The sequence below is a fragment of the Roseateles sp. GW835-FHT13E02 genome (assembly GCF_058794035.1).
Genome location: NZ_JBXAGJ010000003.1, coordinates 169,959 through 223,978 on the forward strand (window position 1 = coordinate 169,959; position 54,020 = coordinate 223,978).

Here is a 54,020-nt window from a genome sequence, read left to right on the forward strand (position 1 = left end):
GGTGTTGATCTCGTCGGCACGGCCCTCACGCGCCTTCTTCACAAAAGCCGGGTCGGCCAGGAAAGGCCGGGCCATGCTGACCATATCGGCCGCGCCCTCGGCCAGCAGGTTCTCGGCCACCTCGGGCATATTGATGCGGTTGCTGGTGATCACCGGGGTCGTGATGCCCTCGGCGCGCAGGGCCGCGCGCAGCTGGGCGGTCACGCCGGCAAAGGCCGCGCGCGGCACCGAGGTGGCGATGGTGGGCACGCGCGCCTCATGCCAGCCGATGCCGGTGTTGATCAGGGTGGCTCCGGCCTTCACAACACCGCGCGCCAGCTGCAACACCTCATCCCAGCTGCTGCCGTCGGGGATCAGGTCCAGCATGGACAGGCGGTAAATGATGATGAAGTCCGGTCCCACGGCCTCGCGCATGCGGGTGAGGATCTCGAGCGCAAAGCGCATGCGATTGGCGTAGCTGCCGCCCCATGCGTCCTGGCGGTGGTTGGTGTGGGTGACCAGGAATTGGTTGATCAGATAGCCCTCGGAGCCCATCACCTCGACGCCGTCGTAGCCGGCCTCGCGGGCCAGCTTGGCGCAACGGATGAAGGCGCGGATCTGCCGCTCGATGCCGCGGGCCGAGAGCTCACGCGGCGTGAAAGGCGTGATCGGCGACTGGATGCGCGAGGGCGCCACGCACAGCGGTGAGTAGCCATAGCGACCGGTGTGCAGGATCTGCAGCGCGATCTTGCCGCCCTCGGCATGCACGGCCTCCGTCACCACCCGGTGGCGGCGCGCCGCGCCGCTGGTGGCCAGGGTGCCGGCGAAAGGCTTGGTCCAGCCCTCGATATTGGGCGCATAGCCGCCGGTCACCATCAGCCCAACCTCGCCGCGCGCGCGCTCGGCGAAGTAGGCGGCCATGCGGTCGAAATGCTTGCGGCCATCTTCCAGACCGGTGTGCATGCTGCCCATCAGCACGCGGTTCTTCAGCGTGGTGAAGCCCAGGTCCAGCGGTTCAAGCAGGTGCGGGTAGTTCATGGCGGCGGCTCGCTGAAGGTGGCTCTTGGTGGCAGGACAAAAAGGCTGCGGGCGATGCTAGCAGCGCACCCCTGCGGTGCGCGCCGTCGGGCGGGGCTTTGGAGAGCTGCCCCCAAATGTAAAGAAGCGGCCCAGCAACACAAGTTCACTGCGGCGACACAGGGGCACATGGGCGAGCAACACGCAGCCCACCCAATCGTGCCGGTACGCCCTGCCCCGATTCCTTTCTTCTCACTTCTCTATTTTTCGGAGTTCTCCTCGATGCGATTCAAGCAAATCTGGGGCTCAGGCCTGAGCTGCCTGGCCCTGAGCGCGGTCACCCTTCTGAGCGCCTGCGGCGGCGGCAGTGGCAGCAGCAGCAACACCCAAGTCCGCCTGCTCAATGCCAGCGTGGGCTACGGCTCGCTGGACCTGGCCGTCAACAGCACGACGCTCAACACCGGCGTGGCTTACGGCAACGTGGGCAGCTATGCCAGCGTCGACATCAACGCCACCAGCTCGCAGATCCAGACCACCGGCGTGGGCGCCACCGTGGCCAACCTGACCCCCACCCTGGCAGCCGACAGCCACTACACCTTGATCGCCTACGGCTGGGGCGGCGCGGTGCGCAACAGCCTGCTTCAGGAGACCGAGACCGCCCCCGATGCCAACAAGAGCAAGCTGCTGGTCTTGAACCTGGCGCCCGATGCCGGCGCGCTGGACGTCTACATCACCGCCGCCAACAACAGCGACAGCCTGGAGACCGCCACCCCGGTGGCCAGCGCCATCGCCGGCGGCACCGGCAGCGGCTACAACACCCTGAACTCCGGGACCTTCCGCATCACCCTGACCGGCAGCGGCAAGCCCAGCGACATCCGCCTCGACCTGCCCAGCGTCACGCTGGAATCGACCGGCGTGGCCACTCTCGTGGCCACCGCCACCGCCGGCGGCCGCCTGGTCAATGGCATGGTGCTCAAGCAGCAGGGCGCCGTCAGCAACCTGCCCACCACCAAGGCGCGGGTGCGCGTGGCCGCCACCCTGGCTGGCGCAGCCTCGGTCAACGCCAGCATCGGCGGCCTGAGCGTGCTGCCCTCCACCCTGGCGCCGCAGATCGGTGCCTACACCACGGTGGAGGCCGGTGCCCCGGTGCTGGACCTGCGCGTCAACGGCATCGCGCTGAACACCAGCAACCCCACGCTCAAGGCCGGCGGCGACTACACCTTGCTGGTCTGGGGCACAGCCGTCAGCCCGCAGCTCAGCGTGCTCAGCGATGACAACCGCCTGCCCACCGCCAGCGGCACCGCCAAGATTCGGCTGATCAATGGCCTCTCGGGCGCCAACACCGGCCTGGGCATGGCGCTGGACTACAGCAGCATCGCCAGCAACATCACGCCGGGCAGCGCCTCCAGCGCCAGCGTGGTCAACGCCAGCGCCACCGCCTCCTTGCTGACCGTCAACTCGCCCGCCTCCGCCACCGCCATCTACAGCAACGCCAGCCTGATCGTGCCGACCAGCGCGGTGTTCAGCCTGTTCATGATGGGAGACCCGGCGGCGCCGATCGGCCAGTTGGTGCGGGACGACCGTTGAGAGCCTGAGGCGGGGTGTTTGGCTGGCAAGATGCCGGCCATGCCCTCGCCAACGCTCGCCACTTCCGTCTCCTCCGCCCCTCACCGCCTCAGCCTCTGGGCCGGCCTGGCCGTCATCCTGGCCTGGGGCCTGAACTTCCCGCTGCAGAAAACCCTGCTCACGGCCATGGGCCCGGAGGGTTTTCTGTTCCTGCGCTTTGCGCTGATGCCGGTGTTGGTGACCGGCCTGCTGCTGCAACAGCATGGCCTGCGCTGGCCGCGGGTGTCGCGCGCCGACGCCTGGGCGCTGCTGCGCCTGGGCTTTCTGGGTCAGGGCCTGCACCTGGCCCTGTCCAGCTACGGCATCCATTTCTCCACGCCCTTTTCCAGCTCGGTGCTGCTGGCCTGCGGGCCGGTGTTCACCCTGCTGATCCTGCGTGCCTGGGGCCTGGAGCGCCTGCGCCGGCCGCAGCTGCTGGGCATGGCGGTGGCCGCCGCGGGCGCCCTGCTCTTCATGTCGGACAAGCTGCTGGCCGCCAACTGGCGTGCCGGTGGCGGCGACCTGGTGCTGCTGACGGCCGCTGCCTTGTTCAGCTACTACACGGTGGCGGCCAAGCCCCTGATCGAGCGCCACGGTGCCGTGCTGGTGATGTGTTATGCCTCGCTGGCCGCCACCGTTCCGGTGCTGGCCTATGCCACGCCCGCCGCCCTGCGCGTGGACTGGGCCGCGCTCAGCCCCTGGATCTGGCTGGGCGCACTCTGGGCCATCGTCGTCATCGGTTTCCTGACCTGGCTGGCCTGGGGCTGGGTCAATGCCCAGCGCGGCGTGGCCCGCACGGCGCCACTGATTTACCTGATGCCGCCCATCGCCGGCGTGGCCGCCTGGCTCAGCACCGGTGAAACCTTCAGCGCCGTCAAGCTGGCCGGTGCCGCCCTGGCCCTGGGCGGCGTGGCCCTGGCCCAGTTCGCCGGCCAAAGCCGCCCCGCCCCTGTCGACACCATCCCCGCCACCTCATGACCGTCGCATACACCATCGAGGCCTTGAACGCTGCACAGTTCGCCGAGTTCCGCGCCTATCTGCACGCGCATCTGCAGGACAACGGCAACCCCGAGACCGGTTACTTCCAGCCCCAGCCGCGCGGCCAGGCCGAGTTCCCGGCCGAGCGGGCCGCGGCCTTCGAACGCGGCCTGGGCATCGCCGTGGGCCAGCCGGGCTGGCGTCGCGCCTGGCTGGCACGCCGCGTGGCCGATGGGGCCATCCTCGGCCACGTCGACCTGCGCGCCCATCCCATGCCCCATGTCGAACACCGCGCCCAGCTGGGCATGGGCGTGCATGCCAGCGCGCGCCGCCAGGGCCTGGGTCAGGCCCTGATCGCCCACGCCCGCGACTGGGCGCTCGGCCAGGGCGGCCTGGACTGGATCGATCTGCAGGTGCTGAGCAGCAACCCCGGCGCCCAGCGCCTCTACTTGCGAATGGGCTTTGTGCTTTGCGGCGAGCGGGCCGATCTCTTCCGCATCGATGGCCGGTCCCTGGGCGACCTCACGATGAGCTTGCGCCTGCGGCCCGCGACGCACACGGGCTGAGCACCCGGCCGGCGCGCGCCCGCTCCACCCCGCCTTCCAGCGCCAGCCGGCCATTGACCCAGACCGCCTCGATGCCGCGGGCCGGTCGGCAGGGCTCGCCATAGTCGGCCAGGTCCTGCACGGCGGCCGGGTCGAAAAGCAGCAGATCGGCCGCCGCGCCCGGCCGCAACTGGCCACGCTCGTGCAGCAGGCCGAAGCGCTGAGCACTCTGGCCGCTCATCTTGTGCACCGCGCGCTCCAGGCTCAGCAGGCCGCGCTCGCGGCTGTAATGGGCCAGCACGCGCGGAAACGCGCCCCAGAGCCGTGGGTGGGGCTGGCGGTCATGCGGCAGGCCGTCCGAGCCGATCATGGCCAGCGAGTGGGCGAGGATGCGATCGACATCGTCCTCGCACATCTGGAAGTAGCAGGCCCCGCCCGGCTGCAGGCGACGGCAGGCCTCTACCTCCGTGACGCCCCATTCCGACGCCACCTCGGCCAGCCACTGGCCGCTGCGCTCCGGGTGCGGCTCCGACCAGGTCAGCCGGATGGGCGTGTGGCCATCCACCAGGTCCTCGCGCAGCACGGTGGAGCCGGCCAGATAGGGGTAGACATCGAGGCCCAGGTCCTGGCGCTGGGCCAGGCGCTCGATCAAGGCCAGGGTCTCGATGGCGCGGCCCCATTGCCGGTGGCCGGCGCATTTGTGGTGCGAAATCTGCAGCGGCAGGCCAGCCTGGTGGGCGGTGTCGGCCGCCTCCTCGATGGCGGCCAGCACGCCGGCCATCTCGTCGCGCAGATGGGTGGCATAGATGCGGCCGCTGTGGCGCGCGGCCACCCGGGCCAGGGCCAGCAGCTCCTCGGGCGGCGCGGCGGCAGCCGGGGCGTAAAAGGTGCCCGAAGACAAGCCACCCGCCCCCTCGGTCAGGGCCTGATCCAGCAGCGCACACATGGCGGCCAGCTCGGCCGGGCGGGCCGGGCGGTCCAGCTCGGGCATGCAAGCCGCGCGCAAGGCCGTGTGGCCGACCAGGGCCAGCACATTGACCGCCGGTTGCGCGGCCTCCAGTGCCGCCCGGTAGTCGGCGAAACACGCGTAACGGTAGGCCTCAGCGGGCAGCAGGTTCAGCGGTGGCACCGGCGCCTGCCCGGGCGCCAGGCGCAGCGGCACCAGCGAGATGCCGCAGTTGCCCACCACCACGGTGGTGACGCCCTGGCTGAGCTTGGGCCGCATGGCCGGGTCCAGCAAGAGGGCGGCATCGTCGTGGGTGTGCACATCGATGAAGCCCGGCGCCAGGGCCAGGCCCTGGCAATCGCGGCGCGGCACATGGCTTCCGACCCGGCCGGACAGATCCGGGCCTATCTCGAGGATGCCGCTGGCGTCGAACAGCAGATCGCCGGTCCAGGCCGGGCTCAGAACGCCGTCCACGATCAGCCCGCCGCGCAGCAGCTGCATGGTGCCTGCCTCAGAAATGCGTCAGCACCGCATCGACGATGCGGTAGTCCTCGCCCTCGACGATGGGCAGCCAGGTCCATTTGTCGAAGGTGGTGCAGGGGTGGGAGATGCCCAGGCCGATGCGGTCGCCCACGGCGGGCGTTGCAACAGCCGGGTCCTGCGAATCCCAGCGCAGGTAAGCGTGCTGGTCATTCATGGCCTCGATGCGCCAGCCGGCCGGGGCCAGGCAGGGCTGCAGCTGGCCCAGCGGCGCCCAGGCCATGGGCGTGGGCATGCCCTGGTCGTGCGAGAGATCGCGCCGGCCCGCGCCCAGCAGGGCCAGACCCGGCTCGGGGCAGGACAAGACCTGGCACCAGACCTCCAGCGCACCTTGCAGGCCGGGCTCGCCGGCTTCCGCCAAACCCTCGGCGGCGATGCGCGGCGCGGCCACATCGACCAGGCGCTTGTACAAACCATGGTCGTGGGTGATGTAGCAGCCCGAGCGCAGCAGGCCGCGCCAGCGATGGCGGCTTTGCGGGCGCAGCGCGCCGCAGACCAGATCAAAGAGAGCCGAGCCACCGGCCGAGATCAAGAGTTCCTGGCCCTCGGCCAGCTCGAACAAATCCTCGGCCTCGCAGGCGGCCAGCAAGGCATGGGCGCGCTGCGTCCAGCCGGCCATCCAGGCACGATCAGCCTCGTCCTCGCCGCGTGCACCCAGGCCTTCGTAGAACGCCAACCCAACCAGGCGCAGGCCCGGTGCCGCGCGCACCTGGCGAGCCAGGGCCAGGGCCGACTCCGCATCCCGCACGCCGCAGCGGCCGCCCTCGGAGCCCAGCTCCAGGAGCAGCTCCAGCGCCGGCGCACCGGGCCCCTGGCCCGCCTGCCAGGCCTGCAAGAGCTGGCACTGGGCGGGCGAATCCACAAAGCTGGCCACGCGCAGGCCCGGGGTCTGGCGCAGCAGCTCGGCCAGCAGGCCCAGCTCGGCCTCGCCGAGCAGCTGATTGGCGATCAAGGCGCGGCGCACACCACCGGCCTGCACGCCGATGCGCAGCTGCTGCACATTGGCAAAACTCAGACCCCAGGCGCCGGCATCGAGCTGGCGGCGGAAGAGCTGCGGGCTCATGGTGGTCTTGCCATGCGGCGCCAGGCTCAGGCCGCGCTGGCTGGCGAAGCGCTGCATCCAGGCGATGTTGTGGGCCAGGGCCTCGCGCCGCAGCAGGGCCAAAGGCATGGGCATCTCGGGCCCCAGCGCCTGCCAGCCCTGGGCGGCCAGCGCGCTCAGCGGCAGCGGCGCCTGCAGGGGCGGAAAGCCCTTGAGCCAGGGGCCGAGCAGCTCGTGGCTGCGCTCGGGGTGGTGAGGTGAAACGGGAGGGGTGGGAGCGGTCTTCGTGTCCATGCACCATCATCATCGCTGCACAGCAGCCGGCAGTGGCCCGGCCATCTCAAGGTCAGCTTAAGAAGCCGCAGATCGCCCTCGTTCCGGCCGGCCAAGGGCGACGGAGCGACCTAGACTGCGGCGCCATGAACAGCAGCCACCTACCCACCGAAGAACCGATCAGCCACCTTGAATACCTGGGCGTACCGCCCACGGCCAGTGATCAGCAGCCCCGCCCGCTTTCGCCCGCCGTGCGCGCCGGCGATTTCGTCTACGTCTCGGGCCAGGTGCCCACCGATGTGCATGGCGAGGTGGTGGCCGGCGGCATCGAGGCGCAGACCCGCCAGGTCATGGCCCATCTGCAAGCCGCCCTGGCCCTGGCCGGCTGCACCCTGGACGATGTCTGCAAGACGACGGTCTGGCTGCAGGACGCGCGCGATTTCGGCGCCTTCAACCGCGTTTACCTGAGCTATTTTCCGCGCGGCAAACCGGCCCGCTCCACCACCGAGGCGCGGCTGATGATCGATGCGAAAGTGGAGATCGACGCGGTGGCCTACCGGCCCGTGGCGGCGATCACCAGAACCGGCTGAACCAGGACGGTTTGCGCCGGGCCTTGCGCTTGAAGCGCAGCAGGGGCAGAGATTCAGGCTCCAGCAGGCGAGCATCCACCAGACCCTCCAGGTGGTAGCCAAAAAGCTCGCGCAGGGCCGCATCACCCAGCTCCAGCGGATGGAAGGGCAGCGGATAGGGCGCCTCGCCCGCGGCCAGCTCGTCCGGGTCATCGGCCGGGTGGGCGCCGTCCCAGAACGGCAGCTCAAAGGCCCAACGCGTGCCCTGATCCTCGATCAGCCCGTCGTCGGGCGCCACGCTGAGGGCTCGCAGCAGACGCCCCTCGCGCCAATGCGCCAGAGCCAGCCAATCGGCGGCGCTGTGCATGGCGTGCAAGAACACATCGCGCCCCTGCGCGTGGGCCAGAAAGCGCGCCTCCAGCGTTGAAGGCCGATCGAGCGCAAACTCCTTGGCCGCCAGCACGGTCAAGCCGCCCGAAAAGCAGCCCACCAGCAGCTCCTCATCGGGCGGCGCCGTCCAGCCCAGGTTGCCATCGGCCAAGGGCTGCAACTCATCCGCCGCAAACAGCTGCGCGGCCACACGGGCACTCTCGGCACGGTCCAGGGCCGGCCGCGCCGCCAATTGGGCGCGCGCCTGCCCTGCATCCGCGTAAACCAACATCCAGGTTTTGGCACCCATGTATCCGACTCCTATCCATCTGCAGCAAGCTGGCAAGGGGCAAGCAGCTGCATGCTCAAAGCGCCGCATCGATGGGCTGCCAAGTCCCATGCACACGCGGCGGGTTCAACTCGAAGCCATAGAAATTGCCGCCGCCATTGGCCGGCTGGTCCCAGCGGCGCGAGATGGGAAGGCCGGCCAGGTGGCAGTGGAGCAAGGTGCCGACGGCACCGTGCGACAGGATGGCGACGGCGCCCCCTTCATCGCCATCTCCGCCCTGGCTGGCGTGGCTGCGGGCCACTTGCTGCACGGCGCACACGATGCGGGCCTGGGCTGCCGCTGCGGTCTCCCAGCCGCGCACCGACTGCTCGGGCCGGGCGAAAAATTCATCGGCCACCTGCTCAAACTCCGCCGGCGGCAGGAAACCGGTGGTGGAGCGGTTGTTCTCGCCCAGGGCCTCCAGCACCTGCACCGGCAGGCCCAGATGCCCGGCCAGGATCTCGGCACTGTCCAGGGCCTTGCGCTCGGCGCTGGAGAAGATCGCCCCGATGTTCCCCAGCCAGGCCTCTTGCTGCTTCAGCGCCGCATGCATGCGCCGCCGGCCCAGCTCGGACAGCGGCCACTGCGGCACCGGCACCTCGGCGCTGATCTGCACATTGGGGTGGCTGATGAAGTAATAGCGGGTGTTCTTGCCTTCGCTCATGCTGCGCCTGTCGCTTCCCCGGGCTGACTGCAATCACGCACGCCACAGCCTCGCCAGCCAGGACCGTGGCGGCGCCGGCTCAGCCGGCAGCGGCGGCACGCCACGCGCCAGCAAGGCCTGCTCCACGGCGGCCAGGCCTGCCTTGCGCGCAGCAATCAGAGGCGTCGCCTGGTCAAACTCCGAGGGCAGGTCGGGGTTGGCGCCGGCCTGCAGGAGATAGAGCGCCACCGCCTCCTGCCCGGCCAGAATGGCGGCCACCAAGGGGGTGCTGAGAAACTCCGGATGGGCGTAGTTGATGTCCACACCGCGCTGGACGTGGTACTCCACCAAGGCCAGGTCGCCGGTCTCGGCCGCCTCGAACATCTCTTTCCAATTGCCTCCGGACATGGCCTGCGCTCCCTTCGGGTGAACTGTGGTCCTTCCCTGGTTCGAAGCCTAACTCAGCGCTTCAACGCTGCCCAGCTGGGCAAACACGGGCAGGCGCCTGAGCTCAACGCAGGCCGCACAAGCCCCCCCTCCGGCACAGCTCCCAGAACAGCGCCCGATCTTGAGACAACCTGAAGACAAGCTTGAGACAGGCTGCACATGGCCGCAGCCATGATGGACGCATGTCGATTGCGTTCATGGATGAAGGCGAGGCCGCCGCCGCAGCGGGCCTCAAGCCACTGACCCCACTGCAGGCCTGGGGCCACAGCCTGATGCCCTGGCCCGCACAGCTGCAGGGCCGGGCCGGTGAGTTGCCCCTGGCGGGCTGGTGCTGGCCGGAAGAGGGGCCGCCAACCCTGCGCGCACTGGCACGGCGCCTGCTTCCCGATCTGCAAACGACGGCAGCTGCGGAGGGCAAGGTCTGGCTGCGCCTTGAGATCAGCGATACAAGCCCTGCGATTCCGCAGCTGGGCGATGACGAGTCCTACCGGCTGGAGATCGCCACGGCCGAGGGCGAAATCCGCCTGAGCGCCCCCCGCCTCTGGGGCGCGCAGCACGGCCTGCACACCCTCAGCCAGCTGCGGCATGGAGCCCTGCTGGCGGGCCGCGCGACCCTGCCTGGCCTGCTCATCGAAGATGCGCCCCGCCACCCCTGGCGCGGCCTGCTGGTCGATGTGGCGCGCCGCCCCTTGCCCTTTGACACCCTGACGCGCTTGCTCGACGGCATGGCCGCGGCCCGGCTCAATGTGTTGCACTGGCATGTCTGTGACGACCAGGCCTGGCGCCTGGCCTCGGAGCGCCACCCCGAGCTGGCGGCGCGCGCCAGCGCCGGCTTCAGCTACAGCCTGGCGCAGGCCCGCAGCCTGGTGGCCCAGGCGGCCGAGCGCGGCATCCGCGTCGTGCCCGAGCTGGACCTGCCCGGCCACTGCTGGGCCCTGGGCCTGGCGCGGCCGGATCTGCTGTGCCCGCCGGCGCCCCAGCAGGCGCAGCGAGGCTTTGGCATCTTCGGCGCGGCGGTGGACCCGCGCCAGCCGGCGCTCTACGACTTCATCGCCAGCCTGCTGGACGAATGGGCCGAGGTCTTCCCCGATGCCTTTGTGCACATCGGCGGCGACGAGCTGGCGCCCGAGCCCTGGCGCCGCCTGGGCCTGCCCCTGGCCGAGACGCAGGCGGGCTATGTGCGGCGCATGGCCGAGCTGCTGGCCGCGCGGGGCAAGCGCCTGGTGGGCTGGGATGAGCTGCGCGGCCCGGGCCTGCCCGAGGCTGCGGTGCTGCAATGCTGGCGCGGCGCGGCGGCGCTGCAGGCGGACGATGCCCCTGAGCAAGACCTGGCCCTGGCCCCGGCCCTGCTGCGCTCGGCCGGTTTCTACCTGGACCAGTTCCACGGCGCCGCCTTCCACTGGCGCACGCCGCTGAGCCAGCCGGCCCCCACCACGCCCCCCCTGGCCCCGGGCGCGGCGCGCTGGCGGCTGCAGGCCCAGCTGACCTTGCATGCCCTGCATGCCGAGCTGCGCTGCGATGCCCGCGGCCGCGCCCAGCTGCTGCTGCAAGCCCAGGGCCCGGGCAGCCTGCACAACGAAGTGCCGCTGCACACCCTGAGCATCGAAGGCACCGGCACGGCCGACCTGCCCTGGCGCCTGCGCGCGCGTGGCGATTGCGATCTGGGCGAGCTGGAACTCTGGTGCACGATGAGCGCCCAGGGCCCGGGCGAAGGCGTGCTGCGCCTGGGCAATCTGCGCCACCGCTGCACCCTGCAGGCGCTTGAGCCGAGCATGGATGAAGCTACTGCACACACCGCCGCGCACAGCGCCACGCGCCCGCGCCTGCTCGGCGGCGAAGCCGCACTCTGGAGCGAGCTGGTGGCGCCCGCGCAGCTGGACCTGCGGCTCTGGCCGCGCCTGCTGGCCGTGGCCGAGCGGCTGTGGAGCGACCCGCCCCCCGAGGCGGCGGCGCTTGAATCCACCTTGCCAACCCGGCTCGGCGCCGCCCAGGCTTGGGCCGAGCAGCATGCCGGTGTGCAGGCACGCGCCAGCCTGCAGCGCGCCTGGGCCGCGCTCTGCGAGGGCGATGCCGGCGACGCGCTCAGCCTGGCCGGCCTGGCCGCCCTGCTGGAACCGGCCGGCGGCTATGCCCGCCACCACGACAAGAAGCGTGAGGGCCGCTACCACCTGGACGAGCCCCTGGCCCGCCTGGCCGACGCCCTGCCGGCCGAGAGCGCCTGGGCCCTGCGCCTGAACCAGCTCAGCCGCGCCGAGGCCCGCGCACAGCTGCGGCGCTGCCGCGAGGCCCTGCCCGGGTGGCAGGCCCTGCTGCAGCGCCATGCCCGGCTGCGCCCGCTGCTGCCCGTGTTGCCCACGCTGGCGGCCCTGCTCGATCTGGGCCTGCGGCTCTGGCAAGACCTGGCCCCGGGCGCGCTGCCGGCGGCGGAGCGCGCGCTGGCCCAGGCCACGCTGCACTCGGCGGCCCAGATGGTGGATGAGCTGGTGCCCGCCCTGGTGCAGGCCTTGCAAGCGCGGCTGGATGCGCTGTGAGCGTCCGCACCGTGTCCCTGCAACGCCGCGATCTGCTCGGCCTGGCCGGCGCCCTGGCCTGGCCGCTGGGCAGCCGCGCCGAGGCAGGACCGCCCGCCCTGGAGCTGCTGCACTGGTGGACCTCGGGCAGCGAAGCCGCCATGCTGGCCGAGCTGCGCCGCAGCGCCCAGGCCGCCGGCCTGCCCTGGAAGGACACGCCGGTGGCTGGCGCCGGCCATGCCAACACGGTGCTCAAAACCCGCTTTCTGTCCGGCCACCCGCCGGCGCTGGCGCAGATCGACAAGTCTGTGCGGCTCTGGGGCGAGGCCGTGCCCCTGGCCGACCTGAGCCCGGTCAGCGCCGACTGGCCGCGCCTGCTGCCGGCCGCCATCGACCGCGAGCTGCGCTGGCAGGGCCGGCCCGTGGCCGTGCCGCTCAATGTGCACCGGCTCAACAGCATGTGGAGCAACCGCCGCCTGCTGCAGCGCCTGGGCCTGGCGGCGCCGCGCAGCTGGGACGAGTTCTTCCAGGTGGCCGAGGCCTTGCAGCGGGCCGGTGTCATCCCCCTGGCCATCGGCAGCTCGGTGGGCCAGAAGCTCAGCGTCTTCGTCAATCTGGTGCTGGGCCGGGGCGGGCCAGCGTTCTTCGAGCGGGCGCTGGTGCAAGGTGACGCCAGCTTGCTGGGCAGCGCCGCCATGCTAGACATGCTGCGCGAGTTCAAACGCATCAAGCGCTACACCGATGCCGCCCAGGTCAGCCGCGACTGGGCCGGCGCCACCGGCCTGCTGCTGCAGGGCCGGGCCGCGCTGCAGTTCACCGGCGACTGGGCCAATGGCGAGTTTCAGAAAGCCGGCTGGCAGCCCGGCGAAGACTACGACTGCCACGCCGCACCGGGACATGCCGATCTGCATTACTTCGAGTTCGATCGGCTGCTGTTCTTCAAACCCCAGAGCCCCGAACACGCGCTGCTGCAACAGCGCCTGGCCGCGACTCTGATGCAGGCCGAGGATTCGGCGCGTTACGCGCGGATCAAGGGCGGCATCCCGGTGCGGCGCGATGCCAGCCTGGCCGGCTTCAACGCCTGCGCCCGGCAAAGCCATGCTGATTTCCGCGCGGCCGAGGCCAACGGCCGACTGGTGCTGGCCCTGGGCGCCCGCCTGCCAGAGGCCGGCTACGGCGCGCTGCGAGATGTGGTGGCCGCCTGCTGGGCCAGCGAGCGGCTGACGCCCGAGCTGGCGCAGAAGCGCTTGCTGCAGGCGGCCAAGGTGCGCGATTGAACCTGGAAGAACGGACGATGCATTTGCTGCTCACCCGATGGCGATTCAGCGACCGTGCCACGGCCCTCTGGCTGATCACACCGGGCCTGCTGCTGGGAGCCCTGTTCTTTTACGGCTTTCTCGGCTGGACGGCCTGGCTCTCGCTGACCCGCTCGGGCATGCTGCCCAGCCATGAGTTCGTCGGCCTCTTGCAATACCAGCGCCTGTTCGAAGACCCCCGCTGGCTGGCCGCGCTGTGGAACCTGCTGCGCTTCGCCAGCCTCTTCGTCGCCCTGCCCTTGCTGATCGGCCTGGGCCTGGCCGTGCTGCTGGACCAGAAGCTGCGCGCCGAGGGGGTTCTGCGCTGGATCTATCTGCACCCCATGGCCTTGTCCATGATCGTCTGCGGCAGTGCCTGGCGCTGGCTGATGGACCCCGATCAAGGCCTGGCCGAGGGCCTGCGCACGCTGGGCTGGACGAGCTTCCGCTGGGACTGGCTGGCTGATGAGGACATGGCCGTCTATGCCTTGGTGGTGGCCGCCGTCTGGCAGATCAGCGGTTTTGTGATGGCCCTCTTCCTGGCCGGCCTGCGCGGCATCGACGAGAGCCTGGTGCAGGCCGCGCGCCTGGACGGCGCCTCGGGCTGGACCCTGTACCGCCGCGTGCTGCTGCCGCAGCTGGGGCCCAGCCTATTCTCGGCCCTGCTGATCCTGCTGCCGGCAGCCATCAAGACCTTTGATCTGGTGGTGGCGCTGACCGAGGGCGGGCCGGGCCAGAGCAGCGAGCTGCCGGCCTTCTACATGTTCCAGATGGCTTTCGAGCGCAGCCGCCTGGGCCTGGGCGCGGCCAGCAGCATGGTGATGCTGATGATGGTGCTGGCCGTGGCCCTGCCCTACGCGATGGCGCGCTCGCGCGGTGAGGCGCGGCGGAGGGCCGGCGCATGAGAAAAACCTGGCCCCTGCGCGCGCTGCTGCATGCCCTGGCCCTGGCGGCCGCCTTGCTGATGGCCGGGCCTTTGCTGCTGATGTTGATGAACAGCTTCAAGAGCGGGGCCGAGCTGAGCGCGGGCCACTTCATGGCCTGGCCCCAGGCCTTCAGCGGCCAGGCCTGGCGCGAGGCCTGGGCCTTGCTGCACGGCAGCTTTGCCAGCAGCCTGATGCTGGCCGTGCCGGCCGTGCTGCTGTCCAGCCTGCTGGCGGCGCTGAACGGCTTTGTGCTGTGCAAATACCGCTTCCGGGGCGAGCAGTGGGTGTCGCTGCTGCTGATCGTGGCCTTTTTCCTGCCGGTCAAGGTCTATCTGCTGCCCCTGGCCATCAGCATGGCCAAGCTGGGCCTGAGCAAGAGCCTGGGCCTCTTGATCGCCATCCATGTGATCTACAGCCTGCCCCTGGCCCTGTTCTTCCGCAACCATTTCCTGGGCTTCCCGGACGAGCTGCTGCAGGCCGCGCGGCTGGACGGCGCGGGCTTCTGGGCCTTGTTCACGCGCCTGGTGCTGCCGCTCTCGCGGCCCATCTTTGTGGTGGTGATCATTCTGCAGTTCACCACGCTGTGGAACGAGTACCTGTTCGGCCTGGTCTTCGGGCCCGACGAGGCCCGGCCCATCACCGCCGCCCTGGCCCAGCTGGCCGCCCACAGCGAAGGTGGCGTGCGCGCCTACAACCTGGAGATGGCGGCCGCCCTGCTGGCCGCCCTGCCCACCCTGGCCGTCTACCTGATCGCCGGGCGGCACTTCGCCCGCGGCCTGGTGGCCGGTGCGGTGAAGGGTTAGGCCATGTCCTCGTTTCATTCCCTGGAAGCTCTCCCATGACCGGCGGCCTCAGCCTTTCCCACATTCAAAAACACATCGGCAGCCAGGCCGTTCTGCACGACATCAGCCTCGATCTCCTCGAGGGCGAGATGCTGATCCTGGTGGGCCCCTCGGGCTGCGGCAAGTCCACCTTGCTGAGCCTGATCGCCGGCCTGCAGCAGGCCGACAGCGGCGAGATCCGGCTCAAGGGCCGGCGCATCGACACCCTGGCGCCGCAGGCGCGCGACATCGCCATGGTGTTCCAGAACTACGCGCTCTACCCGAATATGAGCGTGGCCCAGAACATCGGCTTTCCGCTGGAGATGCAGGGCTGGCCGCGCGCGCGGCGCGAGGCCCGGGTGCGCGAGGTGGCTCAGCTGCTGCAGCTGCAGACGCTGCTGCAGCGCCGCCCGGCCCAGCTCTCAGGCGGCCAGCGCCAGCGCGTGGCCATGGGCCGGGCCCTGGCGCGCCAGCCCCAGCTCTTTCTGTTTGACGAGCCCCTGTCCAATCTCGATGCCCAGTTGCGCGCCGAGATGCGCAGCGAGATCAAGCTGCTGCATCAGCGCCTGGGCACCAGCGCGGTCTACGTCACGCACGACCAGGTCGAGGCCATGACCCTGGGACAGCGCATCGCCGTGCTGAAGGATGGCCGCCTGCAGCAAGTCGGCACGCCGCAAGAGGTCTACCAGCGCCCGGCCAATCTCTTCGTGGCCGGCTTTCTGGGCGCCCCGGCCATCAATCTGCTGCCCGCCCGCGCCATGCACGACGGCAGCTTGCAGCTGGACCTGGGCGACACGGCCCTGCCCATCAGCTGGACGCCCTCGGGCCCGGCCTGGCCCGCCTCACGCCTTCGCCCGCTGGCCGGCCGCAAGCTGATGCTGGGCTGGCGCGCCGAACAGCTGCGCCTGGTGCCGCCTGAACTCGAGGTCAGTGATGGCCAGGGCCTCGTGCTCTCCGCCCCCCTGCTGCTGGTCGAACCCACCGGCGCCGACAGCATCCTGCAACTCGAACTCGGCCCCACCCAGCGCCTCAGCCTGCGCTGCCCCGGCTGGCAGGCCGAACGGCCCGGCACCCGGCTGCAGGTCTACCTGCCGGCCGAGGCTTGCCTGGTGTTTGAGGCGGAGGGTGGGGAGCGGCTGGGGTGAGCCTGCTTTAGCTCGCTGCTGGAGCCAGCCTTCCGCCCCTTCCACCCGGGGGCAAATCAGCGCCGATTCACTTCGGTGTGCGCTTGGATCGCGGTCGGGACGAATGATCCGGCGGGATTGCGGGGCGCGGCTGCGGCGCAGCCATCACCGTCAGACTGAAGTGCTGCGTCGCCGCCCGGCCCCCTTCCGTATCGGACAACACGGCCGCGCGGAAGCCCAAAGTGCCGGCCCGCGTGGGCACGCCGCTGAGCAGGCCGCCGGGGCTGAGTGTCAGGCCCGCGTCCTCCAGATCGCCACTCAAGAGCAGAAAACGCAGCGCTTCGTCACCACCTCGGGCAGGCAGCTGCCGTGCGTAAGGTCGCCCCAGCACAGCCGCCGGCAAAACGACCGCCTGGGCACCCGGCTTCGCCTGTAGGGGCTGCTTGTGCGCGGGCTTGGCTTGCGGAACTCCGCCCGCGGCTTGCACGAGCAAGGGATTGAGACTCAGCAGCGTGAGTGAGCACAACAGCAGAGGCAGGTTGCAGCGAAGGCGCATGGATGGAGGGAAAGAAGGATGCGAGGGATGAGTGAATGAATGAATGAACATGGGTTGAGCCAGCGAGCGCGGGGCAGCTCGGCCCTGCCCTGCTCTGCATTATTTGCCCTGCTTCCGCTTCACATGGCCTGAGCACCCGGCTCGACCCATTCCACCCTGAATTCCTCACATTCCTGCGCCTCTGGTGGCTCCCAGAGCTGGCTGGCCATGTCAAAGATGGCATCGGGGACCACCATGGAGAAGGTCGGGCCCTGCTCGGCATTGCGACGCTGCACGCGCTCGCGGCGCAGCTCGGTGGGCGCGTCCAGCACGTGGATACACAAAGGATGTCCGGCCGCGATGACCTGTTGGCAAAAAGGCAGGCGGGCCGCACGCTGGATCAGGCCAAGTTCGAGGATCATATCGTGACCTGAGTCCAGCAAACGCTCGGCATGGGCCCAGATCAGGCGCAGCAGCCGATCCTTGCGCTCGAGGTACCAGGGCATCCAGTGCTCGGCCGGCCGGTCCGGGCTGAAGAGTGCGGCAAACCAGGCGTCCAAGGCGATGTGCACACCCTTTCCTTGCAGCTCCAGGCCGCGCGCATACGTCGACTTGCCCGCGCCGACCGGGCCTTCAATCAAATGGACTTGAGCCATCGCGGTCCTTGAACGTCTCGTGAAGCTCTGCACTCAGCCCGCATCAAGAGCGGGAATGAACAGCACCTGGCCCTTCGTTGTCAGATCCTCTTGACGCAAACGCTTCAGCGGCGCATAGGCTTCAGAGTCGTACATGGCCTGCGCCGCCTCACGGGACGGAAAGCGCAAGATGGCGGTGAAGTTGCCGCTCAGCGCCCCTTCGATCGCCTCGGCCTGCGGCGTGGCCGCCAGGAACTGAGCGCCAAACTGCGCGGCAAGGGCGGCCATCTTGGAGGCGTAGTCGGCGCGGTAGCGGGCGAAATCGTTCACTTCGAACTGCACAAATACCAGCAGGGCTTGGGTCATCTTCATCTCCGATCTCGGGTGACATGAGAACGCCGCCCTCGGCGGGCGCAGTTTGCCACCTGGAAATCTAGCATTGGATTCAAGCGGACTTGCGCCCTGCGGCCGCCAAGCGCACCGCCGTGCGCCGGTTCTTTCAATCCAGCTTTTCGAACCCCCAAACCCCGCGGGCTTGCGGCAGTACCTCTCCTCCTACCGCCGCCGCCAGGGCCAGGCCGCGCTCGCTGTTGCTGAGCATCACAAAGCCGTCACCGCTGCGCACTGAGGCCATGGCGAAGGCGCGGTAGCCGGGGTTGTTGCCCCATTGCCAAAAGCATGGCCCGGCTTCAGTCTGCTCCAGGCCCCAGCCCAGACCCCAGCTGAGGCGCAAGGCGGGCGACACGGGCACCGGGCGGTCGAGCAACAAGGCCAGGAGCTCGGGCTCGCGCAGCCAGGCAGCCATCAGGCGGGCGTAGTCGGGGGCGCTGGTGATCAAGGAAGCGGCGGCATTGGCGCGTTTGAACTCGATGGGCTCGACCGGGCCGCCCAGCCAAGCATGGCCGGGCACCAGACGGGCTCGCAGCTCACCATCGGCCGGGCTCAGGCGCAGGCGTGAGTCGCGCATACCGAGCGGCTCGAACACGCGCGCCTGCATCAAGGCTTCGAAGTCCTGCCCGGTCGCGGCGCTGAGCACGGCCTGCAGCAGCACATAGCCTTCGCCCGAATACTGCCAGCGCTGGCCGGCCTCGAAGTCCTGGCGCAGCACGCCCCAAGATGAGCCCCAGTTGGGCAGGCCGCTGCTGTGATTGAGCAGGCACCGCAGGGGGATGCGTGCCAAGGTGGCGGCCGAGAGTTCGGCTTCGGCACCGGCGGCAGCCGGCTTGCGGAAATATCCCTGGGCAAGGTGGCGCGATATCGGCGCGTCCAGGTCGAGCAGGCCCTCGCGTACCAGCTGCAGGGCCAGATAGGCCACGGCCGGCTTGGTCAGCGAGGCCGCTTGAAACAAGGGCGGCGGCGCTGACTCACGCGATTCGCTCCCATGCGAGGTCTCGCCACAGCCGGTGCTCAGCAGACGTGGCGCCTGCGGCTGAGCGCCCTTCAGGGTGACCAAGTGAGCCAGGCAGATGCCTTGCTGGACGGCCAGCGAGTCAAGATCCCGGCCACGGAAGCTGCGCAGATCGCGGCTGGCGCAGGCGCTGCTGCCCAGGGCCGACAGGCCAGCCAGCATCAGATGGCGGCGGCGTGGATCGAAGAATCTGGAGTCCATGAAGGCAGGCCCGATCACGCGGACAGCTTGCGCCGAGCTGGCGATGCGGCGGACTCTAAACGCTGAATTCGACGCCACCCGGTTCCGGCAAGAGGGCTCGCCGCATGCGCCCCGGCGTAGCGCGCGGCGGCTCAGCTTGGCTCGGCTCGGCTCCGTCCGATCCTCAAGCCGCCGCCATCACCTCCGCGCAGGCCGGGCTTGGCACCGCCACATACTGGCCGGCAAAACGGGGCAGGCCGGTGGCGGCATCAACGGCAAACACCGCCACATGGTCGCTGCGCTGGTTGCAGACGTAGAACCAGCGGCCGCAGGGCGAAAAACGGGCGCTGCGTGGGTAGGAGCCGCGGGTCCACTCGTGGGTGAGCAGGCGCGGCGTGCCATCGGCCGCCAGGGCGAAGACGGCGATGCTGTCGTGCAGGCGGTTCAGGGCGTAGAGGAAACGGCCATCGGCCGATGCGATCAGGTCGGAGGCGAAGTTGCTGCCGGCGAAGCCCTCGGGCAAGGCGCTGATCTCGAGGCGCTGGCTCAGGCGGCCGCTCTGCGGCTCCAGCTGCAGCCAGGCCAGGGTGGACGCTTCTTCGTTGAGCAGATAGAGCTGAGCCGCATCGCGCGGGTGGAACACGAAATGCCGCGGGCCGGCGCCGGGGCTCAGGGCCAGGTCTTGCCTTGGGCCCAGGGCGCCGGTTTCCATGTTGAAAGGCCACACCGCCAGCCGGTCGCGGCCCAGATCGCTGGCCAGCACCCAGCGGCCATCGGGGCTGCTCAAGGCCATGTGCATGTGCGGCGCTTCGTGGCCGCTGATGGCATAGCTGCCCGGTGGTGCTTTGGCGGCACGGTCGGGGCCGAGCCGGCAGTCTTCAGCCTGGCTGCGATTGCAGCTGGGGTGCAGGCCCACAGCGCTGAGCCGGCCATCGGCGGCGCGGCGCAGCACGGCCAGATCGGCACTGCCGTAATGCGGCACGAAAGCAAAGGCGGCACTCGGATGCAGGCTCAGGTGCACGGGGCCCTGGCCGCCGCTGGGCAGGCTTTGCAGCAGCTGCAGCGTGCCATCGGCCTGCTGGCGGTAGACATGGATGCTGCCGCCGCCTTCGTTGGCGGTGTAGAGCAGGCCGGGCCGCCTCGGGTCGGCCTGCAGCCAGCTGGGGCTGTGCGGATTGGGCGTCAGGCCGGCTGGGCGCAGATGGCCCATGGCCGGGTCGGCCACGAAACCGTAGAGGCCTTCACAGTGCGGGGCATAGCCGCCGACATAGACCTTGAAGCCGGCGCGGGCCGCAGCGCCAACCGGAGCAGCGGCCCCCGCCAACGGGGACAGGGCGGCCATCAGCAGCAAAGCCCGGCGCTGCCGGGCGTGAAAGAAAGCAGGGGTGCATGCGTCATCGGTCACGGGGGTGGGAGATTGGCGGGCCAGGGGTCAATCCAGGATGCCGTCATCCAGGCGCGCGCAGTATCGATCAATCCGCGGGCGGGCCGCTCGCTCCTGCCCATGGGCTCAGCCGCGGCCGTGGCAGCGCCGGCAGAAAAATGCGGGCGCTGCCGGGGCCTCCCAGCCCGGCAGCGCCCGCTCAAAGCCTCCGGCTGCAGGCGACCGGAGGGAGGAGACACACAGACATGACAGGTCATCCCTGGAGCGGCCCTCAAGCCGCCCCGGGGCCTGCGAGCGATCAGTAGTTGACGGTCGCACGCACGCCGAACATGCGCGGCGGGTTGTAGCTGTTGAAGGTGTAGCCGCCCGCCATGCCCTGACCCATCCAGTTCTTGACGATGTTGTTGCTCAGGTTGGTGCCCCAGAGCTCGACATTCCACTTGTCGCTGGTGGGCGCGAAGCGGACCGAGGCATTCCAGTTGGTGTAGGCCTTCTGGAAGTCACCGATCTTGTCGTTGTCCAGATTGCGCACGGTGAAGTACATGCGGCTCTGGTAACGCATGCCGATGGTCGGCGTGATGCTGTACTCACCCACATGCATGTCGTGCGAGTAGTTCAGGGCGAAGGAGGTCTTGGGCGCGTAGGGCAGCTGGTGGCCGGTCACGTCCAGGATGCGGCGGCCGCGCTTGCTGGGGTCGGTGCCCAGGTAGACCGGCGCGCATTCGGGCGCGCCGAACTCCTTGCGGTATCCGCACATCCAGCTGTCGTCATAGGTCGGGTAGGACTTGACCTTGGCGTCCAGCCAGGCGAAGTAGCCCGAGAAGTTGCCACCGGTCCAGGGCAGCAGCTTGAACTCCAGCTCCAGACCCTGGATCTTGGCGTCACCGATGTTCTCGGTCTTCCAGGCGTTCACCACATCGCAGGCCGGTTCCCAATCCGCGCAGGTGCGGGTCAGCTTTTTCTGGCCCACGGCGGTGGAGCCAGTCACGTGCATGCCCTTGTACTGGGTGTTGAAGTAGGTGGCGCTCAGCTCCAGCTTGTTGGCGAAGTGGCGGCCCTTGTAGCCCAGCTCAAAGTTCTTGGTGGTCTCGGGGCCGTAGTCCAGGAAGCTGTATTTCTTGCTGCCGCCGTCCACGCATTCGCCGCCGCCGCAGGTGTCGAACTTGTCGCCAAAGCCGCCCGGGCGATAACCGGTGGCGATGGAGGCGAAGACCATATCGGTCTTGCTCAGGTCGTACTGCATGCCGAAACGGTAGGTGGTCTTCTTCCAGCTCTTGCTGTAGCTGTTGACGACCGGCTCGGGGTAGACACCCAGGCCGGCGAAGGGGCCCATGCCCAGGGTCAGGTCCGTGCCGTTGTGCGGGGTGCACAGGCCGGGCTCGCAGCCGGGCTTGTACTTGCCGTTGTAGTACCAGGGCGTGCTGGCATCCCAGAGGCCGGCGGAGATGCCGCCGTTGTCGCTGCGCTTGTCGCGGCTGAAACGCACACCGGCCGTGGCCGTCAGGCGGTCTGTCAGGGCCAGGTCGCCCTGGGCGAACAGACCCTTGGATTCGATCTGGCGATCGGGCTGGGCATAGAACTGGCCTTGCGGCATGGCATAGGGCGCGGCGACCAGATTGTCCTGGGCGAAGTTGATCGCGTTCTTCTCGTTCAGGAAGAAGGCGCCGGCCACATAACGCCAGTTCTTGGTCTGCTGCTTGAGCTGGAACTCATGAACCCAGGACTTGTAGTTGGAGTCCAGGGTGTAGCTGGCCTGATCGATGGCGTGCTGGCGGCCCCAGTTGCCCCAGGGCTGCATGATGTCGACCTCGCTGTCCAGCCAAGCTTGGCCACCGTCGTCGTCGTGGTGCTGGGCGCGCTTCTGCACCGCGTAGGCGACCTTGTAGCCCAGCTCCGTCTGCTCATCGAGCTTCCAGACCAGGTTGCTGCGCACGGTGTCGATGGTCATGTCGATCTTGCCGGGCACATTGATGATGGCGCTCCACTGGCCCTTGGGACCGCAGGCCCATTTGGTGCCTTCGGCCATTTCGCAATCCTTCAGGCCCACTTCGCCGGCGCCGCTGTTCTGGTAATGCTCAAAGCCACCGGTCCATTCCAGCGCCTTGCTGATGGCCCAGCGCGCCGTCAGGCGGGCGGCCCATTGGTCGGAGTTGCCGTAGGCATCGGACGCATCGACCTTGCGGTTCAGGCGCTGGTCGGTGTCGGGCTTGCCATCGGGCGTGAACTTGCCCTTGCCATCGGGTGTGGGCAGTTTGACGCCGCGGTCGCGCAGGTCCTGCTCCTGGTCGATGTAGCTGTTGCGCTTGTCCACCATGAAGGCGGCGCGCAGGGCGAAGTTGTCACCGAAGCTCTGGTTGTGGACGGCGCGCAGCTGCTTGGCGTTGTAGTTGCCCAGCTGCACCGAGGCCCAGCCGTAGTTGCTCTTGAAGTCGGGCTTGGCCGGGATGATGTTGACCACGCCGGCGGTGGAGTTGCGGCCGAACAGCGTGCCCTGGGCACCGCGCAGCACCTCAACCTGGTCCAGGTCGAACATCAGCGCCAGCGAGCCCTGGGGCCGCGGCGAATAGATGCCGTCGATATGGATGCCCACGGCCGGGTCGCCGATCTCGGTGAAGTTGGTCGAGGTCACGCCGCGGATGGAGGCCAGCACGCCCGAGTCGCCGCTGGACAGGCCCAGCTGCAGATTGGGCACGTAGCCGCTCAGATTGAGCAGTTCCTTGACGTTCTCGCGCACCAGGTCGTCGGCCTGCAGGGCCGTCACCGACACGGGCGTCTTGAGCGCGTCGGTGCTGACGCGGGTGGCGGTCACGGTGACCTGGGGCAGCTCGGTTTTCTCGACCTTTTTGGCGTCCTTCTTGTCGTCCTTGCCGGCGTCGGCGGTCTGGGCCAGGGCCGGCAGGCTCAGCAGGCTCACCAAGGCGGCGGCCGCCAGGGCGGTGGGTTTCATCAGGCGTTGTGCGCGGGGTTCAGCGGGGCTCATGCTTGTTGTCTCCATGCGTTTGTGCGAAAGATCGTTTGTCTCGGTTCCATCACGTCAAGGGTCGGCCAACTGCTCCAACACTGACTCATCCACTTCTTGCTTTTGTGTCCCTTGTCTTCACTCGTTCATGCCATCGGTCCTTCCGTGATTCGTTCCTGGCGCTCAGCAGCCCAGGGGCTCGCTCAGCGGCACCGCCAGCAACGTGCTGGCTCGGCGATAGAAATCGATGCGGCGGTTCAGCTTGCGCAAGGTGTCGGGGTCGGCACCTTTGTCGCACTCGATCACGCCGTTGATGGCGCGCGTGGTGGCGCCAAAACCCTTGCCGGCCCACATGGCCTCGTGGGCCGACTGCGGCGCCACGCCGGGCTGGGTCATCCAGTACCAGAGCGCCGTTTGCCAGGCCACCTTGGAATCGCGCGCCACGCGGTCGGGGTCGGCCCAGAGGTCCAGGCCCAGGTGATCACCGGCGGCCTTGTACTGGTAGTTCCAGCTCAGCTGGATGGGGCCGCGACCGTAGTACTGCTGGCCCGGGGCGCAGCCGATGCCATCGTCGCGGCGGCAGTAGTGGTCCCAGTTTTCGCGGCGGTATTCGCGCTGGGCCTTGAGCTGGTCGGACTCATGGGCGATCTGGCCCAGAAAGGCCGCCATCTCCTGGCGCTTTTGCTGCTCGCTGCCGCGAGCAGCAAAGCCCGGGGTCTGGCGTACAGCCTCGGCAAAGCCTTCGTAGCTGTAGAAAGCAATGCGCTCGGGGAAGAGCTGATCGAACTGCGCCGGGCTGGGCAGAAACTGAGCCTGAGCTTGGCCCTGTGCCAACGCCGCCGGGGCCGCCAGCGCCAGCAGGCTTGTCACGAGCAATTGCAGCGAAGTCGTCATGCCGAACACAATGAGATGAAGGTGGAAGAATTGGCTGTGGAATGCAGCACCGCCCTGCACAGGCACACAGCCTGGCTCAGCGTCTGCGTTGCACTATCCGCCCACCCGCCTACACAGCGCGCAAAGAGACTGTTAAGACCTCCTTAAGACCAGATCGAGACCCCCGAAGCACCGGCTGCCGCAGAGCGGCCAAGCATTGCTAGAGTCCGCACCATCATGAAAATCTGTTTGGTCGAAGACGATCTGGAACTGGGCCGGGCGGTGCAAGCCCTGCTGCAGGACGCCCAGCACGAGGTGATCTGGCTGCGCCGCGTGGCCGATGCACGCTTCTGGACGGCCGAGCAGGAGTTCGACGCCGTGGTGCTGGATCTGGGCCTGCCCGACGGCAACGGCATGGACCTGCTGCGCAGCCTGCGCCAGGCGGACAAGAAACTGCCCCTGATCGTCATCACCGCGCGCGACAGCATCGAAGACCGGCTCAGCGGCCTGGACAGCGGCGCCGACGACTACCTCGTCAAGCCCTTTGCCGGCCCCGAGCTGCTGGCCCGGCTGCGCGCCGTGGCGCGCCGTGCCGGCATCGAGGAAGGCGATGACTCGCCCCACCAGTGGCAGATCAAGGACCTGGTGCTGGACGAGCACCGCATGGTGCTGAGCCGCGGCGGCGAGCGCATCAACCTCTCGCGCACCGAGTTCGCCATCCTGCTGACCCTGCTCAAGCTGCCCGATCGCGTGGTCACGCGCCGCCAGCTGGAGAGCAAGACCCTGAACCAGACCGACGGCCGCAGCCTCGATGTGCACATCTCCAATCTGCGCCGCAAGATCGGCGAGGGCTATATCCGCACCGTGCGCGGCATTGGCTACCTGATCGAGCAGAACGCGTGAGCCTGCTCGCTGCCGCGCCGGCCACCCGCCGCCCCGCCCACCGCTCGCTGTTCCGGCGCAGCCTGGGCGCGGTGTTTGCGGTCATCTTCCTGACCTGGGCGGCCTTGATCGCCCGCGAGCTGATCGACATCGGCCTGCTGCAAAGCCGCAACGGCCAGGCCGAGAACCAGCTCTGGGCCGAGCTGGCCAAGCTGCAAGCCCTGCCCCGGCTGGACCAGCCTCAAGCGCTGGAGGCGCGCATGGCCGAGCTGGACGGCCTGCTGCGCGACGAATGGCGCCACAAAGGCCACCGCCCGCCCTTCTACCTGCTGCAGGTCTGGCACGAAGGCCGCCTGCTGCTGCGCCGCGACCCCGACCTCAGCGGCCGCGACCGCAGCCCGCCGCAAGTGGGCGTCTACGCCAGCGATTCGCGCTGGCTCTACGCCGAGGCCAGCGAGCCCGAGCAGGGCCTGATCGTGCGCCGCTGGCAGGAGAAGCCGGGCGACTGGCATTTCTCCGTGGCCGGCTTCAGCTACTACGCCCGGCCCCTGCTCTACGGCCTGCCCCTGCTGATCCTGCCGGTCTGGCTGCTGTTCCGCCTCGGCTTTGCGCCGCTGCAGCGCATCGGCCAGCAGATCTCGCAGCGCTCGGCCAAGGACCTCTCGCCCCTGCCCGACTCGCCCTATGTGGAGCTGGCGCCCCTGGTCAACGCCGTCAATTCGCTGATGGCGCGGCTGCAGCTGCGCCTGGAGCGCGAGCGCGAGTTCCTGCTCGACGCGGCGCATGAGCTCAAGACACCGCTGGCCGTGGTCAAGCTCAGCGCCGAGGCCCTGGACGGCGGCCAGGACACCGAGCGCCGCGCCGAATCGGCCCAGCGCCTGCGCCAGGGCGTGGACCGCGCCACCCACACCGTGCACCAGCTGCTGGCCCTGGCCCGCTCGGGCGCCGATGCGCTGGACATGGCCCAGCGCGAGCACGAGCTGGTGGCCCTGGTCAGCGACCGCGTGGTGCTGGCCAGCCCCATGGCCCTGAGCCGCCAGATCGAACTCGAGTTGCAGGCGCCCGAGGAATGCTGGCTGCGCGTCAACCGCGAATCGGTCGGCGCCCTGATCGACAACCTGGTGGACAACGCGATCAAGTACTCGCCCCCCGGCGGCCATGTACTGGTGCGCATCAGCGACACGCCCGAGGCCGTGCAGCTGGAGGTGCTGGACCAGGGCCCGGGCATCCCGGCCGAGCTGCAGGCCAAGGTGTTTGAGCGCTTCTACCGCATCCCCGGCCAGGAGCAGCATGGCAGCGGTCTGGGCCTGGCCATCGTCGAGCGCGCCGCCGCCCAGCATGGCGCACGGGTGCAGCTGGGCACCGGACTGGAAGGACGCGGCCTGGGCGTGGCCGTGCGCTTCCCGCGCGCGGCGGGCGCGTCGAGCAGCCCGCCCGGGCCTTCGGCCGAAGCCTGAGCCCGGTCGGACAGCGCGGCAGCAGCAGCAGCGACCTCGCGCCGCTATAGTGCCGCCCTCCCCCGCCCCCGCCTTCTTCGCCCTCCCCAGCCCATGAGCCTGGCCGACCTCCGCGCGGCGCTGCACGCCGAACTGGCGGCCACGCCCGAGTTCTACGACTTCAAGGTCCTGCGCAGCGAGCGCGAGGGCACGCTCTGGCGCGTCAGCCTGGAGCCGGGCTATGTGTTCGCTGAAGGCCAGCGCCCGGGCACCGCCTCGGCCCAAAGCCTGCTGGACGACAGCCTCGACGGCGCCGCCGCCTGGTGGGGCGCGCCGGTGAAAGGCGGCGCCAGCGTGCTGGCCGTGCTGCCCGAGGACGACCAGCTGCTGCTGCAAAACGCCAGCAGCCCGCCGCCCGGACCGGACGCCCTGATCCGCCTCTACCCCAGCCGCTTCCTCAAGGCCGTCAGCGATGCCTGGTGGGACACGCCCTGGGCCGAGCGCGCCCTGGCCTGCCTGCCGGCGCTGCAGCGGCCCGCCGCCTGGCCCGAGGGCCCGCTGCTGACGGGTGCACCGTTTCGCTGGCTGCGCCCGGGCCAGCGCCAGGCCCTGGGTTTGCTGCAGCAGCAGGCCGCCTTCCTCTGGGGCCCGCCCGGCACCGGCAAGACCACCACCCTGGGCGTGATGCTGGCCGAGTATCTGGAGCTCCGGCCGCAGGCCCGCGTGCTGCTGCTCTCCAGCACCAACCAGGCCGTGGACCAGGCCACCCTGGCGGTGGACAAGGCGCTGGAAAAAGGCCGGCGCGAGCCCCTGCGCGCCAGCGTGCAACGCCTGGGCACCCGCTTCGACGCGGCGGCCTTTGAGGGCCGCGAGCACCTGATCCCGGCCCAGGACCGCGAGCTGATCCAGCGCCTGGCGCGCGCCGAGGCCGCCCGGCCCAGCGGCCGCGCCAGCGCCAGCGAGGCCAGCGCGCTGAAGGCCTGGCACGACCGCGTGCAGGATCTGCGCGAGCAGCTGCGCGCCTCCTCGCTGCAAGTGCTGCAGCGCTGCCGCCTGGCGGCCATGACCACCACCCGCGCCGCCTTCACGCTCAAGACCCTGCGCGCCTTGGCGCCGGAAGGCCAGGACGACAGCAACCCGCCCTTCGACCTGTTGGTCTTCGACGAAGCCAGCCAGGTCAGCCTGGCCCATGCCCTGGTGCTGATGCCGCTGGGCCGGCAGTGGCTGTTCGCGGGCGACCCGCAGCAGCTCTCGCCCGTGCTGCGCAGCCGCGAGCGCGAGGCACGCCGCTGGCTGGGCCGCTCCGCATTCGCCGAAATGCCGCGCCAGGGCCCGGCCCTGGCCTTGCTGGACGAGCAGTCGCGCATGGCCGCGACCATCAGCGATCTGGTCAGCCAGCTCTTCTACGAGGGCGCGCTGCGCGTGGCCGCCGACGCCAGCGCTTCGCCCGCCTGGCTGCAGGCGCGCCAGCGCCGCTTCGCCGAGGTGCCGGCCGAGACCCACATCCATGTGCAGACCATGCGCGCCTCGGGCGCCTGGTCGGCCGCCGACCGCGGGCCGCTGCGGCGCGAATCGGCCGAGGCCATTGCCGACCTGATCGAAACCGCCCTGGCCGAAGGTCCCGGCGGCGGCTGGCAGCCGCAGGAGCTGGTGGTGCTGACGCCCTTCCGCGCCCAGCGCGCCCTGATCCGCCAGCGCCTGCGTGCCCGCGGCCTGCCCGAAGCGCAGATCAAGGTCAGCACCGTGCACCGCGCCCAGGGCAGCGAGGCGCCCGTGCTGCTCTTCGACCCGGTGGACGGCAGCCAGCCTTTTTTGCAGACCGAGGAAGCGCAGCGCCTGTTCAATGTGGCCTGGAGTCGCGCGCAGGCCAAACTGATCGTCTTTCTGGCGCCGGGCGACAGCGCCCACAACCCCTTTCTGGCCCCCATCGTCCAGCGCCTGCGCCTGGCCGGCGACACCCGGCCCGTGCACGCCCTGCTGGAGCTGGCCGCCCAGCCCGGCTTCCCCGCCAATGCGCTCGGTTTGCGCGTCAGCGCCGGCCGCTTGCACGGCGAGATCAGCCAACTCAGCCCTGACGGCCGCCAGCTCGTCTTGATCAACGAACGCAGCGGCGCGGCCGTGCCCATCGATGTGGCCTTCTGGCGCAGCAAAGCGCTTGCTCAGGCGCAAGCCTCAACCGGGTGACAATGCCCGCCATGGCACAAGGCAAACGCATCTCCGTGGACATCGACGAACAGGCGCTGTCCTCCATCCGCGCCCTCGGCGCGGCCGCCAAGCAGGCCCGGCTCGCCGCCGGCGAAGGCCAGGCCACCGCGGCCACCCGCCTCGGCGTGCATGTGCAGACCATTGCCCGGATTGAGTCCGGGGAGCCTGGGGTGTCGGTGGGCCACATGCTGGGCTTGTTGGCGCTGTATGGCTTGGCGGTGACGCTTCAGCCACCAGGCAGCCACTGAAACGCAAGTCAAACGCTGCGCGGTGCCTACCTGCTGAACTCCCGCACTTCACACAAGGACAAGCACGCATGCAGCACACCGGTTCCTGTCACTGCGGCGCCGTCCGCCTCACCCTGCCCGCCACACCCGAGACGGCCACCTCCTGCAACTGCTCGCTGTGTCGACGAGTCGGCGGCCCCTGGGTGTATTTCGAGTGGGGCACGGTGACGATTGATGCGGCGCCTGATGCCATGCAGGCCTATGTGCAGGGTGACAAGACGCTGCGCACCATGCGCTGCCGGCACTGTGGCTGCGTGACACATTGGGAGCCGGTATCGGCAGAGCCGGGCGGCAAGCACGGTGTTCACCTGGGCAACTTCGACCCGGCCTTGATCGCCTCGGTGCGGGTTCGGAGGTTTGACGGGGCGGAGACGTGGAAGTTCCTGGAGGACTGAACTGCTTTCCTGAAAGACTCGTCTCTCGGCGTTTCGATGTGTGAGTAGCGGGGGGTTGGCATACTCAGATGCTTATCAAAACTTCGTTAGACATCTGCAGAAAGCAAGGTAGGGTCCGGCCCCGTGGAAAAGCTCAGATTTGCACTCGATATTGAGGACGAATGGCCACCCGTAGCCACAGAGAGCGTTTGGTGCGAACGCTCAGGCAATCTATACGTACTGAAGAACGCCCCGTTCTTCATAAAGGGTCTAGCCTTTGGAGACGGGTTCACTGCTGAACCTGACCCGGTCAATGGGTGCATCTTCGAGTTCGAGGTTATTGAGACATCCGGAAACTCCCTGGTTTGGGTGCTGAACACAGACAACCTGGACTTCAGCGCTACGAAGGATGAGCTTTCAGCACTTGGATGTCAGGTGGAAGGGTTTCCACAGTTCAACCTGTTCTCTGTTGATGTTCCTGCCTCGGCTGATGCAGATGCAGTCAATGCTCTAGTAGACAGAATCGAAGAACGTGGCTATGCCCTCGCATTTCCTGTCTGGCGGCATGAGGCCTCCGGTGCCTAACCCCTCAATCAGGAGGACTGTCTTTCGGACAGCCCCATAGATCCGACGTTCTGTGTCATGAATACATCCGTGGGCGATTCGCGTCTCCACTTTCGGCAAGAGGATGCAGCCATGCATCAGCTTGCTAGAGCGATTCGGCTGTTCCTAGACGAGCGTGACTACCTCTGCGCAATAACTCTTGCCGGTGCTGCCGACGGAATACTTGGCGAAACCCTCCAAGCAAGGGCTGTAGCGCCAGCGCTAGAGGCGCATGTAGTTCAGGTCACAGCAGCAGGCAGCGTCGCCAAGGACCTGAAACGAACTCGGGACAACTTCAACCTTGCTCGCAACTTGCTAAAGCACAAGAAAGTACATGTACAGCAAGAGGTGTCCCTTGCGGTTGAAACAGAGGCGATCTACCTGATTGTTCGCGCGATTGACAACGCAGTACGGCTGGGCCACGAAATGAGGGCGCCTCTTCCTGCATTTATCGAATGGGTGTATTCGAATCGACCTGATCTCGTGAGTAGCGGGGCTTCATAGCTAGTCACTCAAACGACCCTGTAGCGGCACGCTGCCTTCGCACCTCATTTCATTCTGGCCGTGCGGCTTGCCGCCGACAATTACAAGGACGAGGACCTCATGCCAACTCTGACTCCCTGCGCCTGGCCACGCCGCGCCGCCACCCTGCTGCTGCTAGCCATCGCCCTGTCAGGCTGCGCCCAGTCGCCTTCGACCTCACCCCAGCCCGCCGTCAACACACAGGGCCTGGACGACACCGTGCGGCTTGCCATGGCCGCCACCGGTGCCCGGGGTCTGGCGCTGGCTGTGGTCGACGACGGCCAGCTGGTGTTCAGCAAGGCTTACGGCGTGCGCAACGCCAGCGGCGACCCGCTGCAGGAGGACACCGTGATGTACGGCGCCTCGCTGACCAAGGCTGCCTTCGGCTATCTGGTGATGCAGCTGGTCGAAGAAGGCCGGCTGGGCCTGGATGTGCCGATGGCAAACTACCTGGCGCAGCCCCTGCCGAGCTATGCCTCGCCGGACATCGTGCGGCGCTACTCCGCGTTTGCGGGCCTGGCCCGCGATGAGCGCTGGCGCCGGCTGACCGCCCGCATGCTGCTCACGCACAGCGGCGGCTTTGCCAACTTCTACTTTCTGGAACCCGACCAGCAGCTGCGCATTCATTTCGAACCGGGCAGCCGTTATGCCTATTCCGGCGACGGGCTGATCCTGCTGCAATTCGTGCTGGAACAGGGCCTGGGCTTGGATGTCGGTGCGGAGATGCACCGGCGCATCTTTGCGCCGAATGCCATGAGCCGCACAAGCCTGATCTGGCGTCCTGACTTTCGACCGAACTTGGCCGACGGCTTCACCCTGGACGGGCGGCCAGAGCCTCATGACGAGCGCAGCCGGGTGCGCGCCTCGGGCTCCATGGACACCAGCATTGCCGATATGGGCCGCCTGGCCGCCGCCTATGTGCGCGGCGATGGCCTGAGCGCTGCCGCGCTCGCCGAGCTGACCCGGCCGCAACTCCCCATCACCACGCGCAGCCAGTTCCCTTCGCTCCAGCCAGCCCTCGCCACGCCACCCTACCCATCACTGGGCGCCGCGTTAGGCGTGATCGCATTCACCGGCCCGCAAGGTGCCGGCTTCTTCAAGGGCGGGCACAACGACTCCACAGCGAATATCTGGGTTTGCATCGAGGCAAGAAAGCGCTGCCTGGTGATGCTCTCCAACGATGTGCGGGCCGAGCCGGCCTTCCCGGCCCTGGTGCAGGCCGTGCTCGGCGAGACCGGCCTGCCCTGGGCCTGGGAGTACGGGGATATGAAGTTCTGGTGGCCGGGGCATTGAGTCCCGTGCTGAGGATTGGGGCGGGGCTGCGCTGAAGAAGGAGGGGCTCAAGCCGCCCGCCTCGCGCTCGCCCATAAACTAGAACCACGAGCAAAGCCCGTTGAGGCGAGGGAGAGTTCATGATTCGTACGCGACTTGCAGTTGCCAGCCTGGCCATGGCGCCTTTGGCCTCGCTTGCTGCTGACTCCTGCGCCATGCAGGCCGCGCACCTGCTGTCGCAAGGACAGTTCAACGACCTGGCGGCGATGTTCGCCGAACCCAAGAACAGCGTAAACCTGGCACGAGCTCTCGAGGACTTGGCGCGCCCGCTAGGTGCAGTCCAAGAGCTGATTCCGCAGCCGCGTCAGACGGCGGGCCTGTCCGCCCGGCGGTCTGTTGCGCCGACCTCGCTGCAAGCAGACGACCCGTTCGAGGCCAGTTGGGCGCTCGCCATCAATCACAGCGGTGTTCGCTATGAGCTCCAGGCCTCGTCGCAACCAGGCACTTCTTGCAAGTTGCTGGCAGTGCATGTGAGCCGTCTGGCGAGTGAATGAATGAATTAGTGAGTGAGTGAACGATCGAGTCGACTCGATGCACAAGGCCCGGGCATGACTTTTTGCATCAGGGGCCCATACTGGCATAACAGGCCAATTCAGCGTCCATCCCGACTTGATCCATCCAACCATCCAGCCCGCCCGATACCTTTCGATCCAATGCAACGCGAAACCAAACTCTTCGCCTGGTTTGCCATCACGCTCGGCGCTGCAGGCATCCTGATGGGGCTGGCGGCTCTTCTGGGCCGGCCCCTCCAGGCATCCGGCACCAGCTGCAAAGCCATCTGTGGCCTGAGCTTGCTGTTCACAGAACTGCTCGGCGAGCGCGCGGGGATGTGGGTGGGAGGTCTGCTGTGGCTGGCTGCGGGCTTGGCCTTTTTTGGTTTCGGCTGGCGAATCCTCAAACAACGGGCTGCATGATGAAGGGTCTTGCCTGCGTCCGCCGCCCGCGCTCGACGGTGAGCAACACCAAGTGTTTGAAAGCTCGAACTTGAGCACCTTGGCCATCGGCATCTTGTTGCTGCTGAGCATCGCTGTGCTGCCTGCAGCCCTGGCAGCCGGCCTCCAGCAGCTGGTGTTCGTGCAGCGTGCACGCAGGGTCGAGGGGCGAGTCGTCAGCGAGCGGTGCTATCGCATGTTTGGCCGCACCAGGCGGTACTACCGCGTGGAGTTCGAGCTTTCAACGGGACAGCGCATCCAACTGCGAAGCACCGTCACCAGTTCGTCCAAGACCAGCCCAACACTGGGGCAGGCCGTACCGGTTCTGCTCATCGAGCGAGCGGGTCATCCACCCAAGGCAAAGATTGGAACCTGGCTGGAGCTGTGGTTCTCCTCGGCCCTATTGCTCTTCATCGGCTCCATCGGCTTCCTCGCAGTCGCCCTGGCAAGCGGTTCCAGCATCTGAGTCACCGCGACTCACCATCAATCCCGCATGAAACTCATCGTGGCTGTTCATTTCGAGGACGCGCAGGCGACCCGTGCCAGGGCTGCCGCGGTGGCTTTCGAGGCCTGGGATGCGGCGGAAGCGACCCGCACCTACGTCTCGCATATCGCCCACGTCGAACCAGCAGTCCGGGGAACGTTGGACCTGCGCGAACTGCCCTGCGTGATGCAGCTGCTGCGCGAGCACACGCTGGAGCCCGAGCTCATCTTGATCGACGGCTTTGTGCATCTGGATGGCGGTGAAACGCCCGGCCTGGGTCAGCACATCTTTCACGCCCTGGGCGGCAGCGTGCCCATCGTCGGCGTGTCGAAAAGGCGCCTGCCGGGCCTGACGGCACAGTTCGAGGTGATGCGGGAAGAAGACGAGGAAGCGCAGCCACTGCTGGTCACCTGTGCGGGCATCGACCTCGGCGCGGCCAAGGCTCGCCTGCGCGCGATGCACGGCAGGAAGCGCGTGCCCACGCTCATGAAACTCGTCGCGCGCCTAGCGAAGAACAAGGACTGACTGCGGCCGGCGTCTAGAGCATGCAAGGCGTTGTCTTCGTTTGCGGCAGGAACCGCTGACGCAGCCGCACGGCCGGGGTGAGCGGCATGCTTCCTCCTCGATCCAAGGCAGCGATTTCAGCGGGAACGGATGCAGCCTAAGTCCCCTGCCGATACTGCGCCCGGTAGACCTGCGGCGTCAGCCCCGTGGTCTGCTTGAACATGCGGTGCAGGGCCGCCTCGGTGCTGAAGCCCAGGTCTTCGGCCAGACGCTTCAGCGGCTCGGGGCCGCGCGAGAGGCGCTCGGCCACCTGGCGCAGCTTGACGCGGCGCAACCAGCTGGCGACGGGCAGGCCGGTGGCGGCTTGCAGATGGCGGCTCAGGGTGCGCGGTGAGAGGCTCAAGGCGGCGGCAGCGGCCGGCACGGTCAGTGCCACGGCCGGGGTGCGCTGGGCCCAGATCAGCAGCTCGCGCAGCCAGGGCTCGCGCAGGGCCATCAGGCTGACCGCGGCAAAAGCCGGGTGGCGCTGGCGCGGCTGGGGCAGCATCAAGACCTCCTGCACCTCGCGCAGGCTCTCACTCTCCATGCGGCGCGCCAACTGGTCCAGCATCAGGGCCAGGTAGCCGTTGGCGCCGGCCGCGGTGACCGTGCTGTCGCTGTCCACCAGGGACTCGTCGAACTGCCAAGCCACCTGCGGGAACAGCGCTTGCAGATGCGGCGCCAGCCACCAGGTGGCCGTGGCCGCCTGACCCTGCAGCCGGCCGCTGGCGGCCAGCAAGGGCACACCGGCGCAGTAGCTCCAGAGCGCGCAGCGGGCAGGCAAGGCGCGCAGGGCAGCGATCTCGGCACGGCGGGCCTGCAGGGTCTGTTGCAAGCCTTCCAGGGAACTGACCCAGAGGCCGGGCAGCAACAGGGCATCAAGCTCATCCGCGCTGTCGACCAAGGCGCCCTCGGGCGTCAGCGTCGGCCCGCCCTCGGTTCCACCACTGATTCCATTCACCGACCGGCCATCCACCGTCAACCAGCGCCAGCGCATCAACTCCCGGCCGGCGCGCAGATGGGCCGCGCGCAGCAGATCGGCCACGGCGAACAGTCCGGCCGGCATGCAGCCCTCGAACAGCAGCAGGCCCAGGGTGAAGGGCGGGCCCGCGGCCGTGCGGCGAATTGAAGATGGCATGAATGGCCAATTTAATTTCCGATTCAGCCATTTTGCGGGCGGACTGGAATTTCAACAATGGCGCCATCCCCTCTCACACCGGTCCACCATGAAGATCACCCAGCTCCGCAATGCCACCGTCGTGCTCGAGTTCCACAGCCAGGGCCAGGACATCACGCTCCTGGTCGACCCCATGCTGGCCGAAGCCGGCGCCCTGCCCGCCCTGCGCTACTTCGGCGGCCAGCGCCGCCGCAACCCGCTGGTGCCACTGCCGCCCGGCAGCGAGGCTCTGCTGGGCCGCGTCAGCCACGGCCTGATCACCCATTGCCAGCGTGGCCACTTCGATCACCTGGATCGCGCCGGCAAGCGCTGGCTGCGCGAGGCCGCCGTGCCCGTGCTGGCCATGCCGCGCGATGCCGACTACCTGCGCCAGCGCGGCCTGCAGGTGCAAGCCCTGCAAGGCCCGGGCCGCCAGCCTCTGCTGCCCGCCCAACTCAGCGGCGCCTTCATCACGCCGATTCCCTGCGTGCATGGCCGCGGCATCGCCGGCCTGCTGATGGAGCATGGCCATGGCTATCTGATCGAGGTGGCCGGCGAGCCCAGCGTCTACCTGGCCGGCGACACGGTGATGTGCGAGCCGCTGCGCGATTGCCTGAGCACCCTGCGCCCCGATGTGGCCGTGCTGCCGGCCGGCGGTGCGCGCTTCGACCTGGGCGCCGAGATCCTGCTGACGCCCGAGGCGCTGATCGAGGCCGCCGCGCTGTGCCCACAGACGCAAATCGTCGCCAACCATCTGGAGGCGCTGGACCATTGCCCGGGCACGCGGGCGCGGGTTCGAGAGTTGGCGCGGGCGGGCGGGATGCAGGATCGGGTCTGGGTGCCCGAGGATGGTGACACGCTGAGCTTCCCGGCCCGCGCAAACGCAAACGACGAGCGACTCAGTCCTTCAGGTACTTGTCATAAATCGCCTGAAAGCGACCCGATTCCTTCAGCTGCTTGAGACCCTGGTTGAAGTCGTCCCGGATGCGGGGGTCGCGGAAGACGGGGCGGTAGTCCTGCGGGTTGAGCTTGACGAAGGCGGTTTCGTCCACCGGCTGCAGCTCGGTGAAGCCCTCGCTTTTGAGCTGCAGGGCGAAGTACTTGAAGATGTTGCGGTCGCTGAGCACCACGTCGTAGCGGCCCAACATCAGGGTCTTGACCTGGACCGACTGGTCGTTGATCTCGGTGTAGAGCCCGGCGCGGCGCACCGGCTCCAGCCACTCGGGATAGCGCTTGATCGCCCCGGCAAAGGACACCACGCTCAAGCCCTTCAGATCCGCAGGCGTGCTGATCTTGAGCTGGCGCCGGCTCAGGGTGATGAAGACGTTGTCGTAGAGCACGGCCGGGTCGGCATAGTGGCCGCCGGCGCTGCTGAGGTCCTGGCCGAGATCGGTCATGGCGGCATCGACCGTGCCGTCGCGGAAGGACACCGGGATGCGCGCAAACGGAAAGTACAGGGGCTTCAGTTGATGCCCTTTGTAGGCCAGAGCACCGCGGATCACCTCCAGCTCGATGCCGCTGTCGGTCTTGGGGAAGCAGAACGGCGGGATCTTCTCGCCAAAAGCCATGCGCACTTCGGCGGCTTGGGCGGGGCCTGCGGGACACAGCAACAGGAGCGGCCCCATCAACAACAAGCACGCCGGCCAAAGCCGCGAGGCCTGGCCGCTGCAGCCCGAATCGCGCACGCGTTTGAGCATCCTCATCATGGAGCGAGCCTTCCACCAGGGTTGAACTCAAGGCCTCGGTAGAAGGCTATCACGGCCGCCGCGCTTCAGGACGGCAGGGCATCCCCCGAACGTGGACGCGGGCGGGCGCCGACCCTGAGCACCGCCATCAGGCCCAGGCCCAGCAAAACGGCGCTGGCCGGCTCGGGCACGGGCTGGGCCTCGAAGGCCACCTCGCTGAGCATGGTGGCGGTGTCGTAACGCAGCACCTGCAGCTGCAGGCTGCTGCCGACAAAGCCGGGGCCCAGGTTCAGCACCGAGGCAAAGGGCGCGTCGCCAGCCGGGTCCATGATGTCAAAGCTCTGCGACTGGCCGCCCACCGTGACGATGAAACCGCGCGGTGTGGCGACATTGCCATAACCGTTGGCATCGTCGTGCCAGATGGTCAGCTGGCTGAAGGCCAGGGTTTCGGCAAAGTGGAAGGTGATGACGGGGTCCATGGCCGACCAACCGACGTAGGGGCCGGTGCCTTCGAGGTTCTCGACGCGGTCCCAGCGATCGGTGGCGATGACGCCGTCGCTCAGGTCGCCCAGGCCGCCGCTCAGCGGTGCGAAGTCGAGCTGGGTGTTGCCGCTGCCGCTGTAGCCGCGGTCCCAGTAGTTGAAGCTGCCGCCGCTGGCGGTGCCGTAGCCATTGGGCATGTCGTAGGACGTGGGCGACACCGGCGCGGCCAGCGCCGCGGCGCTTGAAAGGGCCAGCAAGGCGGTGGCACTGCCGAACAGGCGGCGGAAGGTCGGGCGACGAGCAAGAAGACGGTTCATGGTGAACTCCTGTGTGGATGCGTTGTGGAACTGAAATCAAAGGAAGTGGAATGAATGAATGAACGAGGAAGAAGCCCCGCTCCGCCCTCAGCCACTCCTTCAGTCCTTACGCATTCCGCCGCCCACAGCGGCCACGCGGAGATCGACAAACTAGGGGTGTACCCCGCTCCAGCGCCGCAGCAGCAGCAAGACCAGCAGCATCAAGCCGCCCGTCGCCAGACCCAGGCCCAGCGAGGCCGGGCTCAGGGCGGCGAAGCGGAACACCTCGCGCAGCGGCGCCAGCCAGAACACCGCGGCCAACAACACGGCGGTGGCGGCCAGCACCTGCCAGAGCACGCGGTTGGGCCGCAACAAGGCCTCGCGCCAGCGCCCGCTCAGGCTGCGGCTGGCCAGGATCAGGGCGATATTGCAGCTGACCAGGGCCAGGAAAGCCGTGCCCCGCACCGCCTCCTGGCTCATCGGGCCACGGCTGAGCAGGACGGCGTACAGGCCACCCACCACCGCCAGGATCAGCGCACCCTGGGCCACGCTCCAGGCGATCAAGCGGCCGGAGAACAGCGGCGCGGCCGGGTCGCGCGGCGGCCGGCTCATCACATCGGTCTCTTCTTCCTCAGCCTCGAAGACGATGGAGCAGACGGGGTCGATCAGCAGCTCCAGAAACGCAATGTGCACCGGCGAGAGCAGAAGCGGCCAGCCGAACAAGAGCGGCAGCAGCGACAGGCCGGCAATCGGCACATGCACGGCCAGCACAAAGGCCATGGCCTTGTGCAGGTTGTCGTAGATGCGGCGGCCCAGGCGGACTGCGCCGACGATGGCCGAGAAACGGTCGTCCAGCAGCACCAGGCTGGAGGCCTCGCGGGCCACATCGGTGCCACGCCCGCCCATGGCAATGCCGATGTGGGCGGCCTTCAGCGATGGGGCGTCGTTGACCCCGTCACCGGTCATGGCCACCACCTCGCCCTGCGCCTTCAGCGCCTCGACGATGCGCAGCTTCTGCTGCGGCTTGATGCGCGCGAACACGCTGGCACCCGCCGCCAGGCGCTGACGCAGGGCTTCATCGGACAGCTGGGCCAGCTCCGGCCCGGTGATGGCGGGCTGGGCCACATCCAGGCCGGCCTGGCCGGCGATGGCGCGCGCCGTGGCCGGGTGGTCGCCGGTGATCATGAGCACGCGCAGGCCGGCGGCGCGGCATTGGGCAATCGCCTCGGGCACCTCGGGGCGCAGCGGGTCGGCAAACGCCAGCAGCCCCAGGAAACGCAGGCCGGCGAAGCCCTGCGGCCCGGCCGGCCAGGGCGGGCCCGGCAGCGCGGCATCGGCGCAGGCCACGCCCAGCACGCGCAGGCCGCGCTCGGCCATGGCCTGCGTCTCGGCCGCCACCTGGGCGCGCTGCGCCTCGCTCAGGCCACACAGTGCCGCCACCGCCTCGGCCGCGCCCTTCAGCGCCAGGCGCGAGTCGGCCAGGCCCTCGCCCTGCCAGACATGGCCCATGACCGGCAGCTCGGGGCTGAGCCCGTACTCATGCACGAGGCGCCAGCCGGGGTGGCGGCGCTCGGGGGGCAGCTGGGTCTCGGCCAGGCTGTGCAAGGCACGCTCCATCGCGTCGATGGGCGCGATCTCGCTGGCCAGCACGGCCACGTCCAGCACGTCCATCAAAGCCTCGGGCAGCGCCTGCCCGGCCGCGGCCACCCAGCGCAAAGGCGTCTCGCCGAGCGCGGCCAGCTCGGCCACGGCCATGTCGTTGACGGTCAGCGTGCCGGTCTTGTCACTGCACAACACGGTGGCGGCGCCCAGAGTCTCGATGGTGGCGGCGCGGCGCGCCAGCACGCGCTGCTGCGACAGGCGCCAGGCGCCCATGGCCATGAACACCGTCAGGATCAGCAGGAACTCCTGCGGCAGCATGGACATGGCCAGGGTGATGCCGGCCAGCACCCCGCCCAGCCAATCGCCACGCAGCAGGCCGAAGAGCAGCAGCACCAGCACGCTCAAAGCCAGGCCCAGGATGGAGAACAAGCGCACCAGGCGGCGCGTCTGCTGGTGCAGCGGCGTGGGCGGAATCTCGATCTCGGCCAGCGAGCTGCCGATGCGGCCGATCTCGCTGCGCACGCCAGTGGCCGTCACCCGCGCCAGGCCCTGGCCACCCACCACCAACGAGCCCGCAAACACCCGGCCTGCCTCCTGCTCGGCGCCGGCGCGCTTGTCCACGGCCAGCGATTCGCCACTGAGCAGGGATTCATCGGTCTGCAGGTCGTGGCTGCTGAGCAGCAGCGCATCGGCCGCCACCCGGTCGCCCTCCTCCAGCAGCAACAGATCGCCACACACCACCTCGCGGCCGGCGATGCGCTGCGCCTGGCCGCCGCGCCGCACCAGGGCGCGCGGGCTGGTCAGGTCGCGTAGAGCCTCCAGCACCTGGGCCGTGCGTTGCTCCTGGCTGACGCTGATGACGACCGTCAGCAACACAAAGGCCAGCAGCATCAGCGCCTCGCCGCGATTGCCCAGCAGCAGGTAGATGGCGCCAGCCGCCAGCAGCAGCTGCAACATGGGCTCGCGGATCAGCTCGGCCAGAATGTGCCAGACCGTGCGGTGCTGGGGCGGGCTCAGCTCGTTGGGCCCGTCCTGGGCCAGGCGGCGCGCCGCCTCGGCGGGGCTCAGGCCTTGCTGGCTGTCGTCGTCAAGGGCCGGGGGCGCTGGATGTGGCTTCATCCCCTCAGAGTATGGCCAGGGATGTGACCGCGGCATGTAGGAGAGCGCCGCGCTGGGACATGCCAGCCAACTTCAGATAGCGCTAAGCAAGCGCGCGCAGCATGGAGGCATTGCCTCAGTCAGGACCCGCGCCATGCCCCGTTTCCCCAAGATCAAGCGCCATTTGCTGCGGCCCCTGCTGTTGGGGGCCGCCCTCCTCGGCACCAATCTGGCCCGCGCCGCCACCCCGGCCGAGCTGCTGGATGGCTATGTGGCCGCGGCCCAGGCGCCGGCCGATGCCCGCCGCGGCCAGGCGTTTTTCACCCAGCGCCACGGTGCGGAGTGGAGCTGCGCCTCCTGCCACCAGGCTGTGCCGACGCGGGCGGGCCAGCACGCCGGCACCGGCAAGGAGATCGGCGCCCTCGCACCGGCCTTCAACCCACGGCGTTTCAGCGAGCCGGCCAAGGTGGAGAAATGGTTCCGCCGCAACTGCAAGGACGTGTTGAACCGCGAGTGCAGCGCCGGTGAAAAGGCAGATGTGCTCGCCTGGCTGATGACGCTCAAACCCTGAACCGAAAGGCTCACCCATGAACACAAGCACCGCCCGACTCCGCCGGCTCGCCCTGATCGGCCTGGCCCTGGTGGCGCCGCTCTGCCCTGCCGATGAAGGCCAGCGCCTGAAAGTGCCGCTGCTGCCGGCCTACCAGCAGGAATGCGCGGCCTGCCACATCGCCTACCCGCCGGGGCTCATGCCGGCGGCGTCCTGGCAGCGCATCAGCCAGAACCTCGGCAAGCACTACGGCAGCGATGCCTCGCTGGACCCCGCCACCGTGGCGCAGCTGAGCCAATGGCTGAGCGCCAACGCAGCCACGGGCAAGCGCGCCCGCGAGACGCCGCCCGAAGACCGCATCACCCGCAGCGCCTGGTTTGTGCGCGAGCACGATGAAGTGCCAGCCGCCACCTGGAAGCGCGCCTCCATCAAAAGCGCTGCCCATTGCGCCGCCTGCCACGGCGGCGCTGAACAAGGAGATTTCAATGAACACCGCATCCGCATACCCAAGTGAAGGCGACACCGGCTCGCCCGCCCCGGCGCCACAGCGCCGCGTCATCGACGCGCCAACCCGCGCCCTGCACTGGCTGCTGGCCCTGAGTTTCAGCGGCGCCTACCTCTCCGCGGAGAGCGAGCGCTGGCATCTGCTGCACATCACCCTTGGCTACACCGCCCTGGGCCTGGTGCTGGCGCGCCTGCTGTGGGCGCTGCTGGGGCCACGCCGTGTGCAGGCTTCCGTCTGGTGGGACAAGGTCCGCACGCTGCCGGCGCAGCTGCAGGCTTGGCGGCAGGGTCGCGGCTCGGTGCCGGCAGGCTTTCAGGCCCTCAACGCGGTGCTGGTGCTGGGGCTGCTGGCCACGCTGATGCTGGCCACGCTCAGCGGCATGGGCCTGGAGCTGGAATGGTGGAGCGCGAGGGCCGAATGGCTGGACGAGGCCATGGAAGAAGGCCACGAGCTGATGGGCAATCTGGTGCTGGCCCTGGCACTGGCCCATATCGGCCTGGTGCTGGGTGTCAGCCTGCTGCGGCGCCAGAACCTGGCCGGCCCCATGCTCAGCGGCAAGGCCCCCGGCCGCGGCCCGGACCTGGTGCAGCGCAATGGCGGGCTGCTGGCCGCGCTGATCGTCGCCGCGGTGCTGGGCTTCTGGGCCTGGCAGTGGCAGCAAGATGCACCACTGGGCGCGGGCCCCGACCGAGACCGGGCCAGCAGCTCACAGGGCCACGCCGAGGCCAAGGCCGGAAGCCATGACGACGACGATGACGATTGAATGAAGAAATGAGAGAAAGAAGCGAGCGGCCGGCGAGCCCGGCCTGTTCGCCGATCAGGCTTGAGCCACTTGTGCGGCTGGAGCCCCACGCCCTGCGCGGCGCCGGCTGCCCGCCAGGGCCAGCAAGGCGATGCCGCTCAGCGCCACGGTGCCAGGCTCGGGCACGGCATTGCCGAAGACCTGCACGTTCACATCGCTGGTGAAGGCGCCGCCGACGCAGCCGGCATCCTGGCCGGTGCAGGCAAAGCCGGTGAAATCGGCGGTGCCGGGGATGCTGTCGCTGAGTTTGAACAGGCGGTAGCGGTCGTCGGCACCGGGTTGCGGCAGGCCGCTGAGGGCGGCGTTGCTGGCATGGGCAAAGGTGCCGCGGCCACCGTCCAGATCGATGCCGAACTGCACCAGGGTGTTGGACGCGAAATGCAGGCCCAGGTTGTCGAAATCCACGCGGTAGAGCGCGCGCGGACCCTCGGGGCTGTCGAAGGTGCTGCCATCGACATAGGCCACACGGGTGGCGCTGATGCTGGGGCCGCTGCCGCTGCCCGGGGTGGCGTCGCTGCCGCTGCTCAGGTTGGAGAAGGCCAGGCGCTGCAGGCCGTCGCCATCGGCGTCGCCAATGTAGAAGGACAGCGAGCTGTACAGATCGCCCAGAAAACTGTCGGTGGCGCCGCCCACCACCCAGGTGCTGATCTTGCTGACGTTCCAGCCGAGCAGGCTGTTGCCGAGCTGGAAGTCATCGCCCGCGAACTCGCGCGGTGCGCCCGCATTGACGGCGGTGTTGCTGCGCGGGCTGCCGGCCGGGCTGTTCAGATTGGCCGTGGGCAGGCCGCGATCCACCAGCAGCGTGGGCGTGGCCAGGGCGCTGCCGGCGCTGCCCAGGAAGAGGCTGGCGGCGGCCAGGGCACCGAGGACCAGGCGGCCGGGCATGGCAGCAAGAGAAAAGGCGTTCTTCATCATCATCGTCATCGGGGCACTCCATCCACTCGGGGGATTCTCGTCATCAACAAGGGCAAGGGCGGCAGCCTCATCGGCGCCGAACCGACCGGATTCAGGCGCTGGCGGGCGGCGACCTCGGCCTCTGCAGCGAGGGTATCGCCTGGGGCCGCGCTTGTCCCCCCTAGGTCATGGGAAAAACCCGCCCTTTTCACCACGGTTCGCCCCTAGGGGCAGCGGTGGGAATGGGGTCAGGTCTTGCTCGATCAAGGTGCTACCGCAGCCGGGCGAATCTCGACCGTGGCCTTGAGCGTCAAAGGCACGCCCTTGCGCAAGGAGCACACACCCACCACCGAGCGCACATGGCTGCCCCGCACCGGGCCGAAGACCTGGTGCAGCAGATCCGAGGCGCCGTCCAGCACCTCGGCATGGGCCTCGAACTCGGGCACGGTGTGAAGCGAACCCTGCAGCTCGACGAACTGGACCACCTCGTCGAGCGAGCCGAGCTCGGCCCGCAGCGCCGCCATCAGCTCCAGCGCCGCCGAGCGCGCGAAGGCATAACCCTGCTCGGCGCTGAACTCGCGGCCCAGCTTGCCGCGCGGCAATACCCCGTCCACCGGCGACGGTGCCTTGCCGGACAAGAACAGCCAGGGCCCGCTGCGCAGCGCAGCCACATAGTTGCCGGCCGGCGCGCTGGTCGGGGGCAGGACCAGGCCCAGCTGGGCGAGACGTTGTTCGGTGGACATGGAGATGGCCTCGGGTGAAGGGGTGAACAGGTGAACGGGTGAAGGGCGAGTTAAGCGGTGGGGGTGTTCTTGAGGTCGGAGTTCAGCTCGCGCCAGGCGTCGGCGCCGATCCAGCGCGCGCTCGGCTCGGGGCGCTCGCGCAGGCGCTTCGCGATGAGCAAAGCCCGGGCGCGTAGCACCGGGTTGCGCTTGCCGATCTGGCGCAGGGCCCAGCTGACCGATTTCTTGACGAAGTTACGCGGGTCGGCCGCGGCGGCTTCGATCTTTACAAAGTGCTCGCTGAAGGCCTCGTCCGAGCCGGCCTTGTCATGCACGGCCAGCACCGCCAGCAGCGAAAACGCCGCCCGCTTGACGAATTCTGCCTCGTCCTCCGCCCAGACCTCGATGCGGCCCCAGGCCAGCGGCGTGCGCCGAAACGCGTTCAGGCAGGCCTGATCGCAGACGTCCCAGGACTGCATGCTCTGGGTCCAGTGGTCCATCTCGGCCGCGCTCAGACGCTCCGGCTCTGCCAGCAAAGAAGCGAGGATCTGCGCCTCCGGAATGCCGCTGTCCCAGAGCGCCAGCGCCAGCGCATGGTCCTGGCCCAGCGCCTTGCCCAGGCTGCGCAGCGTGGGCACCGCCAGGCCCAGGCGCTTGGCCCCGGTCAGCCCGAAACACGCCATGCCCGCCAACTGCTCAGGCCGCGCCTCGGCTTGCAAGCGAGCCAAGGTCTTTTCCAGGCGTTGCGGAACGGTGGCGAAAGCGGGCGAAGGGGGCACGAGGCGAAGCTGGGGCTTGGCGGGCGGCATGGTGGGCTGGAATTCGCTGGCTGGGGTGTGATCATGCATGGGAACAAGGAGTCTGCGTCGCCCGGGACCGCAAACGCCATACGAACAGGTGCGCTGGGCAGATCACCCGCGTCAAACTCGATTCATTTCCAGCACGTAGACTGTCCATGCCATTTGACGTTATGGCCCGGCCAAGTCGGCTTTCACCCGAGCTCCCATCCTTGCTTCGTTCGCCACAGCCGGGCACCGTCACCCTACCCTGTCCTGTCCCCGGGAGGCCCACATGATCATCGTCACCACATCATTCAGCTTGCCAAGGCCGCTCAGCGGCGAAGAAGCACGCCAGATCTTTCTCAGTACTGCTCCCAAGTACCTGGGCGTGCCTGGCCTGCTCCGCAAGCACTATGTGCTGTCCGAAGACGGCCAAACCGCGGGGGGCGTCTACTTGTGGAACTCTCGCGCCGAAGCCGAATCGATGTACACCGAGGCCTGGCGCGTGTTCGTTCGCGAGAAGTACCAAACCGAGCCTGTCGTTCGCTATTTCGAGAGCGCGGTCACGGTTGACAATGGATCGAATCAGATCAGCGCTTGAGGGCCATCGGGGTCAAACGTGCGGTGGAGAGAGAAAGCACACGCCTCGGTCGCGGGCGGTGCGAAGAACACCGGCCTTCCTCGATCCGTATCGGCCCCCGTGTTTTCCCATCGTTCAATCAAAGCCCTGACCTTCTGCCCCACACTCAACCAGCGGAGTTCCCATGAAAATCACCGTCACCACCCTCGTCCCCGCTCCCCTGCCCGCTGTCTGGTTGGCCTACACCACGCCCGAGGACATCAAGGTCTGGAACACGGCCTCGCCGGATTGGCACACGACCGCGGCCACCGTCGACCTGCGCCCGGGCGGCAAGTTTTCTTCGCGCATGGAGGCCAAGGACGGCTCCTTTGGTTTTGATTTCGCGGGCGAGTACACGCACATCGCTCCGCATCAGCGCATCGAGTACGTGTTTGGCGACCGCAGCGGCATCGTCGAGTTCAGCGAGAGCGCCGCAGGCGTCCAGGTGACGGTCACGTTCGACGGCGAAACCACCCACTCGGAAGAGCAGCAGCGCACGGGCTGGCAAGCCATCCTGGACAACTTTGCGCGCCATTTGAAGGGCAAACTGGCGGCGGAATGAGCCCCAGCCCTCTCGGGCGAGAATCACCGCAACATGACCGAACCGAGCAGAGCCCGAAGAAAGGCAGCTGACCCACCATGCAACAGGTGATCCATCACATCCCACCCCGCGCAACCGCGCGCATCGTGGCCGCCGTCGGCGGAGCGCTGGCCTTGGCCGGCATGCTTCTGGCCGGCCTGCTGAGCATCTGGCTGCCCGGTGTTGCCACATTCCACAACATGCCAATGGCTCTGGCCTTGTTCCTGGTGCCGATCGGCTGGTGGCTGAGCCTGTACCTGAGCACCTGGATCGTCTGCGGCATGTACAACCTGTGCGCCCCTCACTTCGGCGGCATCACTCTCGTTCTGGACGACGCCACTGCGGTTCAGCGTCCGCGCTGAGGGCATGACGTGGCCGACAGGCTGCCCGCATGAGAAGCCTTGCGCTGATCCTTGGGGCCCTGTTCGCCCTTGTTCACCCCGCATGCGCCCAGGAGCCCGAACGCCAGCCCCCGGCCGGCATGGTGGGCGTGCTGCGCTGGCCCGGGCTGTTCGGCGCCGATCCCTGCGACCCGACGCCGGCCAAGCCTGTCCCGATCTTTGCGAGCCCTCGGGCCAAGGTGCCCATCGGCACGCTCGAGCTCGTGCGCGCGGCGAAGCCTGAACCGGAGGGCGGATGCAGCAGCGGGCGAGTTGTGGGCCTGCGACGGTATGGCGCCCCGCAGGCCGAGGCCCTGCCGACGATCGAGATCGAGTACGAGCAGCCGGCTGCCATCGCCATCGCAAGATCGGGCCCCTGGTGCCAGCTGCTCCTGCGCTCAGGCAGCGCCTGGGTCCATGAATCTTGCGAAACAGGCTTCATCTCGCTCGAAGCGCTCTGGGCCGACAAGCCCTGGCTCTACCTGCTGGAGGGCGCCATCGAACAGGCGCGCAGCCAGCCGGGCAACTCAGGGCAGAGCCTGCAGATTGGCGATCGCGCCAAGGCCCCGGCCTTGCGCTCGGCCCATGTGCTGGGCCGCCGCATCGTGGATGGGCAGACCTGGCTGCATCTGGCCGCAAGCGGGGTGAAGGAATGCGAGCGCAGCCCCCTGCCGGATGAAGTGTTCGAGCTGTGGCTGCCGCTGCGGAATGCAGCCGGCCGGCCGAACCTCTGGTTCCACGCGCGTGGGTGTTAGTTCGCGTGCCCTACAGCGCCTGCCGGTAGCGTTGACCTTTGAAGCGCAGCACCAGCTCGCGCGTACCGATCTGTTCGAGCACATGCTCGGGGCCGAGCTTGGCGCCTTCGCGCAGCACCTCGCCGTTGGCGATCACGAAACGGCTGGCCGGGTCTTCGGAATAGACGGAACCGCTGATCGCCAGCTTGGGCAGCTCGCGTCGCAGGCTCTCGGGCAACTCGGCCAGGCGCGGGATGGGCGCGGCCTCCGTGGGCGCGCTGGCCTTGGCGGCCAGCACTGGGGCGGAAGCGGAAGGCTTGAGCGCGGTGACGGGCGGCGCGATGACGGGCGCCGGGGCCGCAAGCGGCGGAGGCGGCAGCGTTGGGGCCGCAATTGGTGTGGATGTCGGCGCTGATGCCGGCAATGTTGGGGCAGTGCCAGCGACGGCTGGCAGCGGCGGCGCCTCGGCACGCTGCTGCTGCTGCGGCAGCTGACCGACAGGCCCACTGACAGGTACATCCGCCGGGCTGCTGCCGCCGGCCCACCAGCTGCCCACGCCGACCCCCGCCAGCAGGAGCACATCGACGGCGCCGCCAGCGGCCCAGAGCCGGCCTCGGCGCGGGCTCAGAGCAGCGCCCACCGCGGCGGCGCTGCCTGCGGGTGGCTGGGCGTGCAGGCCGGGGACCTGGCCGCGCTCGCGTTCGCGGTCGGCTTCGGCACGGCGCAGGGCGTCGAGGATGTAGGACATGGCGGCTCGTTTGATCTCTCTTCTATCGGTCGTTCGGTCGTCCGCTGCGTTCAGCGCGCTGGCGCCAGCCGCGGCTCGTCCACACCCGCGGCGCGGTTGAGTCGCATCAGCGTGATCGGGCCGACGCGGCCGTCCGGCTGCAAGCCCTGACTGGCTTGGAAAGCCTGGATGCGCGGGCTCAGCTCGGCCCAGCCGGGCAGCACAGCGGAAGCGGCAGCAGGGGCGCCGCCCGGCACGGCGCTGCGACTCAGGGCGTCCAGCTGGCCGGCCAGCCATTCGCGCAAGGGCCCGGCATTGGCGGCCCGCTCGGCATAGCCCGGCGGCGCGCGCCACAAGGTGCTGAACTCACCGCGCCAGGCGCTGGCCAGCTCCGCCAGCGCCAGCCGGCGCGGCCGGCCGTCCACCCACAGCGTCAGCTCCTGCCCGTCCAGGCCCACCAGCGCGGCCAGTGCCGGCGCCTGGCCCGGGCGCTGCAGGGTCAAAAGCACCGGCCGGTCCATCAGGCGGATCAGGGACAGGCTGCCGCTGACGCTGCGGTAGCACTGCAGGCCTTGCAGGGCGGCCGCGTCGCACGGTTTTGCCTCGTTCGGCGCCAGGGGCAAGCCCCAGCGCTCGGCCAGCGCGGCCCAGGCGGCAGCGTCAGAGGGCGTCCAGTCGGCCAGCTGCAGCGGCTCGGCAGTTGGCCGCTCGGGCGGAGGCGCGCTGCTGGCAGCCGAGGCCGGCGGCGCCGCGGCGCTGGCAGCGGCCGGGACCGAGGAGGCAGCGGCAGAAGCCGGAACTGAAGGGGTCGCAGCCAACAAAGCCGCCGAGCTGGCGGCTTGTTTTCGTCCTGCCGGAGATTGCGTTTGCACGGCCCAGGTCAGCCCGGCGCCGACCAGCACCACCGCCGAGAGCACCGCCAGGCCGGACCCCAGATGCGGCAGCCCGCGCCTCGGGCTGGCCGCAGGCGCATCGAACACCTCGGCCGCGGCCTGGCGCACGATGGCCGGCGTGACCTTGGCCTGGCTGCCGGCATAGGCCCCCAAGAGCGCGCGATCGCAGAGCAGGTTGATGCGGCGCGGCACGCCGCGGGTCAGGCGGTGAACCCAGCGCAGGGCGGCGTGGTCCAGGGGCAGCGGACCGGTGAGGCCGGCCACTTTCATGCGGTGCTGGATGTACTGGGCCGTTTCCGCCTCGGACAGGGCGCCCAGGTGGAAGCGCGCAATCACGCGCTGGGCCAGCTGCTCCAGCTCCGGCCGGGCCAGCATGCCGCGCAGCTCGGGCTGGCCGATCAGCACCACCTGCAGCAGCTTGCGCGTGGCGGTTTCGAGATTGGTCAGCAAGCGCAGCTGCTCCAGCACATCGGCCGAGAGGTTCTGCGCCTCATCGATGATCAGGACGTTGTTGCGACCGGCGGCATGCTGGGCCAGCAGGAAGGCGTTGAGCGGGTCGAGGTAGTCCTTGACCGTCTGCGCACCCGCGGGCACCGGCACGTGGAACTCGTCGCAGATCGCCTGCAGCAGCTCACGCACGGTGAGCTTGGGGTTGAAGATGTAGGCGACGTTGCAGTTCGGCGGGATCTGCTCCAGAAAGCAGCGGCAGACCGTGGTCTTGCCGGCGCCGATTTCGCCGGTGAGCAGCACGAAGCCGCCGCCGCCCTCCAGGCCATAGAGCAGATGGGCCAGGGCCTCGCGGTGGCGCTCGCTCATGAAGAGGTAATGCGGGTCCGGCGCGATCGAGAACGGGGCGTGTTTCAGGCCGAAATAGGACGCGTACATGGGGCGGCAGGATAACCGCTGCCTCGGCGGCGCCGGGAATGGCCAAGCCACCCGTTTCGGCCGCCTGCGGTGCGATAAGCGCATGGCATGCGCCACAAAACGCCTAAGCTCAGGAGCGCCCCGCATAGGCAGGTTTTGCGCAGACGCCGCACAATCCTGCATCTGCTTGCAATCCAACCCTCCATTCATCCCACCGCTTCGCGCCGACCCGGCACGGGGTGGCCCAACGAGTGACCGACACCACGATGAGCCTCGCCACCGCTTCCCAAGCCCGCAGCCCCCTGCTGCGCCCGAGCACCCTGGCCCGCGCTGCGGCGCTGAGCCTGGCCTTGATGAGCGCCGGAGGCGCCAGCACCTGGCTGCCCGCGGCCCAGGCGGCCGCCAGCGCCACGGCCAGCGTGGCCTGGCAGCCGGCCGCCGGTGATGCCGACATCGAACGCGCTTTCGCTCAGGCCCGCGCCGAGAAAAAGCCGGTGCTGCTGTACTGGGGCGCCAAGTGGTGCCCGCCCTGCAACCAGCTGAAGGCGACCCTGTTCAATCGCGTGGATTTCATCGAACAGACGCGTGCCATCGTGCCGGTGCACATCGACGGTGACCTGCCCGGCGCGCAAAAGCTGGGCACGCGCTTCAAGGTGCGCGGCTACCCGACCATGATTCTGTTCAACCCCGAGGGCCAGGAGCTGACCCGCCTGCCGGGCGAGATCGATGCGCCCCAGGTCATCAAGGTGCTGCAGCTGGGCCTGGCCGGTGGCCGCCCGGTCAAGAGCGTGCTGGCCGATGCCAAAGCCGGCAAGAAGCTGAACGCCAACGAGTGGCGCCTGCTGGGCTTCTACTCCTGGGAGACCGATGAGCAGCAGCTGGTGCCGCCGGCCGAGCTGCCGGGCCTGCTGGCCCAGCTGGCCGCCGCCTCGCAAGGCGTGGACGCCGACACCAGCACCCGGCTGTGGCTCAAGGCCCTGTCGGCCAATGACAATGGCAAAGCCCTGAAGGTCGATGCCGCCCTGCGCGAACGTGTGAGCAAGGTGCTGGAGAGCGCCGAGCAAAGCCGCGCCCAGATGGATGTGCTGGCCTACGGCGCGACGGACATCGTCAAGACCCTGGCCCCGGCCGCCGGCGCGGAGCGCAATGCCCTGCTGGCGCAGTACGAGACCGCGCTGAAGCGCCTGGAAGCCGATGCCACCCTGTCGCGCGGCGACCGTCTGCAAGCCCTGCTGACCCGGGTGCAACTGGCCCGCCTCGATGTCGCACCGACCGAGCTGCATCCCAAGCTGAACCCGACCCTGGTCAAGGAAGTGAAGGACCACGCCGCCCGCGCCGACCGCGAGATCACCGATGGCTACGAGCGCCAGGCCGTGATCACCTCGGCCGCCTACCTGCTGGGCCAGGCCGGCCAGTGGAAGGACAGCGACGATCTGCTCAAGGCCAGCCTGAGCAAGAGCCACTCGCCCTACTACCTGATGAGCTCCCTGGGCAGCAATGCCAAGAAGCAAGGCCGCAAGGACGAGGCCCTGAAGTGGTACGAGGAGGCCTTCAACAAGAGCGAAGGCCCGGCCACCCGCCTGCAGTGGGGCTCCGGCTATTTCGCCGCCCTGACCGAGCTGGCGCCGCAGGACGCCGCCCGCATCGAGAAGACCGCCGCCCAGCTCTTCAGCGAAGCGGCGCAGGACAAGGGCAGCTTCTACGAGCGCAGCGCCCGTTCGCTGCAAAAGGTGGGCAGCTCGCTGGCCAAATGGAACGACAAGGGCCAGCATGACGCCGTGCTCAGCCGCCTCAAGACCCAGCTGGACGGCATCTGCGCCAAGGTCGACACGGCCGACAAGCAACGCGAAACCTGCGAATCGCTGGTGAAGGCACCGGGCAAGAAGGCCTGAGCGCGCAAGCACGCTGAACTGCCCATGAAAAAGGCCGGCTCGTGATGGCGAGCCGGCCTTTGCTTTTTGTGATGCCTGCGTGCGGCGCGGCGCTCAACGCTGGGTGACCACGACCTCGGGGTCGAAGCGCAAGACCTTGTTGAAGGCCGGCCCTCCCCCTTGGATGAGAGCCACCAGCACCAGGCTCAGCTCCCAGCGCAGGGACTTGCTGGCCGGTGCCTTGACCGTGACCGGGTCGGAACGCAGCACGTAGTGCCCATCCACAGCCTCCATGGGGCTGCTGAAGGCCAGCGCGGTCCAGGGGCTCTCCTCGCCCTCCGATTCGAAGGGGCTCAAGGTCTGGTTGCTGCCATCGGCCTCGTTGAGCACGGTGTAGAACTTGGCTTCACGGACCGTGTAGTTGACTTCGGCGTACTCGTTCGCAAACGACATGATCAGCTCGACACGGAAATCGTCGCCTTGCTGCAGTTCGATGGCACCGGCATTCTTCGGCTGGGTGCTGAGCTCTCCGGGATTGACCCAGACCAGATTGCGGCTGATTTGATCGCCGTTGAAAGACAGTTTCAGGACCTTGGTCATCTTCATATTCGAACCTCCTTGATGAATCGTCACTGGGCTTGCTGTTGGTGATAGCGCCTCTCACTGCGCAGGGCCGCCAATGTCGGCTCCTGCTCGATGAGATGCGAGGGGTAGCCCGCAGCGCGGGCTTGCTGCAATCGGGTCAGCGCCAGATCGCGCTGGCCCGAAAGTTCGGCGGCCAGGCTGGCCCGGAACAGGACATCGGGCACCAGCGGTGCCAGCTGCAGGGCGCGCTGCGTCCAATCGGCCGCGCGCTGGCGGTCCTGGCTGCGCGCGGCGTAGAGGCCGGCACGGCTGAGCAAGGTGGCGTCCTTGGGGTAGCGCGCCAGCAGGGGCTCGATCAGCTGCAGGGCGCGGCCATAGCCCTCGCGCGCCTGCTCGCCGCGGCCGGGCAGCAGCAACAAGGTGTCGGCCCAGTTGGCCCACATCAGGTAGTCACCGGGCCGGCCCTTGTCGGCCGACAAAGCGGCTTCAAAAGCCTCGGCCGCCTGCACATAGCGGCCCCGGTTGTAGAGCAGATTGCCGAGGTTGGTGTAGAGCTGGCTGCTGGGCCGGGCCTTCAGGCCCTGTTGCAGCAAGGCCTCGGCTTCATCGGCCCGGTCGGTGCGCAGCAGCACCGCGCTCAGGTTGGCATAACTGTTCACCCCGCCGGCACGCTGGGCGATGCTGCGGCGGAACAGCGCTTCGGCAGCAGCCAGATCGCCTTTTTCGTAGAACACCGTGCCCAGGTTGTCCATCAAGCGGCTGTTCTGGGGGTGGCGCTTGAGCGCGCTCTCGAACAGCAGCTGTGCTTCGTCCAGCCGGCGCTGGCGGGTCAGGAACATGCCGTAGCCATTGATCACCTGCACATCCTGGCCGTCCAGCAGCAAGGCCTTGGCATAGGCCGACTCGGCCTCGGCGCTACGGCCCTGCAGCTTGAGCACCATGCCACGGGCGGCATGGCTCAGGGCCAGCATGGGGTCATGGCGCAGGGCCAGCTGCGAGCTGGCGTCGGCACGCTGCAGCCAGGCTTCGTCCACGCTTTCGTTGTGATAGCGGGTGGCATAGGCCAGGGCCAGGGTGGCCTGCACCCAGGCATGCTGGGGCTTCTCGGCGGCCAGCTGTTCCAGCAGGGCCAGGGCTTGCTCGAGCGCACCCAAGTCTTCGTCCGAACCCTGGATCAGCTGCTCGGCCTGCGCCAGGCGCTGCGGCCAGGGCGCCGGCTGGCCCGGCAGGCGCAGATAGCCCTGGCTGGCGGCCAGGCCCAGGCCCAGCAGCAAGGCCGCCGCCCCGCTCCACAACCAGCGGCGCCTGCCGGCCGCGGCAGGCGATGGCGGCAGACCTTCAGCCTGCAGCAGCGGGCGAGCGGGCGCGGGCACCGAGCGCGGGCGCGGGAAGGTGCTGCCCGGCAGCCAGCCGTCCTGCAGAGTGAGCAGGGCCTCGTGCACCTCGGCCATGCTGGCCGGACGCAGCTCGGGCTGGCGGCTGACCATGCGCTGCACCAGAGCGGCCAGCGGCGCCAGGCCGGGCGGCAGCTCGGGCAGGGCCAGGATCAACTCGCTGCCATGCAGCTTGTGGTGGGCCAGGGCCAGAGGGTCGGGTTCCATGAAGGCGCGCTGGCCGCTGAGCATCTCGCCCAGCACCAGGCCGAGGGCGTAGATGTCGCTGGCCACGCTGGCCGGCCGGCCCAGCATCTGCTCGGGCGCCATGTAAGCCAAGGTGCCGGCAACCAGGGGCTGGCCGCTGGCGCCCGATGTACCGGATGTGCCCGGGCCCATCGTGGCCATGCGGTCGATCAGCCGGGCCACCCCAAAATCCAGGATGCGCAGCCGGCCGCTGTCATCGATCATCAGATTGGCAGGCTTGATGTCGCCGTGGGCGATGTTCAGCTGATGGGCCTCGGCCAGCGCCTCGCTGGCTTGCAGGGCCCAATCCAGGGCCTGCTCCACGCTCAGCGGGCCGGCGGCCAGCACACGGCTGAGGCTGCGACCCTGCACCCGCTCCATGACGATATGACCGGCGCCCTGGTCGACGAACACGTCGTAGACGGTGACGAAGGCGCGATGGCTGACGCGGGCGGCCAAGCGGGCCTCTTGCACCCAGGCCTCGGCATCGCCGGCGGCTCCGACCTGCAGGTTCAGGCGCTTGAGGGCCACGCCGCGCTGCAAGCGGCTGTCCCAGGCGGCATAGACGGCACCATGGCCGCCCTCGCCCAGCAGCTCGCGCAGCTCATAACGGGCAAAGTCCACACGGCCGGCGCTGGGCAGCAGCTGGGGTGCGTCCACCCGGCCCCGCAAAGGCAGGGGCTCGGTGCTCTGAACCGTCGACTTGTCCTCACCCCCGTCCCGCATGCGCTGCGCATCCCCAAGCTTGGTGTGATGTTTCAAACTGAAACACACCACCCCGAGCTAACGCCAAAGCTGCGGGGTGTCCGCGTCATTCTCAGCGGCGGCAGGCCAGGCACTGCTCAGGGTTTGCACCGGACGCCCCCAGTTTGAAAACCCGGAGGCCTCAGGCGCTCAAGAGCAGCTGCGTGGGCTGCTGCTGTTGCCGCTGAGTTTCTGCAGCTGCAGGAGGTTGAGCAGCTGACCGTCTTCGCTGCGCAGCTCCAGCTGCAGGCCTGGCACGCTCTCCAGATTGGATGGTGGCAGGGCCTTGACCGCACCGGTG

55 protein-coding genes (2 of these 55 cut by a window edge) are annotated in these 54,020 nt (G+C 68.7%); 30 read left to right on the forward strand and 25 right to left on the reverse strand.

The features are described from left to right. Positions 1–1,017: the start of a 2,4-dienoyl-CoA reductase FMN-binding domain-containing protein gene (locus AC1Q6P_RS04130; RefSeq protein WP_492663357.1), read on the reverse strand. 1,056 nt of this gene lie to the left of the window's left edge; the window shows 1,017 of its 2,073 coding nt (coding positions 1–1,017); its start codon is at positions 1,015–1,017; its stop codon lies beyond the left edge, outside the window. 261 nt (positions 1,018–1,278) lie between these two features. On the opposite strand from AC1Q6P_RS04130, the gene AC1Q6P_RS04135 reads away from it, so the two are divergent. Genes AC1Q6P_RS04135 through AC1Q6P_RS04145 form a run of 3 tightly spaced genes read left to right on the forward strand, consistent with a single transcriptional unit; the run spans position 1,279 to position 4,145 of the window. Beyond that, entirely contained in the window at positions 1,279–2,583 is a 1,305-nt protein-coding gene (locus tag AC1Q6P_RS04135) for a DUF4397 domain-containing protein (protein ID WP_492663358.1), read from the forward strand. A gap of 39 nt (positions 2,584–2,622) precedes the next feature. Next, entirely contained in the window at positions 2,623–3,579 is a 957-nt protein-coding gene (locus AC1Q6P_RS04140; protein WP_492663359.1) for a DMT family transporter, read from the forward strand. After that, positions 3,576–4,145: a GNAT family N-acetyltransferase gene (locus AC1Q6P_RS04145; RefSeq protein ID WP_492663360.1), complete on the forward strand. Its 570-nt coding sequence runs from the start codon at positions 3,576–3,578 to the stop codon at positions 4,143–4,145. Before AC1Q6P_RS04140 ends, AC1Q6P_RS04145 begins: the two co-directional genes overlap by 4 nt. Here AC1Q6P_RS04145 and AC1Q6P_RS04150 read toward each other — a convergent pair. Both AC1Q6P_RS04150 and AC1Q6P_RS04155 read right to left on the reverse strand, forming a co-directional pair. Next, a complete protein-coding gene (locus AC1Q6P_RS04150) occupies positions 4,102–5,571 on the reverse strand; it encodes an N-acyl-D-amino-acid deacylase family protein (RefSeq protein WP_492663361.1) in 1,470 nt (489 codons plus the stop codon). The genes AC1Q6P_RS04145 and AC1Q6P_RS04150 overlap by 44 nt on opposite strands. Before the next feature lie 10 nt (positions 5,572–5,581). Then, positions 5,582–6,946, reverse strand: a complete 1,365-nt coding sequence (locus AC1Q6P_RS04155) for an alanine racemase (RefSeq protein WP_492663362.1) — start codon at positions 6,944–6,946, stop codon at positions 5,582–5,584. A gap of 125 nt (positions 6,947–7,071) precedes the next feature. Here AC1Q6P_RS04155 and AC1Q6P_RS04160 point away from each other — a divergent pair, with 125 nt between their 5' ends. Continuing rightward, on the forward strand, positions 7,072–7,515 hold the full coding sequence (locus AC1Q6P_RS04160; RefSeq protein ID WP_171826497.1) for a RidA family protein: 444 nt from the start codon (positions 7,072–7,074) through the stop codon (positions 7,513–7,515). Here AC1Q6P_RS04160 and AC1Q6P_RS04165 read toward each other — a convergent pair. The 3 genes from AC1Q6P_RS04165 to AC1Q6P_RS04175 are packed head-to-tail and all read right to left on the reverse strand — an operon-like array spanning position 7,499 to position 9,242. Then, positions 7,499–8,173: a DUF6928 family protein gene (locus tag AC1Q6P_RS04165; protein ID WP_492663363.1), complete on the reverse strand. Its 675-nt coding sequence runs from the start codon at positions 8,171–8,173 to the stop codon at positions 7,499–7,501. The two genes, AC1Q6P_RS04160 and AC1Q6P_RS04165, sit on opposite strands and share 17 nt — an antisense overlap. A 55-nt stretch (positions 8,174–8,228) precedes the next feature. Next, positions 8,229–8,855, reverse strand: a complete 627-nt coding sequence (locus tag AC1Q6P_RS04170) for a histidine phosphatase family protein (protein ID WP_492663364.1) — start codon at positions 8,853–8,855, stop codon at positions 8,229–8,231. Between the two features lie 33 nt (positions 8,856–8,888). After that, the gene (locus AC1Q6P_RS04175) at positions 8,889–9,242 is read right to left on the reverse strand and encodes an ankyrin repeat domain-containing protein (RefSeq protein ID WP_492663365.1); all 354 of its coding nucleotides are present in this window, start codon (positions 9,240–9,242) and stop codon (positions 8,889–8,891) included. A 221-nt stretch (positions 9,243–9,463) separates the two neighbouring features. Between AC1Q6P_RS04175 and AC1Q6P_RS04180 the strand changes: the two genes are divergently transcribed. The 5 genes from AC1Q6P_RS04180 to AC1Q6P_RS04200 are packed head-to-tail and all read left to right on the forward strand — an operon-like array spanning position 9,464 to position 15,978. Then, the gene (locus tag AC1Q6P_RS04180) at positions 9,464–11,812 is read left to right on the forward strand and encodes a family 20 glycosylhydrolase (RefSeq protein WP_492663366.1); all 2,349 of its coding nucleotides are present in this window, start codon (positions 9,464–9,466) and stop codon (positions 11,810–11,812) included. Then, complete coding sequence (locus AC1Q6P_RS04185) at positions 11,809–13,068, forward strand: ABC transporter substrate-binding protein (protein WP_492663367.1); 1,260 nt, start codon at positions 11,809–11,811, stop codon at positions 13,066–13,068. Before AC1Q6P_RS04180 ends, AC1Q6P_RS04185 begins: the two co-directional genes overlap by 4 nt. Positions 13,069–13,085: 17 nt before the next feature. Continuing rightward, on the forward strand, positions 13,086–13,991 hold the full coding sequence (locus AC1Q6P_RS04190) for a carbohydrate ABC transporter permease (RefSeq protein WP_492663368.1): 906 nt from the start codon (positions 13,086–13,088) through the stop codon (positions 13,989–13,991). Then, positions 13,988–14,815 (forward strand): carbohydrate ABC transporter permease, encoded by an 828-nt coding sequence (locus tag AC1Q6P_RS04195; protein WP_171826491.1) that lies wholly within the window; start codon positions 13,988–13,990, stop codon positions 14,813–14,815. Before AC1Q6P_RS04190 ends, AC1Q6P_RS04195 begins: the two co-directional genes overlap by 4 nt. Positions 14,816–14,850: 35 nt before the next feature. Then, a complete protein-coding gene (locus AC1Q6P_RS04200; RefSeq protein WP_492663369.1) occupies positions 14,851–15,978 on the forward strand; it encodes an ABC transporter ATP-binding protein in 1,128 nt (375 codons plus the stop codon). Positions 15,979–16,045: 67 nt separating this feature from the next. Here AC1Q6P_RS04200 and AC1Q6P_RS04205 read toward each other — a convergent pair whose 3' ends face one another. The 7 genes from AC1Q6P_RS04205 to AC1Q6P_RS04235 all read right to left on the reverse strand — a co-directional run bounded on the left by AC1Q6P_RS04205 (position 16,046) and on the right by AC1Q6P_RS04235 (position 23,952). Further along, the gene (locus tag AC1Q6P_RS04205; protein ID WP_492663370.1) at positions 16,046–16,513 is read right to left on the reverse strand and encodes a hypothetical protein; all 468 of its coding nucleotides are present in this window, start codon (positions 16,511–16,513) and stop codon (positions 16,046–16,048) included. Positions 16,514–16,632: 119 nt separating this feature from the next. Next, entirely contained in the window at positions 16,633–17,148 is a 516-nt protein-coding gene (locus AC1Q6P_RS04210; RefSeq protein ID WP_492663371.1) for a P-loop nucleotide/nucleoside kinase family protein, read from the reverse strand. A gap of 33 nt (positions 17,149–17,181) precedes the next feature. Beyond that, positions 17,182–17,499 (reverse strand): DUF1330 domain-containing protein, encoded by a 318-nt coding sequence (locus tag AC1Q6P_RS04215; protein WP_492663372.1) that lies wholly within the window; start codon positions 17,497–17,499, stop codon positions 17,182–17,184. Positions 17,500–17,626: 127 nt separating this feature from the next. Then, positions 17,627–18,736, reverse strand: coding sequence for a serine hydrolase domain-containing protein (locus tag AC1Q6P_RS04220; protein ID WP_492663373.1), 1,110 nt, complete (start codon positions 18,734–18,736; stop codon positions 17,627–17,629). 163 nt (positions 18,737–18,899) lie between these two features. Beyond that, positions 18,900–20,120 (reverse strand): lactonase family protein, encoded by a 1,221-nt coding sequence (locus AC1Q6P_RS04225; RefSeq protein WP_492703060.1) that lies wholly within the window; start codon positions 20,118–20,120, stop codon positions 18,900–18,902. 277 nt (positions 20,121–20,397) lie between these two features. Beyond that, entirely contained in the window at positions 20,398–23,079 is a 2,682-nt protein-coding gene (locus AC1Q6P_RS04230) for a TonB-dependent receptor (RefSeq protein WP_165794641.1), read from the reverse strand. 162 nt (positions 23,080–23,241) lie between these two features. Further along, entirely contained in the window at positions 23,242–23,952 is a 711-nt protein-coding gene (locus tag AC1Q6P_RS04235; protein WP_492663375.1) for a chitinase, read from the reverse strand. Positions 23,953–24,168: 216 nt separating this feature from the next. Here AC1Q6P_RS04235 and AC1Q6P_RS04240 point away from each other — a divergent pair, with 216 nt between their 5' ends. The 12 genes from AC1Q6P_RS04240 (at position 24,169) to AC1Q6P_RS04295 (ending at position 33,513) form a co-directional block, all read left to right on the forward strand. Continuing rightward, positions 24,169–24,834, forward strand: a complete 666-nt coding sequence (locus AC1Q6P_RS04240; RefSeq protein ID WP_102768850.1) for a response regulator transcription factor — start codon at positions 24,169–24,171, stop codon at positions 24,832–24,834. Further along, positions 24,831–26,270 (forward strand): sensor histidine kinase, encoded by a 1,440-nt coding sequence (locus tag AC1Q6P_RS04245; RefSeq protein ID WP_492663376.1) that lies wholly within the window; start codon positions 24,831–24,833, stop codon positions 26,268–26,270. The genes AC1Q6P_RS04240 and AC1Q6P_RS04245 overlap by 4 nt, the downstream gene beginning before the upstream one ends. A 93-nt stretch (positions 26,271–26,363) precedes the next feature. After that, positions 26,364–28,433, forward strand: coding sequence for a DEAD/DEAH box helicase (locus tag AC1Q6P_RS04250; RefSeq protein WP_492663377.1), 2,070 nt, complete (start codon positions 26,364–26,366; stop codon positions 28,431–28,433). A gap of 11 nt (positions 28,434–28,444) precedes the next feature. Beyond that, entirely contained in the window at positions 28,445–28,702 is a 258-nt protein-coding gene (locus AC1Q6P_RS04255) for a helix-turn-helix domain-containing protein (RefSeq protein WP_102769694.1), read from the forward strand. Positions 28,703–28,770: 68 nt separating this feature from the next. Continuing rightward, positions 28,771–29,136, forward strand: a complete 366-nt coding sequence (locus tag AC1Q6P_RS04260) for a GFA family protein (RefSeq protein ID WP_492663378.1) — start codon at positions 28,771–28,773, stop codon at positions 29,134–29,136. A 123-nt stretch (positions 29,137–29,259) separates the two neighbouring features. Then, on the forward strand, positions 29,260–29,700 hold the full coding sequence (locus AC1Q6P_RS04265; protein WP_492663379.1) for a DUF4265 domain-containing protein: 441 nt from the start codon (positions 29,260–29,262) through the stop codon (positions 29,698–29,700). 111 nt (positions 29,701–29,811) lie between these two features. After that, a complete protein-coding gene (locus AC1Q6P_RS04270; RefSeq protein ID WP_271007702.1) occupies positions 29,812–30,222 on the forward strand; it encodes a hypothetical protein in 411 nt (136 codons plus the stop codon). A 99-nt stretch (positions 30,223–30,321) separates the two neighbouring features. Further along, complete coding sequence (locus AC1Q6P_RS04275; protein WP_492663380.1) at positions 30,322–31,533, forward strand: serine hydrolase domain-containing protein; 1,212 nt, start codon at positions 30,322–30,324, stop codon at positions 31,531–31,533. 119 nt (positions 31,534–31,652) lie between these two features. Next, entirely contained in the window at positions 31,653–32,066 is a 414-nt protein-coding gene (locus AC1Q6P_RS04280) for a hypothetical protein (protein ID WP_492663381.1), read from the forward strand. A gap of 159 nt (positions 32,067–32,225) precedes the next feature. Continuing rightward, entirely contained in the window at positions 32,226–32,486 is a 261-nt protein-coding gene (locus AC1Q6P_RS04285) for a hypothetical protein (protein WP_492663382.1), read from the forward strand. 70 nt (positions 32,487–32,556) lie between these two features. Next, complete coding sequence (locus AC1Q6P_RS04290) at positions 32,557–32,970, forward strand: DUF3592 domain-containing protein (protein WP_492663383.1); 414 nt, start codon at positions 32,557–32,559, stop codon at positions 32,968–32,970. Positions 32,971–32,997: 27 nt separating this feature from the next. Continuing rightward, a complete protein-coding gene (locus AC1Q6P_RS04295) occupies positions 32,998–33,513 on the forward strand; it encodes an endonuclease V (protein WP_492663384.1) in 516 nt (171 codons plus the stop codon). A gap of 136 nt (positions 33,514–33,649) precedes the next feature. Here the strand turns inward: AC1Q6P_RS04295 and AC1Q6P_RS04300 are convergent, their stop codons facing one another. After that, entirely contained in the window at positions 33,650–34,669 is a 1,020-nt protein-coding gene (locus tag AC1Q6P_RS04300) for a GlxA family transcriptional regulator (RefSeq protein WP_492663385.1), read from the reverse strand. Positions 34,670–34,757: 88 nt separating this feature from the next. Between AC1Q6P_RS04300 and AC1Q6P_RS04305 the strand changes: the two genes are divergently transcribed. Beyond that, the gene (locus AC1Q6P_RS04305) at positions 34,758–35,648 is read left to right on the forward strand and encodes an MBL fold metallo-hydrolase (RefSeq protein ID WP_492663386.1); all 891 of its coding nucleotides are present in this window, start codon (positions 34,758–34,760) and stop codon (positions 35,646–35,648) included. On the opposite strand, the gene AC1Q6P_RS04310 is transcribed toward AC1Q6P_RS04305, so the two are convergent. The 3 genes from AC1Q6P_RS04310 to AC1Q6P_RS04320 all read right to left on the reverse strand — a co-directional run bounded on the left by AC1Q6P_RS04310 (position 35,587) and on the right by AC1Q6P_RS04320 (position 39,872). Beyond that, positions 35,587–36,393 carry a substrate-binding periplasmic protein gene (locus AC1Q6P_RS04310; RefSeq protein WP_492703062.1) on the reverse strand — a complete coding sequence of 269 codons (807 nt, stop codon included), beginning with the start codon at positions 36,391–36,393 and terminating at the stop codon, positions 35,587–35,589. The genes AC1Q6P_RS04305 and AC1Q6P_RS04310 overlap by 62 nt on opposite strands. A gap of 65 nt (positions 36,394–36,458) precedes the next feature. Beyond that, entirely contained in the window at positions 36,459–37,172 is a 714-nt protein-coding gene (locus AC1Q6P_RS04315; RefSeq protein WP_492663388.1) for a hypothetical protein, read from the reverse strand. A 150-nt stretch (positions 37,173–37,322) separates the two neighbouring features. Continuing rightward, complete coding sequence (locus AC1Q6P_RS04320) at positions 37,323–39,872, reverse strand: cation-translocating P-type ATPase (RefSeq protein WP_492663389.1); 2,550 nt, start codon at positions 39,870–39,872, stop codon at positions 37,323–37,325. Positions 39,873–40,005: 133 nt separating this feature from the next. On the opposite strand from AC1Q6P_RS04320, the gene AC1Q6P_RS04325 reads away from it, so the two are divergent. The 3 genes from AC1Q6P_RS04325 to AC1Q6P_RS04335 are packed head-to-tail and all read left to right on the forward strand — an operon-like array spanning position 40,006 to position 41,669. Next, a complete protein-coding gene (locus AC1Q6P_RS04325) occupies positions 40,006–40,422 on the forward strand; it encodes a DUF1924 domain-containing protein (protein ID WP_492663390.1) in 417 nt (138 codons plus the stop codon). A gap of 16 nt (positions 40,423–40,438) precedes the next feature. Then, positions 40,439–40,915: a diheme cytochrome c gene (locus AC1Q6P_RS04330; protein WP_492663391.1), complete on the forward strand. Its 477-nt coding sequence runs from the start codon at positions 40,439–40,441 to the stop codon at positions 40,913–40,915. Continuing rightward, on the forward strand, positions 40,887–41,669 hold the full coding sequence (locus AC1Q6P_RS04335) for a cytochrome b/b6 domain-containing protein (protein WP_492663392.1): 783 nt from the start codon (positions 40,887–40,889) through the stop codon (positions 41,667–41,669). The genes AC1Q6P_RS04330 and AC1Q6P_RS04335 overlap by 29 nt, the downstream gene beginning before the upstream one ends. A 54-nt stretch (positions 41,670–41,723) precedes the next feature. On the opposite strand, the gene AC1Q6P_RS04340 is transcribed toward AC1Q6P_RS04335, so the two are convergent. From AC1Q6P_RS04340 to AC1Q6P_RS04350, 3 genes are all read right to left on the reverse strand, one after another. After that, on the reverse strand, positions 41,724–42,632 hold the full coding sequence (locus AC1Q6P_RS04340) for a PEP-CTERM sorting domain-containing protein (protein ID WP_492663393.1): 909 nt from the start codon (positions 42,630–42,632) through the stop codon (positions 41,724–41,726). A 233-nt stretch (positions 42,633–42,865) separates the two neighbouring features. Next, positions 42,866–43,345 carry a RidA family protein gene (locus tag AC1Q6P_RS04345; RefSeq protein ID WP_492663394.1) on the reverse strand — a complete coding sequence of 160 codons (480 nt, stop codon included), beginning with the start codon at positions 43,343–43,345 and terminating at the stop codon, positions 42,866–42,868. Between the two features lie 50 nt (positions 43,346–43,395). Beyond that, positions 43,396–44,172, reverse strand: a complete 777-nt coding sequence (locus tag AC1Q6P_RS04350; RefSeq protein ID WP_492663395.1) for a DNA alkylation repair protein — start codon at positions 44,170–44,172, stop codon at positions 43,396–43,398. Positions 44,173–44,395: 223 nt separating this feature from the next. On the opposite strand from AC1Q6P_RS04350, the gene AC1Q6P_RS04355 reads away from it, so the two are divergent. From AC1Q6P_RS04355 to AC1Q6P_RS04370, 4 genes are all read left to right on the forward strand, one after another. Then, a complete protein-coding gene (locus AC1Q6P_RS04355) occupies positions 44,396–44,704 on the forward strand; it encodes a YdhR family protein (RefSeq protein WP_102768826.1) in 309 nt (102 codons plus the stop codon). A gap of 163 nt (positions 44,705–44,867) precedes the next feature. Beyond that, positions 44,868–45,284, forward strand: coding sequence for an SRPBCC domain-containing protein (locus AC1Q6P_RS04360; RefSeq protein ID WP_492663396.1), 417 nt, complete (start codon positions 44,868–44,870; stop codon positions 45,282–45,284). A 77-nt stretch (positions 45,285–45,361) separates the two neighbouring features. After that, positions 45,362–45,664 (forward strand): hypothetical protein, encoded by a 303-nt coding sequence (locus tag AC1Q6P_RS04365; RefSeq protein WP_492663397.1) that lies wholly within the window; start codon positions 45,362–45,364, stop codon positions 45,662–45,664. A 29-nt stretch (positions 45,665–45,693) separates the two neighbouring features. Continuing rightward, positions 45,694–46,437 (forward strand): hypothetical protein, encoded by a 744-nt coding sequence (locus tag AC1Q6P_RS04370; protein WP_492663398.1) that lies wholly within the window; start codon positions 45,694–45,696, stop codon positions 46,435–46,437. 10 nt (positions 46,438–46,447) lie between these two features. Here AC1Q6P_RS04370 and AC1Q6P_RS04375 read toward each other — a convergent pair whose 3' ends face one another. Both AC1Q6P_RS04375 and AC1Q6P_RS04380 read right to left on the reverse strand, forming a co-directional pair. Then, positions 46,448–47,164 (reverse strand): general secretion pathway protein GspB, encoded by a 717-nt coding sequence (locus tag AC1Q6P_RS04375; protein WP_492663399.1) that lies wholly within the window; start codon positions 47,162–47,164, stop codon positions 46,448–46,450. 50 nt (positions 47,165–47,214) lie between these two features. Then, positions 47,215–48,921: an AAA family ATPase gene (locus AC1Q6P_RS04380; RefSeq protein WP_492663400.1), complete on the reverse strand. Its 1,707-nt coding sequence runs from the start codon at positions 48,919–48,921 to the stop codon at positions 47,215–47,217. A 245-nt stretch (positions 48,922–49,166) separates the two neighbouring features. On the opposite strand from AC1Q6P_RS04380, the gene AC1Q6P_RS04385 reads away from it, so the two are divergent. After that, on the forward strand, positions 49,167–50,792 hold the full coding sequence (locus AC1Q6P_RS04385; RefSeq protein ID WP_492663401.1) for a thioredoxin family protein: 1,626 nt from the start codon (positions 49,167–49,169) through the stop codon (positions 50,790–50,792). 93 nt (positions 50,793–50,885) lie between these two features. On the opposite strand, the gene AC1Q6P_RS04390 is transcribed toward AC1Q6P_RS04385, so the two are convergent. The 3 genes from AC1Q6P_RS04390 to AC1Q6P_RS04400 all read right to left on the reverse strand — a co-directional run. Continuing rightward, positions 50,886–51,377, reverse strand: a complete 492-nt coding sequence (locus AC1Q6P_RS04390; protein WP_492663402.1) for a hypothetical protein — start codon at positions 51,375–51,377, stop codon at positions 50,886–50,888. A gap of 23 nt (positions 51,378–51,400) precedes the next feature. Next, on the reverse strand, positions 51,401–53,701 hold the full coding sequence (locus AC1Q6P_RS04395) for a protein kinase domain-containing protein (protein ID WP_492663403.1): 2,301 nt from the start codon (positions 53,699–53,701) through the stop codon (positions 51,401–51,403). 168 nt (positions 53,702–53,869) lie between these two features. Continuing rightward, on the reverse strand, positions 53,870–54,020 hold the 3' portion of the coding sequence (locus tag AC1Q6P_RS04400; RefSeq protein WP_492663404.1) for a hypothetical protein. 410 nt of this gene lie beyond the right edge of the window; the window shows 151 of its 561 coding nt (coding positions 411–561); its start codon lies off the right edge, out of view; it ends in the stop codon at positions 53,870–53,872.

Bases quoted from the DNA above. Each gene is read 5' to 3' on its own strand.
- AC1Q6P_RS04160 (WP_171826497.1), top strand. From the start codon at position 7,072: ATGAACAGCAGCCACCTACCCACCGAAGAACCGATCAGCCACCTTGAA.
- AC1Q6P_RS04350 (WP_492663395.1), bottom strand. From the start codon at position 44,172: ATGCATGATCACACCCCAGCCAGCGAATTCCAGCCCACCATGCCGCCC.
- AC1Q6P_RS04240 (WP_102768850.1), top strand. From the start codon at position 24,169: ATGAAAATCTGTTTGGTCGAAGACGATCTGGAACTGGGCCGGGCGGTG.
- AC1Q6P_RS04280 (WP_492663381.1), top strand. From the start codon at position 31,653: ATGATTCGTACGCGACTTGCAGTTGCCAGCCTGGCCATGGCGCCTTTG.
- AC1Q6P_RS04145 (WP_492663360.1), top strand. From the start codon at position 3,576: ATGACCGTCGCATACACCATCGAGGCCTTGAACGCTGCACAGTTCGCC.
- AC1Q6P_RS04325 (WP_492663390.1), top strand. From the start codon at position 40,006: ATGCCCCGTTTCCCCAAGATCAAGCGCCATTTGCTGCGGCCCCTGCTG.
- AC1Q6P_RS04285 (WP_492663382.1), top strand. From the start codon at position 32,226: ATGCAACGCGAAACCAAACTCTTCGCCTGGTTTGCCATCACGCTCGGC.
- AC1Q6P_RS04170 (WP_492663364.1), bottom strand. From the start codon at position 8,855: ATGAGCGAAGGCAAGAACACCCGCTATTACTTCATCAGCCACCCCAAT.
- AC1Q6P_RS04155 (WP_492663362.1), bottom strand. From the start codon at position 6,946: ATGGACACGAAGACCGCTCCCACCCCTCCCGTTTCACCTCACCACCCC.
- AC1Q6P_RS04360 (WP_492663396.1), top strand. From the start codon at position 44,868: ATGAAAATCACCGTCACCACCCTCGTCCCCGCTCCCCTGCCCGCTGTC.
- AC1Q6P_RS04150 (WP_492663361.1), bottom strand. From the start codon at position 5,571: ATGCAGCTGCTGCGCGGCGGGCTGATCGTGGACGGCGTTCTGAGCCCG.
- AC1Q6P_RS04340 (WP_492663393.1), bottom strand. From the start codon at position 42,632: ATGACGATGATGATGAAGAACGCCTTTTCTCTTGCTGCCATGCCCGGC.
- AC1Q6P_RS04275 (WP_492663380.1), top strand. From the start codon at position 30,322: ATGCCAACTCTGACTCCCTGCGCCTGGCCACGCCGCGCCGCCACCCTG.
- AC1Q6P_RS04295 (WP_492663384.1), top strand. From the start codon at position 32,998: ATGAAACTCATCGTGGCTGTTCATTTCGAGGACGCGCAGGCGACCCGT.
- AC1Q6P_RS04370 (WP_492663398.1), top strand. From the start codon at position 45,694: ATGAGAAGCCTTGCGCTGATCCTTGGGGCCCTGTTCGCCCTTGTTCAC.
- AC1Q6P_RS04195 (WP_171826491.1), top strand. From the start codon at position 13,988: ATGAGAAAAACCTGGCCCCTGCGCGCGCTGCTGCATGCCCTGGCCCTG.
- AC1Q6P_RS04215 (WP_492663372.1), bottom strand. From the start codon at position 17,499: ATGAAGATGACCCAAGCCCTGCTGGTATTTGTGCAGTTCGAAGTGAAC.
- AC1Q6P_RS04205 (WP_492663370.1), bottom strand. From the start codon at position 16,513: ATGCGCCTTCGCTGCAACCTGCCTCTGCTGTTGTGCTCACTCACGCTG.
- AC1Q6P_RS04315 (WP_492663388.1), bottom strand. From the start codon at position 37,172: ATGAACCGTCTTCTTGCTCGTCGCCCGACCTTCCGCCGCCTGTTCGGC.
- AC1Q6P_RS04210 (WP_492663371.1), bottom strand. From the start codon at position 17,148: ATGGCTCAAGTCCATTTGATTGAAGGCCCGGTCGGCGCGGGCAAGTCG.
- AC1Q6P_RS04320 (WP_492663389.1), bottom strand. From the start codon at position 39,872: ATGAAGCCACATCCAGCGCCCCCGGCCCTTGACGACGACAGCCAGCAA.
- AC1Q6P_RS04375 (WP_492663399.1), bottom strand. From the start codon at position 47,164: ATGTCCTACATCCTCGACGCCCTGCGCCGTGCCGAAGCCGACCGCGAA.
- AC1Q6P_RS04300 (WP_492663385.1), bottom strand. From the start codon at position 34,669: ATGCCATCTTCAATTCGCCGCACGGCCGCGGGCCCGCCCTTCACCCTG.
- AC1Q6P_RS04330 (WP_492663391.1), top strand. From the start codon at position 40,439: ATGAACACAAGCACCGCCCGACTCCGCCGGCTCGCCCTGATCGGCCTG.
- AC1Q6P_RS04135 (WP_492663358.1), top strand. From the start codon at position 1,279: ATGCGATTCAAGCAAATCTGGGGCTCAGGCCTGAGCTGCCTGGCCCTG.
- AC1Q6P_RS04390 (WP_492663402.1), bottom strand. From the start codon at position 51,377: ATGAAGATGACCAAGGTCCTGAAACTGTCTTTCAACGGCGATCAAATC.
- AC1Q6P_RS04260 (WP_492663378.1), top strand. From the start codon at position 28,771: ATGCAGCACACCGGTTCCTGTCACTGCGGCGCCGTCCGCCTCACCCTG.
- AC1Q6P_RS04165 (WP_492663363.1), bottom strand. From the start codon at position 8,173: ATGGGTGCCAAAACCTGGATGTTGGTTTACGCGGATGCAGGGCAGGCG.
- AC1Q6P_RS04385 (WP_492663401.1), top strand. From the start codon at position 49,167: ATGAGCCTCGCCACCGCTTCCCAAGCCCGCAGCCCCCTGCTGCGCCCG.
- AC1Q6P_RS04175 (WP_492663365.1), bottom strand. From the start codon at position 9,242: ATGTCCGGAGGCAATTGGAAAGAGATGTTCGAGGCGGCCGAGACCGGC.
- AC1Q6P_RS04395 (WP_492663403.1), bottom strand. From the start codon at position 53,701: ATGCGGGACGGGGGTGAGGACAAGTCGACGGTTCAGAGCACCGAGCCC.
- AC1Q6P_RS04345 (WP_492663394.1), bottom strand. From the start codon at position 43,345: ATGTCCACCGAACAACGTCTCGCCCAGCTGGGCCTGGTCCTGCCCCCG.
- AC1Q6P_RS04355 (WP_102768826.1), top strand. From the start codon at position 44,396: ATGATCATCGTCACCACATCATTCAGCTTGCCAAGGCCGCTCAGCGGC.
- AC1Q6P_RS04190 (WP_492663368.1), top strand. From the start codon at position 13,086: ATGCATTTGCTGCTCACCCGATGGCGATTCAGCGACCGTGCCACGGCC.
- AC1Q6P_RS04220 (WP_492663373.1), bottom strand. From the start codon at position 18,736: ATGGACTCCAGATTCTTCGATCCACGCCGCCGCCATCTGATGCTGGCT.
- AC1Q6P_RS04140 (WP_492663359.1), top strand. From the start codon at position 2,623: ATGCCCTCGCCAACGCTCGCCACTTCCGTCTCCTCCGCCCCTCACCGC.
- AC1Q6P_RS04200 (WP_492663369.1), top strand. From the start codon at position 14,851: ATGACCGGCGGCCTCAGCCTTTCCCACATTCAAAAACACATCGGCAGC.
- AC1Q6P_RS04270 (WP_271007702.1), top strand. From the start codon at position 29,812: ATGCATCAGCTTGCTAGAGCGATTCGGCTGTTCCTAGACGAGCGTGAC.
- AC1Q6P_RS04380 (WP_492663400.1), bottom strand. From the start codon at position 48,921: ATGTACGCGTCCTATTTCGGCCTGAAACACGCCCCGTTCTCGATCGCG.
- AC1Q6P_RS04255 (WP_102769694.1), top strand. From the start codon at position 28,445: ATGGCACAAGGCAAACGCATCTCCGTGGACATCGACGAACAGGCGCTG.
- AC1Q6P_RS04365 (WP_492663397.1), top strand. From the start codon at position 45,362: ATGCAACAGGTGATCCATCACATCCCACCCCGCGCAACCGCGCGCATC.
- AC1Q6P_RS04250 (WP_492663377.1), top strand. From the start codon at position 26,364: ATGAGCCTGGCCGACCTCCGCGCGGCGCTGCACGCCGAACTGGCGGCC.
- AC1Q6P_RS04235 (WP_492663375.1), bottom strand. From the start codon at position 23,952: ATGACGACTTCGCTGCAATTGCTCGTGACAAGCCTGCTGGCGCTGGCG.
- AC1Q6P_RS04310 (WP_492703062.1), bottom strand. From the start codon at position 36,393: ATGATGAGGATGCTCAAACGCGTGCGCGATTCGGGCTGCAGCGGCCAG.
- AC1Q6P_RS04305 (WP_492663386.1), top strand. From the start codon at position 34,758: ATGAAGATCACCCAGCTCCGCAATGCCACCGTCGTGCTCGAGTTCCAC.
- AC1Q6P_RS04230 (WP_165794641.1), bottom strand. From the start codon at position 23,079: ATGAGCCCCGCTGAACCCCGCGCACAACGCCTGATGAAACCCACCGCC.
- AC1Q6P_RS04335 (WP_492663392.1), top strand. From the start codon at position 40,887: ATGAACACCGCATCCGCATACCCAAGTGAAGGCGACACCGGCTCGCCC.
- AC1Q6P_RS04180 (WP_492663366.1), top strand. From the start codon at position 9,464: ATGTCGATTGCGTTCATGGATGAAGGCGAGGCCGCCGCCGCAGCGGGC.